General features: G+C 49.8%; 42 protein-coding genes, 2 tRNA genes and 2 rRNA genes (1 of these 46 only partly in view). 28 read left to right on the top strand and 18 right to left on the bottom strand.

What is annotated here, in order from left to right; translation table 11 throughout:
* Positions 1-47: 47 nt before the first annotated feature.
* Both ACKU4E_RS15985 and ACKU4E_RS15980 read right to left on the bottom strand, forming a co-directional pair.
* Positions 48-1,682: an ATP-binding protein gene (locus tag ACKU4E_RS15985; protein WP_320172076.1), complete on the bottom strand. Its 1,635-nt coding sequence runs from the start codon at positions 1,680-1,682 to the stop codon at positions 48-50.
* A 1-nt stretch (position 1,683) separates the two neighbouring features.
* Positions 1,684-2,907 carry an HDOD domain-containing protein gene (locus ACKU4E_RS15980; RefSeq protein ID WP_320172075.1) on the bottom strand — a complete coding sequence of 408 codons (1,224 nt, stop codon included), beginning with the start codon at positions 2,905-2,907 and terminating at the stop codon, positions 1,684-1,686.
* Positions 2,908-3,338: 431 nt separating this feature from the next.
* Here ACKU4E_RS15980 and ACKU4E_RS15975 point away from each other — a divergent pair.
* The 4 genes from ACKU4E_RS15975 to ACKU4E_RS15960 all read left to right on the top strand — a co-directional run bounded on the left by ACKU4E_RS15975 (position 3,339) and on the right by ACKU4E_RS15960 (position 6,998).
* Positions 3,339-3,414 (top strand) — tRNA-Val (locus tag ACKU4E_RS15975).
* A 40-nt stretch (positions 3,415-3,454) separates the two neighbouring features.
* Positions 3,455-3,531, top strand: a tRNA-Asp gene (locus tag ACKU4E_RS15970).
* 355 nt (positions 3,532-3,886) lie between these two features.
* On the top strand, positions 3,887-5,488 hold the full coding sequence (locus ACKU4E_RS15965; protein WP_320172074.1) for an amidohydrolase: 1,602 nt from the start codon (positions 3,887-3,889) through the stop codon (positions 5,486-5,488).
* Positions 5,489-5,807: 319 nt separating this feature from the next.
* Positions 5,808-6,998 carry an arabinose transporter gene (locus ACKU4E_RS15960; RefSeq protein ID WP_320172073.1) on the top strand — a complete coding sequence of 397 codons (1,191 nt, stop codon included), beginning with the start codon at positions 5,808-5,810 and terminating at the stop codon, positions 6,996-6,998.
* Positions 6,999-7,126: 128 nt separating this feature from the next.
* On the opposite strand, the gene ACKU4E_RS15955 is transcribed toward ACKU4E_RS15960, so the two are convergent.
* On the bottom strand, positions 7,127-7,747 hold the full coding sequence (locus ACKU4E_RS15955; RefSeq protein WP_320172072.1) for a flavodoxin family protein: 621 nt from the start codon (positions 7,745-7,747) through the stop codon (positions 7,127-7,129).
* Between the two features lie 462 nt (positions 7,748-8,209).
* Here ACKU4E_RS15955 and ACKU4E_RS15950 point away from each other — a divergent pair, with 462 nt between their 5' ends.
* A complete protein-coding gene (locus tag ACKU4E_RS15950; RefSeq protein ID WP_320172071.1) occupies positions 8,210-8,554 on the top strand; it encodes a zinc ribbon domain-containing protein YjdM in 345 nt (114 codons plus the stop codon).
* A gap of 130 nt (positions 8,555-8,684) precedes the next feature.
* Here ACKU4E_RS15950 and ACKU4E_RS15945 read toward each other — a convergent pair whose 3' ends face one another.
* Together ACKU4E_RS15945 and ACKU4E_RS15940 are read right to left on the bottom strand one after the other, a co-directional pair.
* Positions 8,685-9,533 (bottom strand): aldo/keto reductase, encoded by an 849-nt coding sequence (locus ACKU4E_RS15945; RefSeq protein WP_320172070.1) that lies wholly within the window; start codon positions 9,531-9,533, stop codon positions 8,685-8,687.
* A 27-nt stretch (positions 9,534-9,560) separates the two neighbouring features.
* Complete coding sequence (locus ACKU4E_RS15940) at positions 9,561-9,911, bottom strand: MGMT family protein (RefSeq protein WP_320172069.1); 351 nt, start codon at positions 9,909-9,911, stop codon at positions 9,561-9,563.
* 361 nt (positions 9,912-10,272) lie between these two features.
* On the opposite strand from ACKU4E_RS15940, the gene ACKU4E_RS15935 reads away from it, so the two are divergent.
* The 5 genes from ACKU4E_RS15935 to ACKU4E_RS15915 all read left to right on the top strand — a co-directional run bounded on the left by ACKU4E_RS15935 (position 10,273) and on the right by ACKU4E_RS15915 (position 17,176).
* Positions 10,273-11,403 carry a hypothetical protein gene (locus ACKU4E_RS15935; RefSeq protein ID WP_320172068.1) on the top strand — a complete coding sequence of 377 codons (1,131 nt, stop codon included), beginning with the start codon at positions 10,273-10,275 and terminating at the stop codon, positions 11,401-11,403.
* Positions 11,404-11,499: 96 nt separating this feature from the next.
* On the top strand, positions 11,500-12,315 hold the full coding sequence (locus tag ACKU4E_RS15930) for an AraC family transcriptional regulator (protein ID WP_320172067.1): 816 nt from the start codon (positions 11,500-11,502) through the stop codon (positions 12,313-12,315).
* A 153-nt stretch (positions 12,316-12,468) separates the two neighbouring features.
* Complete coding sequence (locus tag ACKU4E_RS15925) at positions 12,469-13,434, top strand: DMT family transporter (RefSeq protein ID WP_320172066.1); 966 nt, start codon at positions 12,469-12,471, stop codon at positions 13,432-13,434.
* A 352-nt stretch (positions 13,435-13,786) separates the two neighbouring features.
* Entirely contained in the window at positions 13,787-14,788 is a 1,002-nt protein-coding gene (locus ACKU4E_RS15920; protein ID WP_320172065.1) for a BMP family ABC transporter substrate-binding protein, read from the top strand.
* Positions 14,789-14,812: 24 nt separating this feature from the next.
* The gene (locus ACKU4E_RS15915) at positions 14,813-17,176 is read left to right on the top strand and encodes an ATP-binding protein (RefSeq protein ID WP_320172064.1); all 2,364 of its coding nucleotides are present in this window, start codon (positions 14,813-14,815) and stop codon (positions 17,174-17,176) included.
* Positions 17,177-17,252: 76 nt separating this feature from the next.
* Here ACKU4E_RS15915 and queF read toward each other — a convergent pair whose 3' ends face one another.
* Positions 17,253-17,756: a preQ(1) synthase gene (queF, locus tag ACKU4E_RS15910; RefSeq protein WP_320172063.1), complete on the bottom strand. Its 504-nt coding sequence runs from the start codon at positions 17,754-17,756 to the stop codon at positions 17,253-17,255.
* A gap of 293 nt (positions 17,757-18,049) precedes the next feature.
* On the opposite strand from queF, the gene ACKU4E_RS15905 reads away from it, so the two are divergent.
* Together ACKU4E_RS15905 and ACKU4E_RS15900 are read left to right on the top strand one after the other, a co-directional pair.
* The gene (locus tag ACKU4E_RS15905) at positions 18,050-18,688 is read left to right on the top strand and encodes a queuosine precursor transporter (protein WP_320172062.1); all 639 of its coding nucleotides are present in this window, start codon (positions 18,050-18,052) and stop codon (positions 18,686-18,688) included.
* 225 nt (positions 18,689-18,913) lie between these two features.
* Complete coding sequence (locus ACKU4E_RS15900; RefSeq protein WP_320172061.1) at positions 18,914-21,595, top strand: PAS domain S-box protein; 2,682 nt, start codon at positions 18,914-18,916, stop codon at positions 21,593-21,595.
* 101 nt (positions 21,596-21,696) lie between these two features.
* Here the strand turns inward: ACKU4E_RS15900 and ACKU4E_RS15895 are convergent, their stop codons facing one another.
* Positions 21,697-22,341 (bottom strand): RluA family pseudouridine synthase, encoded by a 645-nt coding sequence (locus tag ACKU4E_RS15895; protein WP_320172060.1) that lies wholly within the window; start codon positions 22,339-22,341, stop codon positions 21,697-21,699.
* A 592-nt stretch (positions 22,342-22,933) separates the two neighbouring features.
* On the opposite strand from ACKU4E_RS15895, the gene ACKU4E_RS15890 reads away from it, so the two are divergent.
* The 8 genes from ACKU4E_RS15890 to ACKU4E_RS15855 all read left to right on the top strand — a co-directional run bounded on the left by ACKU4E_RS15890 (position 22,934) and on the right by ACKU4E_RS15855 (position 32,087).
* A complete protein-coding gene (locus tag ACKU4E_RS15890; protein ID WP_320172059.1) occupies positions 22,934-23,266 on the top strand; it encodes a NirD/YgiW/YdeI family stress tolerance protein in 333 nt (110 codons plus the stop codon).
* Positions 23,267-23,644: 378 nt separating this feature from the next.
* Complete coding sequence (locus tag ACKU4E_RS15885) at positions 23,645-23,974, top strand: metalloregulator ArsR/SmtB family transcription factor (RefSeq protein ID WP_320172058.1); 330 nt, start codon at positions 23,645-23,647, stop codon at positions 23,972-23,974.
* Positions 23,975-24,051: 77 nt separating this feature from the next.
* Complete coding sequence (locus tag ACKU4E_RS15880; protein ID WP_320172057.1) at positions 24,052-25,143, top strand: permease; 1,092 nt, start codon at positions 24,052-24,054, stop codon at positions 25,141-25,143.
* A 112-nt stretch (positions 25,144-25,255) separates the two neighbouring features.
* Positions 25,256-25,672 carry a putative zinc-binding protein gene (locus ACKU4E_RS15875; protein WP_320172056.1) on the top strand — a complete coding sequence of 139 codons (417 nt, stop codon included), beginning with the start codon at positions 25,256-25,258 and terminating at the stop codon, positions 25,670-25,672.
* Between the two features lie 112 nt (positions 25,673-25,784).
* Positions 25,785-27,023: a diguanylate cyclase gene (locus tag ACKU4E_RS15870; RefSeq protein ID WP_320172055.1), complete on the top strand. Its 1,239-nt coding sequence runs from the start codon at positions 25,785-25,787 to the stop codon at positions 27,021-27,023.
* 229 nt (positions 27,024-27,252) lie between these two features.
* Positions 27,253-27,555, top strand: a complete 303-nt coding sequence (locus ACKU4E_RS15865) for a late competence development ComFB family protein (RefSeq protein ID WP_320172054.1) — start codon at positions 27,253-27,255, stop codon at positions 27,553-27,555.
* 182 nt (positions 27,556-27,737) lie between these two features.
* The gene (locus ACKU4E_RS15860) at positions 27,738-28,892 is read left to right on the top strand and encodes an efflux RND transporter periplasmic adaptor subunit (RefSeq protein WP_320172053.1); all 1,155 of its coding nucleotides are present in this window, start codon (positions 27,738-27,740) and stop codon (positions 28,890-28,892) included.
* A 69-nt stretch (positions 28,893-28,961) separates the two neighbouring features.
* Positions 28,962-32,087 (top strand): multidrug efflux RND transporter permease subunit, encoded by a 3,126-nt coding sequence (locus ACKU4E_RS15855; RefSeq protein ID WP_320172052.1) that lies wholly within the window; start codon positions 28,962-28,964, stop codon positions 32,085-32,087.
* A gap of 80 nt (positions 32,088-32,167) precedes the next feature.
* Here the strand turns inward: ACKU4E_RS15855 and ACKU4E_RS15850 are convergent, their stop codons facing one another.
* From ACKU4E_RS15850 to greA, 5 genes are all read right to left on the bottom strand, one after another.
* Positions 32,168-32,803 carry a phosphatase PAP2 family protein gene (locus ACKU4E_RS15850; RefSeq protein ID WP_320172051.1) on the bottom strand — a complete coding sequence of 212 codons (636 nt, stop codon included), beginning with the start codon at positions 32,801-32,803 and terminating at the stop codon, positions 32,168-32,170.
* Positions 32,804-32,835: 32 nt separating this feature from the next.
* Entirely contained in the window at positions 32,836-33,981 is a 1,146-nt protein-coding gene (locus ACKU4E_RS15845) for a HAMP domain-containing sensor histidine kinase (protein WP_320172050.1), read from the bottom strand.
* Between the two features lie 27 nt (positions 33,982-34,008).
* The gene (locus ACKU4E_RS15840) at positions 34,009-34,446 is read right to left on the bottom strand and encodes an META domain-containing protein (protein WP_320172049.1); all 438 of its coding nucleotides are present in this window, start codon (positions 34,444-34,446) and stop codon (positions 34,009-34,011) included.
* A gap of 83 nt (positions 34,447-34,529) precedes the next feature.
* Positions 34,530-35,282, bottom strand: a complete 753-nt coding sequence (locus ACKU4E_RS15835; protein ID WP_320172048.1) for a hypothetical protein — start codon at positions 35,280-35,282, stop codon at positions 34,530-34,532.
* Between the two features lie 115 nt (positions 35,283-35,397).
* Complete coding sequence (gene greA, locus ACKU4E_RS15830) at positions 35,398-35,880, bottom strand: transcription elongation factor GreA (RefSeq protein ID WP_320172047.1); 483 nt, start codon at positions 35,878-35,880, stop codon at positions 35,398-35,400.
* A gap of 394 nt (positions 35,881-36,274) precedes the next feature.
* On the opposite strand from greA, the gene ACKU4E_RS15825 reads away from it, so the two are divergent.
* The 3 genes from ACKU4E_RS15825 to ACKU4E_RS15815 all read left to right on the top strand — a co-directional run bounded on the left by ACKU4E_RS15825 (position 36,275) and on the right by ACKU4E_RS15815 (position 43,265).
* Positions 36,275-37,465 (top strand): HD-GYP domain-containing protein, encoded by a 1,191-nt coding sequence (locus ACKU4E_RS15825; RefSeq protein ID WP_320172046.1) that lies wholly within the window; start codon positions 36,275-36,277, stop codon positions 37,463-37,465.
* 227 nt (positions 37,466-37,692) lie between these two features.
* Positions 37,693-42,339: a PAS domain S-box protein gene (locus ACKU4E_RS15820; RefSeq protein WP_320172045.1), complete on the top strand. Its 4,647-nt coding sequence runs from the start codon at positions 37,693-37,695 to the stop codon at positions 42,337-42,339.
* 11 nt (positions 42,340-42,350) lie between these two features.
* Positions 42,351-43,265 carry a diguanylate cyclase domain-containing protein gene (locus ACKU4E_RS15815; protein WP_320172044.1) on the top strand — a complete coding sequence of 305 codons (915 nt, stop codon included), beginning with the start codon at positions 42,351-42,353 and terminating at the stop codon, positions 43,263-43,265.
* A gap of 3 nt (positions 43,266-43,268) precedes the next feature.
* On the opposite strand, the gene ACKU4E_RS15810 is transcribed toward ACKU4E_RS15815, so the two are convergent.
* The 4 genes from ACKU4E_RS15810 to ACKU4E_RS15795 all read right to left on the bottom strand — a co-directional run bounded on the left by ACKU4E_RS15810 (position 43,269) and on the right by ACKU4E_RS15795 (position 49,093).
* Entirely contained in the window at positions 43,269-43,826 is a 558-nt protein-coding gene (locus ACKU4E_RS15810) for a GrpB family protein (RefSeq protein ID WP_320172043.1), read from the bottom strand.
* Positions 43,827-44,001: 175 nt separating this feature from the next.
* Positions 44,002-46,329: an FAD-dependent oxidoreductase gene (locus ACKU4E_RS15805; protein WP_320172042.1), complete on the bottom strand. Its 2,328-nt coding sequence runs from the start codon at positions 46,327-46,329 to the stop codon at positions 44,002-44,004.
* A 29-nt stretch (positions 46,330-46,358) separates the two neighbouring features.
* Entirely contained in the window at positions 46,359-47,993 is a 1,635-nt protein-coding gene (locus ACKU4E_RS15800; RefSeq protein ID WP_320172041.1) for a glutamate synthase-related protein, read from the bottom strand.
* Positions 47,957-49,093, bottom strand: coding sequence for a glutamate synthase (locus tag ACKU4E_RS15795; RefSeq protein WP_320172040.1), 1,137 nt, complete (start codon positions 49,091-49,093; stop codon positions 47,957-47,959). The genes ACKU4E_RS15800 and ACKU4E_RS15795 overlap by 37 nt, the downstream gene beginning before the upstream one ends.
* 961 nt (positions 49,094-50,054) lie before the next feature.
* On the opposite strand from ACKU4E_RS15795, the gene ACKU4E_RS15790 reads away from it, so the two are divergent.
* The 5 genes from ACKU4E_RS15790 (at position 50,055) to ACKU4E_RS15770 (ending at position 56,373) form a co-directional block, all read left to right on the top strand.
* On the top strand, positions 50,055-50,354 hold the full coding sequence (locus tag ACKU4E_RS15790) for a hypothetical protein (RefSeq protein WP_320172039.1): 300 nt from the start codon (positions 50,055-50,057) through the stop codon (positions 50,352-50,354).
* 734 nt (positions 50,355-51,088) lie between these two features.
* Positions 51,089-52,738, top strand: a complete 1,650-nt coding sequence (locus ACKU4E_RS15785) for a sigma 54-interacting transcriptional regulator (RefSeq protein WP_320172038.1) — start codon at positions 51,089-51,091, stop codon at positions 52,736-52,738.
* A 472-nt stretch (positions 52,739-53,210) separates the two neighbouring features.
* Positions 53,211-54,323: an alanine dehydrogenase gene (gene ald / locus ACKU4E_RS15780; protein ID WP_320172037.1), complete on the top strand. Its 1,113-nt coding sequence runs from the start codon at positions 53,211-53,213 to the stop codon at positions 54,321-54,323.
* Between the two features lie 69 nt (positions 54,324-54,392).
* On the top strand, positions 54,393-55,793 hold the full coding sequence (locus ACKU4E_RS15775; protein ID WP_320172036.1) for a sodium:alanine symporter family protein: 1,401 nt from the start codon (positions 54,393-54,395) through the stop codon (positions 55,791-55,793).
* Between the two features lie 154 nt (positions 55,794-55,947).
* Positions 55,948-56,373: a PaaI family thioesterase gene (locus ACKU4E_RS15770; RefSeq protein WP_320172035.1), complete on the top strand. Its 426-nt coding sequence runs from the start codon at positions 55,948-55,950 to the stop codon at positions 56,371-56,373.
* A 236-nt stretch (positions 56,374-56,609) separates the two neighbouring features.
* On the opposite strand, the gene rrf is transcribed toward ACKU4E_RS15770, so the two are convergent.
* Together rrf and ACKU4E_RS15760 are read right to left on the bottom strand one after the other, a co-directional pair.
* A 5S ribosomal RNA gene (gene rrf, locus ACKU4E_RS15765) occupies positions 56,610-56,724 on the bottom strand.
* A gap of 92 nt (positions 56,725-56,816) precedes the next feature.
* Positions 56,817-57,671: ribosomal RNA gene (locus ACKU4E_RS15760) — 23S ribosomal RNA — on the bottom strand (it continues 2,079 nt past the right edge of the window).

Below are 57,671 nucleotides of genomic sequence, written 5' to 3'. Positions count from 1 at the left end.
GATACTGTAAATTCCACAAATAACCCGGACTAAGCCTGTATGCATGTTCATTCTCCGGCTGAAAAAAACTCCACAGAAACGGAAGTCCCCAGTTCCTCTGAACTTTCAAAAGAAATCCGCCCGCCTATGGTCTCGGCTACAAGCCGGGCGGAATAGGTTCCAAGCCCGGTTCCTCCTGATTTTCCGGCCGTAACATACTTATCAAAAAAATTTTCGCGAATATCCTCCGGCACGGCACCCATATTATGAATACGCATCACAGATGAATCGGCCCTGCGGGAAATATCCACAACAACAGTTTCCCCTGAGGGAGATGCCTCGACAGCGTTCTTCAGCAGATTGGAAAGGAGGGAGTAAAGCAGGGATTCGTCACTGTTTATATGGAAAGTTAAATCGCAATCCGCATCAGCACCTTCAAAAAGGACCTTAACTTCTATTTTTTTCCAGTAGATATGCTCCGAGAGATCCTTAAGCACGCCCCGGAGCATGGGATAAAAATCCACATCAACCGGACGGTAATTGTAAGTCCCGGTTTCCATCTTATACAGATCAAGCGAGAGATTTATCATATTCAAGAGCTTGTACCCGGCTCCACGGATGTGCTCCAGAATCTCCCTCTGGCCGTCGTCCAGAACATTCTCAAGATCCATAAGCAGCACTTCCGGCAATCCGATGATCCCGTTAAGCGGGCCTTTGAGATCGTGCCGCATTATCCTGTCCACGTCCTCTTTTAGATCGGCCAGTTTTTTCTGCTCGGAAATATCGATAAAGTTTTCCACCAGATGCAGCCTGCCGCCGATCATGACCTTGCTGGCAGTTTTCTGAACCGGAATGCTTACCCCGTCCGGCCGCCGGATCAGATATTCCGCGTTATTTTCATCGAGCCCTTTGTCTGTCATCGGGCACTCTCCGCGCAAGGAATAGCAGATCATATCAAAGCATTGCTTACCGATAACTTCTCCCAGAGGACGTCCCAGAAGCTCCAAAGCCTTGGGGTTGGCGTCCACAATCTGGTGAGTAGCGGCATCTATGACCAGAACACCGGCCTGCATGCCGTTCAGAGTAACATTCATACGTTCATACGCATCAGCCAGTTCCTGCGTCCTGCGCTGAACCCGCAATTCCAGTTCCTGACTGTGGTTGCGCATGAAGTCGTGCGTCTCAAGGTTTTCAAGGGCATTTACAGCTGAATGCATTACCACGGAAAACAGTTTCAATGTTGTATCCAGAATTTCATCCTTGCCCTGAAACATGATCCCGGCAAACATTCCGCGAACCCGAAACGGTGTGGCCAGCGAATGAAGCAGCACATAATTGTTTCTGGATGAATCCAGAAAAAAGACCGGACCTTCGGATTGCAGGGCAAAGGCAAAAGACTGATCACTTATGAGGCTGCTTATTTCATGTTCCAACAGATCACCTGTTCCATCAGGCAGACACGTGGCCTGGATAAAATCCTGTGTATCACTGTCCACCAGATAGACGGCGCATGACTGAAAGGAAATCATCTTGTTGGCTCTTACACAGATTTCCCTGAGCAGTTCCTTACGGGTAGGTTGGGATATGGCCGTAAAAGAACCCAGCTCTCTGGCCAGATCAAGAGCCTCCATTGCGGCGGCTTTCTCTTCCTGCAACGTCAGTATCTGCTGCTTTTGAAAATTGATAAGAGCGCTATCCTCCACCCTATCCTCCAAAAATTGTTATGATATCATCTATCTGGCGTTGAGCCTGCATGATGGTTGTCGCCACGGCTCCATCCGGAAGTCCGAGAGCATCCCATGCGCCATGATAAGGAGCATGAACGAATCCTGATCCGTTACATCCGAACTGAAGGGCAAGAGCAAGGGTATCGCTGATTGAGCAGATTGCCGATTCCGCGGAGTATTCCTCCTCCACTCCTCCGTGGTGCCCGCTGACAGCTAAAACAAGCGACGGGGGAAAATTCCAGATCCAGAAGAGTTCATTCGCAAGTTCACAATGATCAAAGCCGAAAACGGCTTTCTCGGCCTCGCGGGGCGGCATGCCGTAATGCCTGCTGAGCTTGAAAGTCAGGTGAGTCTGTTCCGGGGCCAGTTGCAGCATGACCAGCCGGCCCAGATCGTGCAACATGCCGACAACAAAACAGTTATCCGCTGAAACCCCTTTGATCTGAGTTGAAATGATCCGGCAGAAGACAGCACATGCCAACGAATGTTTCCAGAAATCGGCCATGGAAAAATATCCGCTGTCCATCCCTTTGAACGAATCCATTACCGAAACGCTGAGCGCCAATTGGCTCAGTCCGGTAGTGCCGACCAGAGAAACCGCCCTGCTCAGGGATTCCACCGGACTGTTGAACCCGTATAACGGGCTGTTTACCAGACTGATCAGCTTGGCACTCAGGCCCGAGTCCTTTGAAATTATATCGGCAAGGGTATTGGCGCTGGAACTGGGGTTGTTCAGCGCATCCACAATCTTGTAATAGATATCGGGAAAAGAGCTCAGACGCACACCGCTGTCCAGAAAAACACCGGCATCGGCAAAAAGCGGTGAATCCGGAATTTCCGGAGCTTTCCCCCCCGCAGCAGGCAGGGGATTGAGCCTAGCCTTTTCGGCAAGGAGCTCCGCATATCTCCTGAGACATGCTTCCTTCAGCACCGGCATTGGAGAAACAGTCATGTCCGCGTAGAAAAAAAGACTTTCCACATGCTCCAAAGCCTGTTCAAGCAGTTGAGGATCCATCAGGTCCTCATCATCTTCCCCGCATTCTCCGTTGATGACGACCTCGCACACTCCCCATATATTGAAAACCCGGAGGTGCTGCTCCGCAAGCTCGGTTCCGGCCGGCAGCAAAAGCCGCCCATTGGCACCCTTCACATCTTCAGCCAACTGCATGCCTGGCTTCAAATCAGCTACATACACTTTCATACGCGCCTCTATTCTCTATACGGATTATTTTTCTTTCCAACATATCGCAGGTAAATGTTTTTCGAAAGATAAAAAGGAAATCTCGAACAGTATTGTCCGGTATTGTTTAATATATCAAGGAGGATAAATCAGGACCATTCATCTGATTTCTGAATCGACAGCATACCATCTGGTAAAAAAAGAAATACAGCCCAGGCTTGAATCCAGTTCCGATAAGTGAAAATAAAAAAGAGTGACAGCCAGAAAACAGGTTAATTTGCCTGAGCGCAAAAAGCACGGAGACAATTCAAAAACAGGCTCACCAATGCAATTATTTTTTATCGCACTACCCGCTGGGCACCATCCGGGGCAATCCGTAAAGAAGAAAATAAATAAATTTAAAAAACATGTTGACAACTGAGGAGAGTCTCTTTAGAAATAATTCCTCCTGAGGGCGGATAGCTCAGTTGGGAGAGCATCGGCCTTACAAGCCGAGGGTCACAGGTTCGAGCCCTGTTCCGCCTACCACCTCAGATAATAAGCGTAGCTTAACACGCTGTTATATTGCGGAGCCGTAGTTAAGTTGGTTATAACGCCGGCCTGTCACGCCGGAGGCCGAGGGTTCGAGTCCCTTCGGCTCCGCCACTTTTCAAGAAAAGCCATCAATCGGAAGATTGATGGCTTTTCTGTTTATCAGGATTCTTTACCGCCTCTTTCTTTGAGGTAGAGCCAGGATTCCCCCCTTCCCCGCCCCACAAAACGCAATTTCCCACAACTCCGACATTGACGAAGCACAGCTGTGAATTTTAACATCCAATCCAACTGATCAAACACAGTGAAAAAAGCACTTAACGACCTGCGGACAATGGCGAAAATATTCTTTTGGCCCGGCATCTGTCTGTTTTCGGGCCGACTGCCAAAATGTTTCCGAACATCCCCATGCAATTATCCGTGCTCTTTCCCTGCCATATTTATACAACTTCCAGCTGAAGAGACTGCAATGCATACAGCCGATGACGTGCTCATATTGGGCAAAAGTATCTATACTCGGAATTCAGAGTCAGACCGCTACAAGGGCCTGATTATCTCGGACGGCAAAATATCCAAACTTGTTGAATCATATTCAGAAGCTAAAAAAATCATAAGGCCCGGCACAAAAGTCTATGATTTCAAAAACGGCCACATCTATCCCGGATTCCACGACTCGCACGGACATCTGCTGAAACTCGGCTATAAGCTGAACGAAATTCATCTGGCCGAATGCAGATCTTATGCGGAAATGCTGGACAGGCTGAATGAAGCCAAGGACAAGCATGCCAGCCATGATCTGGTAGTCGGCTCCGGCTGGCAGCATGAACTGTGGAAAGATTGTGATTCTTTTGTAAAAGGATTTCCGACCAACAAGGCTATTTCCGAAATTTTCCCATCAACGCCTCTGCTGCTCATCCACTACAGCTTTCATATGATTCTGGCCAACAAGGCTGCCATTGCTTTATTAAAAGAGCAGAACGACCTGACCGGCAACCCCGATATAATCTGCGACGAGCACGGTGTTCCCACCGGAATTTTCCTTGGGCCGGCGAAGAACCTGTTTGACAACCACATTTACAAAAAAAATCCCGCCAAGATGATTTCTTCAGCCATAAGCCACTACCATAAAAACGGGATAACCTGTGTTCATGACGCTGCAATTGAGATCGACCAGCTCGAACACTATGAAAAAGCAATGGAGATACTGGGCACCCCCCTTAAAATACGCGCCATGGCCATTGCCCGCAAAGAAAGGGCCCCGGAGGAACTTATCGATTTTATTAAGGCCAACAGATTCTACTCTGATTCGATTTCCATAAATTCGATAAAACTGTTTATGGACGGGGCTATGGGGACCCATACCGCGCTTTTAAAAGAGGACTATGCCGACCGGCCGGGGCAAACCGGCCATGAATTCATGCCTTATGAACATATCCATAAGTGCACAAAGCTTGCTGCCGAAAACGACGTTCAGGTATGCACGCACGCCATTGGCGATCTGGCGGTAGAACGTATCGTCAACTTATATTGCGAAACCATAAAGGAACATTCCGACCCTGACGCCATACGCCTGCGGCTGGAGCATGGCGTGATTCTGCCCGACCATCTTCTCAATCTGGTTGCTGAATACAATATCATCGTAAGCATACAGGCACTGCATGCTCTGGACGACAGTCCTTGGCTTGAAAAGGTCATCGGTACGGAAAGGGCCATGCTGTGCCACCGCTTTCAGGACCTGCAGAAATCGGGAGTAATAATGGTCAACGGTTCTGATGCTCCTATTGCCGATGTAAACCCCATTTCAGCTTTTCAAGTGCTCACAGGCAGACACCCCATCAATAACAAACCGGGACTTTCCCCTGCCGAGGTATTGGATATTCTAACCATTAACGCGGCCTACGCTTCATTTTCAGAAAGCAGCTGCGGAGTTCTGGCAGAGGGATTTGATGCGGACATAACCGTTCTTTCTTCCAGCCTGCTGGAAGCGGAAACCGATCTGGGTGCAGTAAAAACAGCGGGAACATTTGTGCGGGGCACGCCGTGCTATATCAACGAGGACTTCCTGTCCTGAAAATTGAATATACTGCTAATTTCAGCGTCCATCCGGATAGGATACCTGTTGGAGACAAATGATCACAGTCATCGTGTGAAGTTTCAGGATTATTTCCGTACAGCTTTAGGCAAGAATTAAATAGAATCATTCATGTTCTTCATTTTAGGGCGGGCGTAATTAATTTTATCCAAGTTTGATGTATTATATCTTTTTTTCACCATACCGATGAAAGACTACTGCTGTATAACACACCAATACTCGCTCGTCAGATTGTATTACAAAATCAATGTCCATTGTCTGCTGCATTATATTGCAGACAACTCTCAAAGGATTTTCAATGTCTAATTCAAAAATAAATAGTATCGGCCAGACAACGTGGCGGCTTTCCATGTTGTTGCCGCTCATGATGATTGTTTTTTCTACCTACCTGATTGTCGGAGTCGCCATGCCGGTGGTACCGCTCTATGTTTCCCACGAGCTCGATTTTGGAACATTTGCAGTCGGACTCACCGTCAGTTGCGGATTCCTGACAGCCTTGTTTTCACGAATCTGGTCAGGACACTACGCAGACGTGCGGGGAGCAAAGCAGGCTGTCGCAATCGGTCTGGTGGCCGGTACCGTTGCCGGTCTGTTATATATCGTGTCCCTCATGTTTGTTTCCACGCCGAATGCTGCGATCTCGTTTCTGTTTCTGGGACGAGCTCTTTTGGGCATTTGCGAAAGTTTCGTCATAACAGGGGCTACAGTCTGGGGCCTGTCACTCTTCGGAATTTCCCATGCGGGCAAGGTTATTGCGTGGCTGGGGACAGCCCTTTGGGCTGCATATGCCGCCGGGGCACCTCTCGGAGTATTTCTGTATGAAGACTTCGGTTTTTTAAGCACCTGCTTGGTCACCTTCGCACTGCCTTTGCTCACCTTTCTTGCAATCCTTCCCCTTACCGGTCCTGAATCAAAGAAAAAAGCGGCCAATGTAGTCACTGACACAGTGCAGGTCCTTAAATCCGTCTGGCTGCCGGGACTTGGGCTGGCCTTCACAGCCATAGGATTCGGCTCCATCACCGCCTTTGGAGCTCTTTTGTTTGCGGACAAGGGATGGGGCTCCTCATGGCTGGTCTTTACCTCCCTCAGTCTGGCTTTTATTCTGGGAAGATTATTTTTCGGTCATCTGCCGGACAAGATAGGAGGCGCCAAGGTTGCTCTCGTAAGCGTTCTTATTGAGGGTGTCGGAGGTCTTTTCATAGGTTTTGCCCCGGTCCCGCTTTTGGCCTTTATCGGAGCAGCCATAACGGGAATAGGCTACGCCCTTGTCTATCCGGGATTCGGCCTTGAAGCTGTCCGCCTTACTCCTCCGGAAAACCACGGTCTGGCAATGGGCACATACACTGCGTTTCTCGACCTCTCGCTAGGTATAGCCGGACCTGCATTGGGTCTCGTAGCCGATGCAACAGGGCTGACAACGGTTTTTCTCGTCAGTTCCGCAATGGTTTTTTGCGCCTTTCCTTTGGCGGTGGTGCTGTTGAAAAAATAAGCGAGGATGAATTCAAAAAGCTGTTCTTCTTAGCAACACGGCATCAAACCTAACACAAAAAAAGGCCGAACCCACACGAGTTCGGCCAGATACAAAATATTCAATAACAAATTCAATCGATAACAGTATTACCGGATAAAACTCATCTTTGTTCTTGCTTCCAACGATGGGTAAGGCACTGTTTCTTTTGCTGCGTCAATACATTTCAACATCCAGGCCATGTTCCTGCCCAGAATTCTCATTATCTGCAAACCTTCCACATCCTGCTTTGCATCCTCAGCCTTGGTTCCGTGGATGGTATTCCAGTAATGAGAAGAGACAATCGGCATCTGGGCAAAAGTAAAATACTTGTTCAGTCGGTCAAAAGAAGCGCTGTTACCACATCGACGGCTGCTGGTTATTGCTGCGGCAGGCTTGAATGCATAACTATCCGCCTTCATGTAGAAAAGCCTGTCCAGAAAACCACAAACCGAAGCATTAGGTCCGGCAAAATAAACAGGAGATCCGACAATAAAGCCATCGGCTTTTTTCAACAGGTCAATACATTCATTAACCTTGTCGTCATTCATTATACAGTATCCAGTCTTCACGCAGCCCATGCAGGCATTACAGCCCTTGATGCCGTCCTTACCAATGTGCATAAGTTCGCTGTCGATGCCATTCTTTTTGAGCTCTTCAGCTATTTCATCAAGAGCAACCCGAGTGCATCCATTTTCATGGGGACTTCCGTTCAACAATAAAACATTCATTATTTTATCCTTTATTTACAGGCTATTAATAAATTACCTACGAATTATTGGGCTCAAATAAACGCCGGTACTCAAACACAGCGCTACCCGCCTCTACTTAACACTAGATTGGTTACTTAACCGTCTTTAACCCAACCCCACATACACCCTGCCAAATGGACACGCAACTAACGTTATATTAATATGGTAACCCCGTGCAGACCTATCCGAATCATCCGACTCACCCGATTTTACGGATCACGCAGAACCTGCTACATAACTGAAATCTGAGTTTGTGCACCATAAATCAGCATGAGTACTCAGCCACACAATATTGACATGAACGGTGCATAGAAATACCGGAAGCCGGTCTCGGCATGCCGCTATTAAGTTTGGGCAGCATACACAGGATATCGCCGGTCCGCGCCTTTTTGACCCTTCCTTTGCGGAAGGAATTAACCGCAAACAACCAACTGGAATAAAATGGAAAAACTACCTAATTGTCCCAAATGCAATTCTGAATATGTATACTCTGACGGCAGCTCACTCATCTGCCCGGAATGCAACTTTGAATTCCAGGCCGAAGAGGCCGGGGACGCCGGGGAAAAAGTCTACAAGGACGCCAACGGCAATGTGCTTGTTGACGGCGACACTGTTATCGTCATTCAGGACCTGAAGGTCAAAGGGGCTTCCTCCCCCATCAAAAAAGGGACAAAGGTCAAGAACATACGTCTGGTCGATCCGGAAGACGGCATTCACGACATTTCCTGCAAGATACCCGGATTCGGCTCAATGATGCTCAAGACCTCGGTGGTCAAAAAAGGCTGATCCCCTGCCCTCCAAAAGTCCGGGCGGCATCCACAGTTTGCGTCTAGCAAAATGGCCGCAAATTAACAGGACTCACACAGAAAGGATATCGATTGATCGGTATCCTTTTTTTATCAGCCCCCGGAACCAATCAAAACTCCTCATAGTATGCAGGGTGCTGATCCTTGCGTCTGCCGTCAGGGCGGCCAAGTGCGGTGATGGCATTCATTTCGGCTTCGGAAAGCTCGAAATCGAATACGGAAAGGTTCTCGGCCTGCCGCTGCGGATTGGACGATTTGGGGATGGGAATCGCGCCAAGCTGAACATGCCAGCGCAGAACAATCTGCACTGCGCTTTTTCCGAGCCTCGCGGCAGCAGAGGTTACCGCCGGTTCCGACAGTATTTCGTTGGCCCTTCCTATCGGACTCCAGGACTGGGTCACGATGCCGTGCGTTCTGTCCCACTCCCGCTGCTCCTGCTGCGGGAAATAGGGATGCAGTTCGACCTGATTCAATGACGGCGCCACGCCGGTTTCATCAATAAGCTTCTGAATGTGCTCCGGCAGGAAATTGCAGACTCCGATACTGCGGACAAGCCCCTGCCTGCGGGCCTCAACCAATGCTTTCCACGATTCTACGTAAAGCTTCTGGCTGGGGTTGGGCCAATGAATCAGGTAAAAATCATAATATTCAAGCCCGGCGCGATACAGGGATTCTTCCACCGTGTAGAGAGTTTCATCATACCGGTGGCGCAATCCCGGCACCTTTGATGTGATAAGCAATTCTTCTCTGGGCACCCCGCTGCGGCGCACGGCTTCTCCTACTGCCCCTTCATTCTCGTACTTGAAGGCGGAATCCAGCAGCCGGTATCCGGTTCTGATAGCGCTGACCATGGATTCCACTCCGGCCGAGCCGTTAAGCTTGTAAGTCCCGAACCCGAGAGCAGGAATCTCGACACCGTCATTCAAAATAATAACCGGAACAGTTACAGCATGCGTCATATGCCCCTCCTCTACTGCTTATGATGATCAGAAACAGGTTTCGTCAAAATCTATCTGCCGCTTATTAGCAGGCTTCCACAAAAAAACATCAAGATCAATGCGTCCGCCGGGACCGAACTCAACGCCCTCACGCATGAGCAGTTCCATCTGTTCTTCGTAGCCGTTTCCTCTGGCTAACGATATGCACCCTTCCCGGTTGACGACCCGGTGCCAGGGCAACCCTTCATTTCTGGAATAAGTATGAAGAACGCGCACGACCTGTCTGGCCGCGCGCCCGTTGCCTGCCAGCGCGGCAACTCCACCGTAGGTGGCCACCCGGCCCCGCGGAATAAGCCTGATAACCTCAATGGCCCTTGCGGTAAAAACGTTTGCACTCATTCGCAGAGGCTACCATATTGATCATACGGTCACAATGCGACTTTGGTTACACCTGTCCGGCAGTACTGTTCCGGCCCCCCGGCGCAAATTCGGAGGGCTTCTATCGGGATTTTTTTCATGCTATTATAAATCATTCCAAAACATAGTTATTGCCATAGCCCGCAAACCTTGTGCTTAAAGTTACGGTTTTCAAAGCAACACACTTAAACCACTAGGGATTCCAAAGGGGATTATCCCCTTTGGCTGCCAGAGGCAAAATCAAATTATCAAAAGCGCAAAGCGCCTCAAATTCAGCGTCTTAAATACCTTTTGGCAGATTAAAAGGAATAGCCTCGTTTCAAAAAGGGAGAGGGGAACCTGCATGATTGAAATATTCCGAAGAGCGGCTGCTCTCGTTCTGATATGCTTCGGCGGTTATCTTGTAATCTGGCCGGGAGGAAAGCTGCTCGTGGTGGAATTGGTCGATATCAGGAAGGATTATGAAAAAATATTCCTGCATAAAGAAAGCCAGAATCTTCCCGGCGGTGCTGTTCTCCTCAAAGGAAACAAAGATATTCCGCCATTCAGGGAATACGAAAATTCCAAAACAGGGCGAAACCGGATAACCGCAAGCGGCCCGGCATGGTCAGAACTTATCGCGGCACTGAATGAACCGGAAAAGCACCCGGAGCTGACGAACAAAAGCTTCGGTCCGGGCGAGAGACGCTTCGTGTTCAGTCCGGAAGACCGCCCGTTCTCGGAACTGGCTCCGTTTCCGGCGGAAGCGGTTCATATCCCGGCCGGAGACGGCAGATGGCTGAGAATACGTGCGGACCATGCCGGAGAAATATACGCGCTGCCGGACCGCTACCTGCATCCATACACCCTGTACGGTTCGATCCTGATTGTACTGGGATTCGTACTTTATTTCATCATTCCACACCGCAAATTCACAGAGGATGAAATACACTACCCAAGAGGGGAGGCCGTGATTGCTCCGGACATGCTGGGGCTGATTCTGGGACCCGTGTTTTTCCTTCTCCCGTTCATGATCGTATGGGAAATGGATTCCGAAATGAGCGTTTTCGACATATCCGGGGGCTGGATCTGGCTTACCGTGGCCATGTGGCTTCTTGCCTCCCTGTGGATTGTTCTTCTTTGTGCGGCCTGCCGGTACAGCCTGCTCTGCTACAGGGTAACCAAGGATGGGTTTCATGAAATAAAAGGGGCGAAGGAAACACTTTTCAGATGGCAGGATATAGAATTCTATCGTCATTACCGGACCAGACTCAGCTCCGGGCTATCCACTCTGCTGCTGATTTTCGGAAACACGCTGCAGGCCGCGGCTGCTGGTATCATGCTCAGGGGAAGGGAGGAATTCGGAATACGCGTACATGAACGGGGAGGACGCAGCATCAAGATTATGGGCAACTCCCTGCCGGAATTTGATGACATTATACGCGCCATGCGGGAGCACGGGATCAAATGCAGGCCGAATAAAAAATCAGGCTGACGACAGCAATTTTTTACAAGACCGCCTTCGGCCTGCCCATATAACTTGTGTGCAGTCCCGGTTTATGCAAATCTCGTTTCCTACGCGGTGATCAACATGGATAATGAAAAAATAAGATACCTCAGGCCCAAAGAAATCGAAGGACTGGAAATTCAGGAAGTCATCAATTCCAACCACTCCTTCCCGAACCACACCCACGGGGTGCATTCAATCGGACTAATGGAAGCCGGGGGATGCTACTGCCGCAAGCCGGGCTCGGGAAGTTCCTTTGTGCGCGGCGGAGAGCTGGCGCTGTTCAATCCCGGACTGGTCCATTCCGGGGTGATCAAGGATTCCGGAACCCGCATCAGCTACCGCGTTTTCAGCTTCGATAACCTGCTGCTTGGAAAAGCCCTGCGGGATCTGGCAGAAAAAGACGGGCTGCCGGAATTCAGGTCCGTGGTGATCAGGGACACCATGGTCACTGCAAGCCTGACCAGACTGAGTCTGGCCGCAGCCGGAGGAAACGGCAGACTGGCATTGGACACGGCTCTTGCCAGAGCAGCCGCAGTGCTTCTGACCAGACAGTGTGAAACGACCTCCAGAGTTCCGGGCACCAAAGAACCTGTGGCGGTGAAAAGAGCCAGGGACTACCTGCACGAAAACCTTTCCGAAAAAGTCTCCCTTGAAGAATTATCAAAAGTCGCCGGGCTTTCCCGCTATCACCTGCTGCGGGTCTTCAGGGAAACCACCGGACTTCCGCCGCATAATTACCACCTGCAGGTACGCATAGAAAACGCAAAAAGGCTGCTGAGACACGGAACCGCATTTGCGGATACGGCTCTGCTCTGCGGCTTTTCCGACCAAAGCCATTTCGGCAACACCTTTCGAAAATACACCGGCGCCACCCCCTCGCAGTACACGAAAATCTGATCTGAGCAGCAATATTTTCCAAGACTATATTCCCTGCCGAAGATAATCAGCAGAATCCACCCGATGCACAGGAGCCTTCAGGTCAGATATGACCACGGAGATCCTGACTGCAGCCGGGTACTGAGCACATTCGCACATTAAAGGAGTAAACCGATGCAACGCACGAAAACAGAAAACAGATCTGACGCAAATATAATCCCGGTGGCGGCGGTTCTCGGAGCGGTACTGCTCTGGGGAAGCGCATTCGCGGCCATGAAACATCTGGTCGGCAACCTTAACCCCTGGGCAGTCATGTGGATGCGCACAGGCATTGCCACTCTGGTGCTGACACCGTTTGCGGCAAGGCTCGCCGGTCCGGTAAGAAAAGGAAAGGACCGTGTGGCGCTGGCACTCATGGCCCTGTTCATGCCCTGCCTGTATTTCCTTTTCGAATCCTACGCCCTGACGTTTACTTCCGCCACCCAGGCGGGGCTGGTCTCGGCCTCCCTGCCGCTCATGGTTGCAGTTGGCGCGGGCATATTCTTCAAGGAAAAAACATCGGTATGGGGATGGTCCGGGCTGGCCATATCAATGCTCGGGGTAGCCGCCCTGACCATGAGCGGAGCGCCTTCAGCAGATGCCGCCAACCCGGCTCTGGGCAATACTCTGGAACTGTGCGCCATGGCCTGCGCCGCAGGTTACATGCTTCTGGTGAAAAGACTTTCCGCCAGCTACGGACCATGGACAATAACCGCAGTGCAGAATGCCGCCGGGTGTCTGTTCTTTCTGCCCGGCCTTTATCTGCTGCTGCGTGACGGTCTCGGCCCTGAACCGGGCAGCGTACTCGCCGTGGCTGCTTATCTGGGCGCATTTGTCACCCTCGGAGCCTTCGGACTCTACAACGTCGGAATGAGCCGTCTTCCGGCCGGAAAGGCTTCGGCCTTTATCAATCTGGTCCCGGCAATAGCGGCTTTCTTCGGCTGGATAATACTGGATGAGACCCTGACTTTCCTCCAGATAATGGCTTCGGGAATAATCTTTGCCGGGGTTGCCATGGCCCAGCGCGGAGAACGCATAAGGCAGGACCTCAAACGTATTTGCGGTCTTGCGGTTCCACGCGCGGACACAGCATCAAGATAAATTGCCGTTAACTTCTTTTACGAGTAATTCTCCGGATTGAGCGGGGTATTGATTACTCTGTATAAAATTCACAGTTAAACAGGATATGGCATCGGCCAACCTGATAATGGAATCTATTCCGATACCTAAATAATGCTGAGACAAGACAGATTGTAGCATCTGTTTTGTCTCAGCATTTTTATTTCCTGCAGCATTCCGCTATAAAACCGTTCAACACCGTCATCTACACACAATTGTTGCCTGAAAGAGCCTTTAAAGATATACGGCTTATTTATAAAACAGATGACAGTCCGGTCCTGCGACCGATCCGCTATATCAAAACAGCTTATACAAAGATACAGACGGGGAAACGATGCGATTTGTAATTCTATCTCTGCTGATTATGCTGACCTTTTCAGGGCCGGCATGGGCAAAACAACCGGTGGTCGGATTTGTGACCGGCGCGTCCGGACTCGGCGACCTGTCATTCAATGACATGAGCTACGGCGGAGTACGCAAGGCACAGCAGGAATTCAACTTCAAGCTTATCATACTTGAGCCGGGCAAAAACGGAGAGTCTACAGAAGAGGATTTTACGGCCCTGATACGGCAGTGCGATGTGCTGTTGCTGATCGGAGCCCAACACGAAAAACTTGTCAGGGAAGACAGCCCGAAATACCCGGATAAAAAATTCATAGTGATTGAAGTTCCGGTCCGCGGCAGGGACAATGTATCCTCTGTGGTTTTCAACCAGAAGGAAGGCTCCTTCCTGGCCGGAGCACTGGCTGCACTGATGAGTAAAACAGGTAAAATCGGTTTTATCGGCGGAACCAGAGTCCCCCCGGTAGCTGATTTCGAAATGGGTTATGTCGCCGGAGCGAAATACGGCGTGCCGGACATCAAAATAGACATAGACTATGTCTCCCCTCCGGGTGATTTTTCGGGATTTCAGAACCCGCAAAAGGGATATGCCATGGCTATGAACCAGTATCGCAATGGTGCGGACACGATTTTCACAGTTGCCGGATTAACCGGAAACGGGATAATAGAGGCCGCCAGAACTTCCGGCAAATTTGCCATCGGAGTAGATTCGGACCAGGACTCACTGGCCAAGGGCACAGTCCTCACCAGCATGATTAAAAAACTTGATGTTGCCTGCTACAACGAACTTAAATCCGTTATGCTCGGGAAATTCAAACCGGGTCCGTCCTTTTACGGTTTAAAGGAAAACGGAGTCGGCCTCAGCCCCATGCTCTACACCAGGAACATGATTCCCGATGAAATATTTCACCGGATATCCGAGATACGCGACAAGATAATAAAAAAAGAAATCAGTGTTGAACCCGCACCTTCCGCCCGCAGTACGGATTCATAACACAGGGTTGAACAGACTTAAAAGATGACTGACAGTCTAAGACTGAAAATTTCACTTGGCGCAGGCCTTATCCTTCTGCTGTTCTTCTTTTCGCTGGGGTACTACATAGTTGATTCCCAGCAGAAGCTGCTAAAGGACAACCTGTACGAACACGGCAACAGAATCGCCGCTCTTGCCGCACGCTCCTGCGCCGAGTATCTGCCCAGATTCAGCTTCTTTCTGGTTGAAGACCTGGCTCTTTCCATAGAGCAGTCTCCGCAGGTTGCTTTCTGCGAAATATTCGACCGGGACGGAGCGCCCCTCCTCCAGTCCGGCAACATAATTTCCAAGGCCCATGTAAGAAAGAACAAGCCGTCGTATGGGGATGACATCATGATCGTCTCAAGCCCCATCACGGTGGATAATGAAAATATAGGCCGGGTTGAAATCGGCATGAAACTGGACAAGGTAAAAAAGGAAATCGGCAACAAGACCATAAACCTGGTCATGCTTTTCAGCGCCTGCCTTATCTGCACCCTTATCGCTCTGGACGCATTTTTTCAGAGGATCATAATTGCGCCGCTTCGACTTCTGGGCACAAGTACACGCAAGATAGCCCGCCGCCAGTTCGTCACGGTCAACCTTGGCAACCGCATGGATGAGATAGGTATGCTGGCCCTCAACTTCAATAATATGAGCAGGAACCTGGAGGGGCTGTACAAAAATCTGGAAGTGAAAGTTCAGGAACGCACCCACGAGCTTGAAGCGGCCAACAGGCAGTTGGTCAAGGCCATTGCAAAATCGGAAGCAATGGCTGTTGAAGCGGCCAAGGGTACTGTTGCTAAATCACAATTTCTCGCAGCCATGAGCCACGAAATAAGGACTCCCATGAACGCCATTCTGGGTATGGCGGAGATTCTGGCGGAGTCGGAGATGAACAGCGAGCAGAAACGCTTTGTGGGCATTCTGCAGGAATCCGGAGAAGCACTGCTGCACCTGATCAATGAAATTCTGGACTTGAGCAAGATTGAAGCTGGAGAAATCGCTTTTGAAAACAATGAAATAGACCTGGACAGAATAATCGGCAAGGCATTCAGGGTAACTTCGCACGCAGGACACGGCAAGGGGCTGGAACTCGCCTACAGCATAAACAGAGAAGTCCCGGTTCAGGTAATGGGCGATGCTTCAAGGCTGCAGCAGATTTTTGTAAACCTGATCGGAAATGCCATAAAATTTACAGAACGCGGCTTTGTCGTGGTCGAAACATCGCTTACCCAATCGGCGGCGGTGGACTCGGAAAATCAGGTGCTTATCCATTTCGCGGTCCGGGACAGCGGAATAGGTATTCCCGAGGACAAGGTGGAAGCTATTTTCGACAGGTTCACTCAGGCGGACTCCTCCACAACGCGCCAGTACGGGGGAACGGGACTGGGACTATCCATATGCAAATCCCTGTGTGAAGCCATGGGCGGAAAAATATGGATTGAAAGCAAAAAAGGCTTCGGAACCAGTGTCCACCTTAAAATCCCCTTCGAGCGCGACCCCCGGGGATCAATCCATAATTCTCCCCTGAAAGGGAAAGCAATCCTCGTGCTTGATGATCAGGATTATTCGAGGCATTCATTTGCAACACGCCTGGCATCAAGGACCTCCAAAATAGAAAAAGCCCAGAGTTTTGAGCAGGCAAGATCATTCATTCTGGATAAAGCGGCCCTGCCGCACTCTCATGATCTGTATCTGGTGCGGGACTCCATCCACGAATGGAGCTGGCAGCAGACAATTTCATCACTCACACAGCTCGGGGTTGCGGAGGAAAGAATAATCCTCCTGACCACAGTCGGGCACGACTACATAGATAACTTCAAGGGAATGGTGCAGCTTTCCCCTCCGGACCTGTACAGTCTGGAAAAATCCGCCAAAGACATCTTTGAACGGTCCAGACTTATCGAAAACGAGGCTTATGCGGATAAATCGTCAAAAGTTGTAAGCATTAATTCCGCCCGCACCGCCAGCAGAAAAATGCGCTCCCTGAACATACTGCTGGTGGAAGACAACAAAGCCAACTGCATGCTGATCCAGCTGTTCCTTAAAGAGCTTCCCCACAAACTGGACATTGCGCACAACGGGGAGGAAGGGTTCAAAAAGGTTCAGGACCAGCGTTTCGACATAGTTTTCATGGATATTGAAATGCCGGTCATGGACGGCTACGAGTGCACGCGCAAAATAAGGACCTGGGAAAGCAACACCTCCACCAAGCCAAGCATGGTTGTGGCCTTGACCGCCCACGCACTGACCGAGGCCCAGGAAAAAATCATGGCCGCAGGGTGCGACTCCTTCCTCACCAAACCGATATCAAAAGATAAAATAATCGGCACGATAAACGAATTGTGCAACCCGTACATGAGCTGACAGCCCCACAACCGCCTACAACCGTCCAGACATCCTTATCCCCCCCGGGCTGTCCGCGCTGAACAACCTGGGAGATTTAAGAAGAGTGCCTCCCGGACTCCATTTTCCATTCCCGGACGGTTTCGCGCACGCGGGGGTAGAGACTGCTTTCCTCTTTATAATGTTCGGCAAAAACATGCAGGGCTGTACCGCCGCGGGGAGAAAAAATACCTTTGACCCGCATCCATAAAGGAGCAAGGCGCCCGACAAAATGATCAAGCATATTATTGGTGATGGTTTCCATGAAAGACTGGTGATTGCGGTATGAGCCCATATAGAGCTTGAAACTTTTTGACTCCACGCAGAGTTCGTCCGGTATGTACTCCACTATTATCGTGGCAAAATCAGGCTGTCCGGTAACCGGACACAGGGAAGTGTACTCAGGATATTCAATGCTTATTATATAAGGCCTGTCTGGAAAATTATTAGGAAAAGTCTCGAGAATTTCCGGAGATGGTGAGTCATAATTATATTCTGTCGCCCCTGCTTTTCCTAGAGAGACAAGCTGTTCTGTCCTGTCCTGACTTCTGGTTGTCTTCACCTGTTTTCTCCATATATTTTAAAAGTTATCCCGAAAGACACCGTATGCATCCGTGCCTATGGTCTACGTTTCTGCGGGGCAGATACCAGTTTGCTTCCAAAAAGGAAACCGGGTGATACCGGTAATGAAATTTGCGGTCAGCAATTTATTTTGACTTCCTGTTGGATTGCTGGCAAGGCTTTTTACCTGACGTAATCCCGAAGCAGCGCATCCGAGGAACGGGACTTTCTCCCTTTTGCCCGGTCCGGGCTGTCTCTGCTTCACGTAATTAATTTTCAACACAAGGGAATCCAATGCTCTCTTCAACTTTTGAACGCAAGGCGTTCACACTTCTGACCAGTCTTTTTATTGGCTCACTGGTAATTGCGGCCGTAGTTTCTTCCAAAATAATCAACATCTTCGGGTTCTATGCTCCTGCCGGAGTACTCGCATATTCGCTGACATTCATTGTCTCGGACGTAATCAGCGAAGTATGGGGCAGGGAAAGAGCCAACGAAGTGGTGCAATGCGGATTCATTGCCCTTATTGCTGCCATCGTGCTTTCCTGGGCGGCATTGCACTGGACTCCGGCACCATTCTGGAACGGGCAGGAAGGCTTTGCCTCCGTACTTTCCAACACACCCAGAATTGTCCTGGCCTCACTTGTGGCCTATCTGGTCAGCCAGACTCATGATGTATGGCTGTTTCACCTGCTGCGGGGAATAACCGGAGAAAAACACCTCTGGCTGAGAAACAATGTTTCTACTGTAATCTCACAGCTTCTCGACTCGACAATCTTCGTAACAATCGCCTTCTACGGAATCATGCCGGTGACCGATATCATTATCGGACAGTGGTTTGCGAAAATATCAATCGCCCTGCTGGATACGCCGTTCGTGTATATGGCCGTATCCCTCATCCGCAACAGGGCCGTCCCGGCACACGCATCCTGACCTGCGAACGAGATATAAGCATATAAAGAGAGAAGGCCGGAACAGGGATAGCGAACATCCCGTTCCGGCCTTATTCATTGCCTACGCAAAACAACTGCCGCAGCACTGAAAAGATACAGCCGGGTACGCTTATCGTTAAACGGACCGCCCTTCCCCCTTACTTTTGCACGCAACTCTGGTATGCTGGATCATACGTTTCAAACTACACGAAGAATCGGAGAACAGATGAAGGACCGGACCGAAAGATCATACGGGCTTACAGCCCAGTTGCTGATCCCCATGCTCACTCTGGTCATGGTCATGGGGATTTTCATCTTTTCGTGGTCCTTCTACCTTTCCAAAAGCTCACTGGAAACGGAACTCGGAATTGATGCCGAAAAAACCAAAAGCCTTGTGGAACTTACACTTGACGACATTCTTGAGGACATACAGGACGACCTTGTGCAGATGTCCGCAAACCGGGAATTCAAAACCGCGGTAAAAGAGGGAAACAGGGACAGCGTAGACCGGATATTATACGATTTCATGAGTTCGCGGCAGGGATACCTGATGGATGTTCTGACCGTGTTAACGAAAGACCGAAAAAAATGGGTGGAAGCCGGAATCATCGAATTACCGGTTCTGCAAATCCAAAACAGAACCGGCAGGACGGACCTGACCGATGCGTCATGGGAATGCCTTTCATTTCAAACCATGAACAATATTCGCACCATGATCATCTGCACGGTTCCGATATATGACGAGGCCGGGAACATTTGCGGAACTTTATATGGCGGCATGGACCTCAATTCCAACGTATCCTTCATAGACAGACTGAAAAAAGTCTCCGCAGCCATCAATGCGGCCCTGATCAGCAGGCACAGACTGATAATAAGTACCTCCAGCCCGTCATCACAGGAAATGAAGCGGCTTGTGAAATGGTCGGAACAGGCCGGAACAGGCCAGGTCCTTATGCAGGACGATCTCATGTTTTCGGCAATTCAACTGCTGCCGGACAAATCCGACAGCCCGCTGCTGTTCACCTTTTCCCGTCACAACCCGGCATTTGAATCCCTGAAAAAGCACTACATGCAGAACCTGCTCATTCTGCTGACGCTGGCAACAGTCCTGGCAGTGCTGACCGCCTGGGGCATGCAGAAGCATATTCTGGCCGCCCTTAGAAAACTTACAGACTATGCGGTAAGTGTTGCGGAGGGGAAACGGGATATGGGTTTTGAGGAAGGAAAAGTCAGGGAATTCAACCAGCTGGGATCAGCCCTTGAGACTATGGTGAATCGCCTTGACGAGAACAGCACCTACATTTCGAAACTTTTTTCATCTGCCAAGGCCCCCATCATCACCTGCGACCTGCATGGGAAAATACTTGATATGAATCCTGCTGCAGAAGAGGTTGCCGGCACAACAAGGGAACTCAGCCCGAATCTGACGATTTCCGAAATTTTTCCGCAGGAATTTGCAGACCGTCTGAATTCCGGCCTGAAGGACACCATCGAAGGAGGAGCCACGCCTGTTGTCGAAATTCCGATTCAGGCCGACAACGAAAAATACAATTTCTTTATCTGGACCTTCTCCCCGGTACAACTGGAGGAAAATAAAAAACCCAGCTTTATCCTCCTTCAAGGACAAAATGTAACGGCGAGCAGGCTAGCAATGCAAAAGGCAAGGGAAAGCGAGGCAAGGCTCCGGCAGATAATTGATCTGCTCCCGCAGGACATTTACGCAAACGACCTGGATGGAAAATTTCTGCTGGTCAACCGGAAGAAGGCCAATCGGCTGGGCTTTGATGCCAAGGACATAACCGGCAAAAATCTTGCCGATATTTTACGGAACCCTGTGGAAGCAGCCCGGACCCTTGAGGATGACCGCATTGTAATCAAGCGCAACGAAAAGCTGCTTACCGAGGAAAGTTACATAGATAAATCCAGAAATACTCATTGGGTGGAGACCACGCGCGTTCCTTATATCTCCACAGAGAGCAACACACCGGCGATACTGACTATCTCGATGGATATTACCCGCGTAAAGGAAGCCGAGCAGGAACTTCAATCCCTGAACAAAGAACTCGTGGAAAGAGTCGCCATGCGGACAACAGAGCTGGAAAACGCCAATTCGGCATTGCTCAAATCCATGGACGAACTTCGCCAGACGCAGGACAAGCTTGTTGAAACAGAAAAAATGGCTTCGCTGGGGGAACTCGTCGCCGGGGTTGCCCACGAGATAAACACCCCCCTTGGTATAAGCGTAACCAGCGCGTCTTTCCTGCAGGAGATGATCTTCGGTCTCCGCACCCGGTTCAACAACGGCTCCATGAAACGCTCGGACTTGGAAAAATGTCTCAATACCGGCGGTGAAGCAATCGGCAATATAGTCAAAAATCTCGAGCGTTCGGCAAAACTGATAAGCAACTTCAAACAGCTGGCGGTAGACCAGACCTCCGATGACATAAGGCAGATCAACCTGAATGAATACCTGAAAGGTATAACCCTCTCGCTCAAATCCAAAACCAAGGAGCACAACCACACGCTTGAGGTCGAATGTCCCAACGGGCTGGAAATAAGAATTTCACCGGGCTCCCTTATGCAGGTACTGACAAACCTGGTCAACAACTCGATAACACACGCATTCCCGGACCGGGAAAACGGTCATATAAAAGTCGAAGCCAAACGGAACGGCAACGGTATTTTACTGACCTATTCAGATGACGGGATAGGCATGGACAATGAGCAGGTCATGAGGGTCTTCGATCCGTTCTATACAACGGCAAGAAGCTCCGGGAGTGCTGGGCTGGGCATGCACCTCGTGTACAACCTGGTGACCAGAGCCCTGAAAGGACGTATAGAATGTAAAAGTTCACCCGGAGAAGGCACCGTCTATGAAATCTGGTTCCCCATCAACCGTACGGAATGATGTTTTCCGCAAATATCAGAGAACAGATGTTTCAGACAACTCTGATGCCGGGTCGGCACGGCTCAAAAATATATTGTGAATTTTCTATCAATTAGCAGAACTTAGAACGGCGGATCAGTCTCGAACTCCATGACCTCTCCGGTTTTCGGATGAGTGAACCGCAGGTATCCGGCATGCAGCTTGAGTTGCCCCGGTTTTGTTCCCGTTCCGTACAGCCTGTCGCCGACAATCGGACAGCCAAGCCCCTGAGGATGCGCCGAATGGACCCGCAGTTGATGTGTACGACCGGTGTGCGGGGTAAACTCCACCCGCGTCCGCCCGTTTTCCACCCCCAGTTTGCGCCAGTGGGTGACTCCCAGCTTTCCGTGAATGGGGTCAAAGACCTGATAAGGTCTGTTGTAGGGGTCAAGCCGGAAAGCCATTTCAATGACCCCGCTCTCCCCTTTGATCAGCCCGTCAAGCAGCGCAATGTACCTTTTCCTGACCAGACGCATCTGAAACTGTTCCACAAGCTCTCGCACAGCCCGTGCGGTCAGTCCGAGCACAAGCAGCCCCGATGTATCCATGTCCAGCCGATGCACAGAAGGGAATTTCCGGCATTCCGGAAACATCTTCTGCACCCTGGTGACAACGCAGTCCTGATTTTCAGGCCCGCGACCGGGAACAGACAAGAGCCCTCCGGGCTTGTTGACCACAACAATTTTGCGGTCGGAATAAACGATATCCAGCAGGTCAGTGTTGTTCATGGCAAAATATGATGGTTAAGCATTATTTTTATCTATCAGTCTTTTTGATCGAAACATGTCTTTACAGCAAATACTTCTATATTGGAAGGGATTAGTTCGTTACCCTTTTTACAGAATTGAACAACGGCACACGCTCAAATTACCAGGCATATATTCACAAATACTACTACAAATACGAATTTAATTCTAAATTATATTGTCTTACTATAATATTTTATTATTTCAGATCCCACAAGTATGATTTAATGAGGCATACCTCCTTCCAAACAGCCTGTTTGAACGGCTGTTTGTGGTAACACTAAATCAGAATTGTTATACATAAGCCCAAAAATCAGTTGTGAAAAAAATATCTATAAACAATATGAGGGGTTAAGCTGTATTTTGTAAAAAATTTCACAAAGTGCTCATTTTTTTGATTGCATAATCAAACAGAGAGATATATTTACTGATCAACGGATCAACGAAAGGTGCTGAAGACAAATTCCAGTGCCGAAAGCTGACCGAAGTTCAAGTCAGGCAAAAAATATATTTAAATAATAGTAACCAACTTTTACTTCCACACAAGTGGAACGGGTAACATGAGATGAAAAAAATGAGCGTACTTTTTCTTTTACTCCTGGTTATCGTGGCCGCAGCAGCAACCTCTGAAACTCTCGAATTCAAGGCCAAAAATGTAACCACCGTAGCGGAAGCCAGAGTTTCCGGAGCGGACACAAAGGCAGTGGTCAAAGGCCACATCGTAAGAAAAATCAACGACAACAAGTATGTTTTTCAGGACAAGACCGGTGAAATCATTATCGATCTCAGCTCCAAGGCAGGATCCCTCCCTGCTGACACAAACGCTGAACTCGAAATTGAAGGCAGGGTCGAGCAGGACCTCGTCTTCGCCGGAATCGAAGCCCAGAAAATATCCGTCCTCAACTAGTACGGACCTCACAAGGAATAACCATTCCGCATTCAGAAAGGCCGCAAGTCAGGCAGCCTGAAACTGAATTGTCAGCAGTATCAGGGCCGCGTCAATGACGCGGCCTTTCTGTTTTCTGCGCCCCCCACCTACCGCACAACAAAAACCACTTGAACTCACACAGATTCCAGAGCATATTTTCTCAGCCAGATAGATACAAAGCAGGTTGCACTGCAGCTCTGGTTCACAGACATCCGTGTGAACAGAAACAAAATATACGTGTTGGACTAACCAATTTCATGAAATACGCCTTTCCAAAATGCTCTCTGCCATCAGCAAGACTTGACAAAACAAATTTTATTTTTATATTTTGCCAAAAAGGAAACTTAAAGAGGTAGTATGCAGCTTAATCTTGAAGCAAAGGCAAAAGTGTTCAAGGCGCTGGGACATCCAAGCAGGCTGGCAATAGTTGAGAAGCTTTGCAGCGGCGAACTCTGCGTATGCGATATAGTCCCGGTAGTCGGACGCGATATTTCAACGGTTTCAAAGCACCTTTCCATCCTCAAGGAAGCAGGAGTGCTCAAGCAGCGAAAAAGCGGCACCAATGTCTACTACAGCCTTGCCATGGAGTGTGTGCCCGGATTTTTGGGATGTCTGGAAAACTTTTTCAGCAAACAATTTGAAGAGCAGGCCAGGGCATACGTAAAAAATTCATTGAAAAAACTGTAACAACCAAAAAGGCGCTCGCCTTTTTTTATTTGTCTATAATTTTCTTATTTGGCAAAATACACACAAAGGAGTCTACAATGGAAGAGCTAAATTTCAAACCCTGTTCCTGCACTTCCGCGTCCAAACCGGAAGAAAAAGGTCCGGTCCTGCCGGTAAGCGGCAAAGCCCTTTGGGCTGTGCTCGGACTGGGACTGATTATATGGTACGCGGTATATTCTCAACTTCCCGGGGTCTCGGACTATCTGACCTTCAATCTGGCCGGACTGACACCGGGCAGCCATCTTGGAGAAGCCGTCCGCTTCTTTCTATATGACACCCCCAAGGTGCTAATGCTTCTGGTGCTGGCCGTTTTCGGCATAGGCATAATCAGATCATTCGTAACAGTTGAATGGACCCGTAAGGTTCTGGCCGGCCGCAAGGAATACGTCGGTAACGTCTTTGCAGCCCTCCTGGGTGTGGTTACGCCGTTCTGTTCCTGTTCGGCAGTTCCGCTGTTCATAGGTTTTGTAACCGGCGGCGTGCCGCTCGGAGTAACTTTTTCCTTTTTGATTTCAGCCCCCATGGTCAATGAAGTAGCCCTGATAATGCTGTACGGACTGATGGGCTGGAAAGTGGCCGCCCTCTATTTCGTCACCGGCATAGCCATCGCGATTATAGCCGGATGGACTATCGGCCGGTTGCACATGGAAAAACATGTGGAAGACTGGGTACGCCTTGCCACGGCGCAGAACAGCGGGGCAGATTCGCGCATGAGCATTGAAGAACGGGTCGTATTCGGACTTGAAGCAGTCAGGGATATTATCGGCAAAGTGTGGTTGTATGTCGTTCTCGGCATCGCTGCCGGTGCCGTAATTCACGGCTATGTGCCGGAGGACATGATGGCATCAATTATGGGCAAGGATGCATGGTGGGCGGTTCCGGCCTCCGTTGTACTCGGAATCCCCATGTACACCAACGCAGCCGGAGTAATCCCCATTGTTGATGCCCTCCTTGGCAAGGGTGCGGCCCTGGGCACGGTGCTGGCCTTCATGATGAGCGTAATCGCCCTTTCCTTTCCCGAAATGGTCATCCTGCGCAGAGTCCTCAAGCCCAGACTTATTGCGGTTTTTGCCGGGGTCGTCGGCCTTGGAATCCTTATCGTCGGTTACCTGTTTAATATGGTGATCTAACAATACCTCCAAACCTCTCCAGCCCGTGCGGAAATTTTCCGCGCGGGCTTTTTTCATCCAGCCGTTTTATTCAGCACCGGAATATGCTACATTATAGATGGAGGGCGAAACTATGAGCGACACTTATGAAACCGGATTCCTTGTGGTCAGTTGCTCCGGATGTTCATGCTCAGGTCAGGCAACCAACGATCTGGCTGTCGAACTCAACAGAAGCGGTTTTGCACGCATGGTCTGCCTTGCCGGTATCGCAGCAGGGCTGGACAACTGTGTTGCGGACGCCGCCAATGTTCAGGATCTGATTGTCATCGACGGATGCGTAAACGCATGTGCGAAAAAAGTACTCGAAAAGGCCGGAATCAAACCGGTCCACACGTTCTGCCTGACTGAAATGGGTCTGGAAGGCCAGGACACCGAAATAGACAGCGAACTGCTGGAGAAATTACGCTTAAAGATCAAGCAGGTTTTCGGCCAGAGCAGAACCGCGACCAAGTATGCTGTTTGCGGATGCGAGACATGTGTTAGAGAATAACAAAAACACTGCCACAATTTATAATACAATTTAATAACCAATTGACACTTACTAGCGAAGTAACTTTAAAACAATTTTATATTTACTAAATTTACAAATCATGGAGCCCCTGGTGCCCAAGGCTTTGATAATTGATTCCAGCAAATTTTCGGCATCCTTCATAGGTAAAGCTCTGCAATTAAGCGGATTCAATTTCGACATTGCCGATTCCTACGAAAAAGCCGAAGAATTATTAAATAAGCACACATATTTTGTCGGCTTAAGCAGTATTGTTATAGAGGGAGTTGCCTCGGGCAAAGGAATAGACCTGCTGCTGGAGCACAAAATTCCGGCCATCGCGGTGACCTCTTCGTTGGATGAATCTGTACTTACCGAAATAAGCAAAAAAAACATCGTCGACTATGTGCTAAAAAAAAGTGAGCACGCCAAATACATAGAAAAAATTGTACGCAGGGTATACAGAAACAAAAAAATCAAAGTAATGGTTGTTGATGACTCTCGTTCAGTCCGCTCATGGCTGTCCAATATCCTGCAACGGCAAGGACTGACTGTACTAACAGCAGCAAATGGACGTGAAGCTGGCCGACTTTTCAACAGCAACCCGGACATTAAACTGGTCCTCACGGATTATACAATGCCCGAAATGGACGGATTAGAACTGACGGCACACCTGCGCACAATAATGCCCATGGATGAACTCAGCATAATTGTCCTTTCATCTGACTCCAAATCACGAACCGCACCACTATTCCTGAAAACCGGCGCCAATGATTTCATCCACAAAAGTGCTAGCATTGAAGAAGTACTCTGCCGTGTAAATTCAAACCTGGACGCCCTCGAAATGATTCAGGAATCAAGGGATATAGCCAATAGGGACTTTCTTACCGGAATATGGACCAGACGATACTTTTTCGAAAACGCTGAGCAGATTTACAGCCGCTATACTCAAAACAACCTACCGTTATCTCTGGCAATCATGGACATAGACCATTTCAAAAAAGTCAATGATTCGTTCGGACACGACGCGGGGGATGCTGTTCTCAAGCAATTTGCAACTCTTCTTACTGAATATGTAGGAGAAAAGGGCCTGGCAGCACGATTAGGAGGGGAAGAATTTACGATAATCCTAGACGATGTTGAATCCGGGGCCACGTACCATTTTCTTGATACATTTCGTGAAAAGGTAAAAAGATCACCTGTCATACACAAGGGGCAAAAAATAACCTATACAGTTTCCATCGGCTGCACAGAGCATAGAGGCTCCTCTTTATCGGATATGATCAGCCGGGCAGACACCATGCTTTACAAAGCTAAAACTGAAGGACGTGACAAAGTTTACTGTGATGTATAGAAAGCTTTTAGCCCTAGGACGATCATTTAAACCCAGTTGAGACATGATAGATCAACTTAAAGTTACCGCGATTGTGAAGCAACAGCCCCCTTGATCCACGAACCGGATCAGGGGGGCTTCTCTTTATCCCCACCGATTTATTTGCTTAGCATCTCCTGCGGGATATGCTATATGACACAAAAAGCGAATCTTCATTCCTGAAACAATAAGTCATAAAGAGGGGGTACCCATGTTAAGCATGAAAGAATTCTTCGGTAACGGAGAGATAGTGAACCTGGCGGAACAGGCTGTGTACGAAGAACTCAACGCATTCATTGATAAAAAGGAAGTAGAGTTCTGCCAGTGTGACAAATGCCTGTTCGACATTGCCTGCGTTGTCCTGAACAACATTCCAAGCATGTACTCGTCCAGCATTGCGGACCGAACATATCCTTCTTCCGAATTCAAAATCGGTTTCGACCAGTTGAAGGAAGCTGCCGCAGCGGAAATTCCGAAAGCAATCAGAAGGGTCAAGGACAGACTGCATCATTAAACTTAACAAACTTAATACTGTCCTGAAAATAATTTACTTTTTTTTAAATTTGGAATCAGTTAATGTCGGCCTGTTTCGTAATCAGGCAAAACATAAAAAGAACTACTGCAAGCTGCTGAAATGCTTCACAAGCTAAAAACCAAACATTAATTTTCATGGCGGAAACATTGATGAGAACAACTATGAAAAAACTCCCTATCCTGGCGCTGTTGCTGACCCTTACTGCCCTTTACGGCTGCTTTGACGAAGATGGCAAATCCGGGCAACAGGCTCAGGCCGTTCCGGTAAAAGTTATCAAGGTTGAAGCGCGTGAGTTCCCGGTTATGGGTGAATACGTAGCTCAGATAGAAGCCATGAAAACGGTTGATATTCAATCCAGAGTGCAGGGGCATCTCAAGGAACGCCACTTTGAAGAAGGTCAGGTGGTTAATGAAGGGCAACTGCTTTTCGTCATTGATCCCCGCCCATACAGGGAAAACCTGAACAAGGCCGAAGCGGAACTGGCCAGCAGCCAGGCATCTCTCAACAAGGCCATCAAGGACTACAAGAGATTCAAAGCCCTTTTTGATCAGGGAGCCGTCAGCCGAGAGGAATTTGACTCGAAAATAACCGACCGTCAGGTTCTGGAAGCAAATGTCAGCAACGCCAGGGCGGAAGTGGAAGAAGCCAAACTGGATCTCGGCTTTACCAGCATATACGCCCCGATGAAAGGAATCATCGGCCGCACCAAGGTAAACCTCGGTTCATTGATCGCAAAAGAAGCCACAGTTCTGGCAACAATCTCCGCGATTGACCCGGTATACGTCAACTTCAGCATCCCGGAAAAAGAATATCTGGTAGCGATGAGGGAGATAAACACCCGAAGAGCGGAAGGCAAAGGCCCGAAAAAGACTAACCTGCAGATTATTCTCGCAGACGGCAGCCTGTACGAGCATAACGGGACGCTCAACATGGCCGACCGCGCCGTGGACTCCTCCACAGGAACCTTAGGCATAAGAGCTGAATTCCCCAACCCGGACAGAATCCTGCGCGACGGACAGTACGCCAAAGTTGTTGCCCTGCTGAAAAAATACGACAGCGCCCTGGTTATACCCAGCAGAGCCATCCTTGATGTTCAAGGACGCAAATCCCTGCTGACAGTGACATCCAACGGTACTGTTGTTGAAAAACCGGTCACCCTTGAATATCAGACAGACAGCACGGCCATAATCGGCTCCGGAGTCGAGGCCGGGGATTTGATCATTGCAGACGGTGTAAACAAAATAAGACCCGGCATCACTGTTGCCCCTCAGGTCGTGCAGCAGAATGTAGCGGAATCAATCAAAGAGCAGGAATAAAGCCAGCTGTCGGAGTCCTCAGGATATTGGTGTGAGGACAAACAATGTATAGCCACAGGATACTACTTCATGGTCAATTTCTTTATCGACAGACCCATTTTTTCATCGGTCATATCCATTATTATCACCATGGTCGGGCTGCTGAGCATTTTCACGCTGCCCATAGCACAGTATCCTGAAATAGCGCCGCCGACAGTACAGATATCAACTTCCTACAACGGTGCCAGCGCGGATGTTGTGGAACAGACCGTTGCAGCCCCTATCGAAGAGCAGGTCAACGGAGCACAGGACATGCTCTACATGAACTCCATCAGTTCCAACGATGGGCGTATGGTCCTGAACGTGACCTTTGACCTGGGCCGCGACCTTGAACTGGCTACAGTGGATGTGCAGAACAGGGTCAGCCTTGCTACACCGCAGCTCCCTTCAGATGTAACCAAATCCGGGGTCTCGGTTAAAAAGCAGTCACCCAGCATGATCTGCGTCATCAGCCTGCTCTCGCCCGAAGGCACGTTTGACTCCCTGTTCCTCAACAACTATGCGAAAATAAACCTTTTTGACGCGATTTCGCGTATTCCCGGCGTGGGCAGTGTTTCGCTTTTCGGTGATCAGGACTACGGCATGCGCATCTGGCTTGACCCGGACAAAATGGCCCGCATGGGCATCACCTCGGACGATGTGGTCAGCGCTGTGCAGGAACAGAACATACAGGCCCCGGCCGGACAGGTCGGACAGCCTCCGGCAAGCACCGGGCAGCAGTTCCAGTTCACGGTGCGGGTCAAAGGACGGTTGAGCGAACCTGAAGAATTCGGAAACATAATCGTCAAGGCCAATCCTGACGGCAGCATTGTACACATAAAGGATGTAGCCAGAGTGGAAATGGGCTCCAAATCCTACTCGGCATTCGGACGGCAGGGAGAAAAGGATGCCGCCATGCTGCTGGTCTACCAGCTCCCCGGCGCAAACGCTCTCGACATAGTCGAGCAGGTCAGAGCGACCATGAAAGACCTTTCCGGCTACTTCCCCACCGGAATAACGTACGACATCCCCTACGATACAACCCTGTTCGTAACCGCCTCCATTGACGAGGTTCTCGACACCCTCTACGAAGCCATGGCCCTTGTCTTTATCGTGGTCTTCATCTTCCTGCAGAACCTTCGGGCCACCATTGTTCCCATGATCGCGGTGCCGGTATCGCTGGTCGGAACTTTCGCGTTTTTCCAGGTACTCGGCTTCTCCATCAACACCCTTACCCTTTTCGGAATGGTCCTTGCCATCGGTATTGTTGTCGATGATGCGATCGTTGTTGTGGAAGCGGTGCAATCGAAAATAGACGAGCTTGGAATGGACGCCAGAACCGCTACCAAGGAAGCAATGAAAGAAGTATCCGGCCCGATTGTAGCAACAACGGCCGTGCTTATAGCCGTATTCGTGCCCGTGGCGTTCATGGGCGGGATTACCGGCCAGCTGTACCAGCAGTTTGCTCTTACTCTGGCGGTTTCCGTGGCTATTTCCTCGGTAAACGCTCTGACCTTCTCCCCGGCCATGTCCGCACTTCTGCTCAGACCCCAGCATGAAATGCGCGGACCTTTGGGGGCATTCTTCAGGTTGTTCAACAAATATTTCAGCAAGGTAACCTCAGGATATACTTCCGGAGTAAAGTTGATCATCAGGAAATCGGCGATAGCTCTGGGTATTTTTGCCGTCCTCATGTTCGGCACGTACACTTTGTTCAAAACAGTGCCCACCGGCTTTGTTCCCAACGAGGATCAGGGCTACTTCATGATCAACGTGCAGCTTCCGGAAGCAGCGTCTCTGGAACGCTCTGACGCTGTTGTCAAAAAAGTTGAAAACATTCTCAAGGAAGAAGCGGGAATAAAAGACTTCTTCGCCCTTGGAGGATTCAACCTGATCACCGCGGCCTATTCGTCATACACCTCTACCCTCTTTGCGGTTCTTGATCCATGGGACCAGCGCAAGTCTCCGCAACTGCATGTAAACGCCATCCTGCGCAAGGTTCAGAAAAAACTCATGGGCATACAGGAAGCCAGAATCATCTGCTTCAACCCGCCGCCCATCAACGGTATAGGCTCAACCGGAGGGCTGCAGTTCGAACTGCAGGACCGCTCCGGCGGAACAGTTGAGGAACTGGCCCAGGCGGCCAGGGATTACATGGCGGCACTGGCCAAGCGCCCTGAACTGATGAATATCTTCACCACCTTCAGTGCCAACGTTCCCCAGCTATATGTAGATGTGGACCGCGACAAGGTCCGCAAGCTCGGAATACCGCTTAATGGAGTATTCAGCGCCCTGCAGACCTTTCTCGGCGGATACTACATCAATGATTTCAACAAGTACGGCAGAACGTACAGGGTTATGGCCCAGGCGGACTCCCAGTTCCGCACCAGCCCCGACGATGTATCCAGATTTTACGTGCGCGGTGATACCGGGAAAATGATCCCGCTTTCCACCCTGATCAACCAGAAAAAAATCTACGGACCTGAATACATCCGGCGTTACAACCTGTTCAGAGCTATTGAAATAACCGCATCCACCGCCCCCGGCTACAGCACGGGTCAGGGCATAGCCGCCATGGAAGAAGTCGCAAGACAGACCCTGCCCCGCGGCTACGGATTCGACTGGACCAACATTGCCTATCAGGAAAAGAAATCCGGTGGTGAAATAATCGTCATTTTCGCGTTGGCTGTGACCATGGTCTTTCTGGTCCTTGCGGCGCAGTATGAAAGTTGGATCATTCCGCTGGCAATTGTATTCGCTGTTCCTCTGGGAGTCTTCGGCGCCATTTCCGGTCAGTTCATCCGCGGGCTGGATAACAACGTCTACGCCCAGATCGGCTTGATCATGCTGGTAGGGCTGGCGGCCAAAAACGCGATTCTCATCGTGGAATACGCACGCCAGAAATTTGAACACGGTGAACCGCTTATCGAAGCGGCCATTGATGCTGCAAAATTACGTTTCCGGCCCATCCTGATGACCTCCTTCGCCTTCATACTTGGAGTTGTGCCGCTGGTGGTGGCACAGGGGGCAGGTTCGGCCAGCCGCCACGCACTTGGAACATCCGTATTCGCAGGCATGATCGCCGCCACACTCATGGGCGTGCTCTTTGTGCCGCTCTTCTACGTGCTGCTGGAAAAAATTAGACTCAGGAAGGAAAAAGACAAAGCATCATTGTAATCAAATACGCATTTCAAAAAAGACAGATTAAATCCATATGTTACTCAGCTTAGCACAACTGCGGACTTCTCACCCTGAAGTTATTCCTTTCTGAAAAGAAAGAAATGAGCCCACACGGCACAGACGACTCCGATAAGGAGCCCGAATAACACATCGGAAGGATAATGCTTTCCCACTACCACTCTGCTTATTCCGGCCAATACGGCGACAGCAAGGGGAAGATAGTGGAGATATCTTTTACGCGGCAGGACAAAATACAGAGCTGTGGCCAGTGAAAATGCCCGAAGGGTATGGCCCGAAGGAAAAGAATTCTTCAGGTACTCGCCCGAAAACCATGTAAATCCGTAAGAGCCGTCTTCAAAAAACAACGGGGGACGACAGCGCCCGAAAAACCACTTCAGTTCATCCCCCAAAAGCATGGCTGAGATGGTAGAAAGCGCCAGCAGCAGAATCATCCGGGCACGCTGTCCGAAACCGTAGAGCATTGCGTCAAGCGCTCCGGCGACCAGAGCAAAAAAGGCTACCGTCTGAATGACTGTTTTGGACGCGAACCAGCTTATAAACTTACCTACTGTAATCCATAAGCTTCCTTTCAATGCATGCGCGGCTTCCGCCAGCGGCAGATCCCAGAAAAGATAGAAGGGAACTATAAGAATAACGGTCATCAATGCCGCCATGAAAGTATATACGACAAGAGTTCGCGAGCTGCTGAGCATCAAATCCTCCGCTTGAATACAGAATTCTGGTTTCAGTTGCCGCCACCTGCGGGGACAGCAGGCAGTTGCACGTAGAAGTTTGTACCTTCGGTCACGGAGGAATCAAACCATGTCCGGCCCTGCAGATAATTCTCGGTAAACATTTTTACGCTGTATGTACCAAGCCCCCTCCCTTTTCCTTTGGTGGAAAAAGAGCGCTTGAAAATCTGGTGGGCAACGGTAATGGGGATCGCCCCTTCATTATTGACCGAGAAAAGAACTCCCCCGTTATTCCTGACCGCGTTTACTGTAACAGTACCGCCCTGCGGCGAGGCTTCCAAGGCATTTTTCACAAGATTTTCCAGAATGCGGTAAAGAATGCGTTTATCGGTGGTAATTTCTGATTCATCTGCATGCCACTCTATTGATATTTCTGAATCTGCTACCAATTGACTCCCGGAAAAAAATGTACAGACTGAATCAACAATTTCCCGCACGGGAAAACGTTCGTTACAGATTTCAAGCTGATGCGCTTCCGCCGAAACAAAAAGGCGATGTGCATTTATTTCATTGGCCATAAAAAGAGCCCGGTCGACAACCATTGCGGCAAGCTGCCTGGAACTGTCCTTTATCGCGTCTTCCTTAAGCAGGCTTCCTGCGCTGACAATACCGTTGACTGCATTCATCAGGTCGTGAAGAAATATTTTTTCCACAACTTCCTTGTTCTTGCTGTCAGAAATATCCGTCATATAGACAATAGCGAATAACTCGTCCCCTATCTTCAAAGGAGCGGCTGTAACCTGAAAAATGTAGGAACTGACCATACCGCTCAAATCGGCAAGCAGCATGCACTCTTCTGTCCCTACTTGCCCGGAAAGCGCGTCATGAATCGCAAGGAATGCCCCGCAATTGATGCAGGGATCGGACTCCCCGCACCTGTTGTTCCTCGCATTACCGCAATGGAATATTTCCCCCGGCCTTTTGCCTAAAATCCCTCCGGGAATGTTATCAATAGCCCGCTCAGCCAGGGACCTGTTGTAAAGGACAACCTCGCGTTCGCTGTTTACGATAAAGGATATGTGCGGGACAGAGTCGATCAGCCCTGCCGCAAAGCGATCCCGAAGCATTTCATTCTGTTTCATTACATGCTCCGGGCAGGTATCCAGGTCCTGTGCAAGATATTCGGCAGTCTTACTCATCCACTCTCCGTTGCAAAATTCGACAACCTAATTTGAATCCGAAAACTCCATGACATGTCCCCCGCCCTCCATGAACAGCAGACCGTTCCTGCGGAACAGCAGGCGTGCACTTTCTAGAGCCTCCATAAATTCAAATTCCTGAGCAGCAAGGGATCCGGAACAGGCCTTGCGGGTCATTGCCAGCGGCCCGGTCCTGAATTCCTTGTTTTCGATGGAATAATGTCCCCTGAAGCTGTTGCAGCCTCCGGACCCGTAGATTTTACCATCACTGTCGAAACGAACCCAGATATGCGCAAAATCAACCAGTCCGTGTCCGTTGAGATCAACAAGCACCCATTTTGTATCTCTGGTGGAAACAAAATCCGGTTCCGGCGCAGCACCGTGCCCTGCACAACCGAAGAGAGACAATGCCCAGAAAATGAAAAGGATTAACAGGACAGGCCTGAAAATTGACGTTAAATTCATCTTGGAATCCTCCATACCTTTCATCATAACGTCAACAATCAGGATTTGGTAGAAAAAAATGGATAAAAACGGGCAAGAGGAAATCAGAGTCCGCAAAGCATATAGCCGAGAATGAGCCCGCACTTATCCGGACAGGAAGGATAAAAATGTTTGTGTAACCGGCTTCCGGACCTGTTTTCCATACCATAATAAAATTCCGCTATTGAGACAGGTTTGAAACCATTTTCGGCGGCGTAGTTAAGAAGCTTGGGAGCACAGCAGTCGCCGGTTCCGGTGGGCAGTCCGCCGGTTGTAAGAGCAATTTCAGGCATAGATTTCAACTCACCCCTGAAATTGCGGACCATGTAGGCGGAATGTATTTCGCGCATCAGCCCTCTTGATATTCGCCTGCGCTCGGAAAAGAGAGACCGGTATTCATCCGTATCCTTCCCGACTGCATCCATTTCCCTGCCAAGCTGCTTGATTCTACGCTCGGTAGCAGCGGTAATGGAAAAGAATACGTCTTCGTCCAGCAGCGGCGGAACCCACCCCGGAGCATTCCACTGACCGTTATACTGTCCGGAAAAAGCATGAGCGGTTCGGCGTTCCCCGGTCCGGTCCAGATAAACCATGACTCCGAACATCTGCCCTCTGGCCTGCCCGAAAAGCGGCTCGGCACTGCAGGCAGGATCGGCATCCTCCTGAGCAACGGCAAAATCAATCCGCCCGGCCTTATCCAGTTCATTCATCAGGTCCAGACAAAACGGAACAGCTTCGGACGAGCCGAGAGAATGATCTGTTTTACAGATTTCGCAGTAACCGGAGATACGGTGCTCATCCCTGGGAAATTGGTCCATATGTGTACTCGATAATATAAAACGGGGACATGCAAATGCACATCCCCGTTTATTTTTTTCAATCATGCAGAAGCCTACGGCCCTGTCTGACTATTCGACGGATCGGAACCCTTTATCAGCAGCAGATTCCATTAAAAGTTACAGAAACAATGCCGTATTCGATCTTTCCGCGGGGAGCGTTTACTATGACTTCGTCTCCTTCCTGCTTGCCGAGCAGAGCCTTGCCCACAGGAGATTCAATGGAGATTATGCCCTTCTTGAAATCGCTCTCGTCCGGTCCCATGATGGTATACTTCTTTTCTTCCCCGGTATCTATGTCCTCAAGCTCCACTGTGGCTCCGAAAGTTATCTTGCTTCCTCCGAGAGTCGCCAGGTCGATGACATTGAACTGGGGGATGCGGGACTCGATATAATTGATCTTGGCTTCCAGCATTCCCTGCCTTTCACGTGCTGCATGGTACCCGCCGTTTTCCTTGAGGTCACCTTCTTCACGTGCTTCCTTGATAGCCCGGATTACTTCCGGACGTTCCTTCTTGAGCTTATCAAGCTCAATTTTGATTTTTTCAAAACCTTCTTTTGAAATGGGTATGTTGCTCATTTCATAAACCTCGAATTATTCCGTCGTTGTCAATAAAAATGCAGCCACTTACAGGACGATAATCCCGAAAGCGGACTGCCGGTATACAGGGCAACCATCGGCTGCTTGAAATTTCTGCCTAGAACATACTCGACCAATGGTCAAGTCGCTTTTCCACGTACACGCCGGGAAGCAATAAAGCCAATTAAGTTTCTGACTGTTTGAACTGATATTCTAAGCGCATGAAAAAATAAGTCAAGCATCTGTAATGATACCGACTCCATTATGCATATATAACAGTTTGAAACATCAATATTTTTGCCGCACCAAATTCTATAATAGAATTTGTCGTTGCACGTGCTAAAAATTATATGCACAATTGAACGTAAAGTCAGGTACGGAGCCGAACTTACAAATGGCGGAACAAATCAAAAGCATAGACAGAAAAGACCTTAAACCGGGGATGTTCGTGCGCAGTTACGGACGCGGGACATTTCAGGACCCTCTTGTCGAAGTTGGCAGATTCATAGAATCCTACGACGATATAGCCAAATATCTCCCGGACAGTACGTCAAAAGTCGAAATCCTCACAGACAAGGTACTTCCTGAAAAGAAAAAGCACTCGGAAAAACCGGCTAAAAGTGCGGATGAGGCATCCAGGCTTCTTGCTGCCGCGCTGCCGGCGGCAAGGCGTATTCATGATGAATCCCTGAACTACGCCAGAAAATTCATAGACAATGTCCGGCACGGAAAAACAATAGAGGTCGAAGAAGCAGAGCCCATCATAAATCAGGTCATAGACAGCATTTCGGAAAATGAACCGGCAGCCCTCACCTTGGCGTTCCTCAAAAGATATGACGAATATACGTACACGCACAGCATAAATGTAAATCTGTATGCACTGCTGCTCGGCAAGGCGATCGGTCTGGACAGAGAAAAACTGAAAAAGCTCGGGCTGGCGGCCATGTTCCACGATGTGGGCAAGGGCCGAATTCCCGGCAAGGTGCTCAACAAACCCGGCAAGCTGACGGACAGCGAATTCGCGGTGATGAAGGGGCACCCGCTGCTCGGACTGAAGGTGCTGAGCCAGGTTCGCGGGCTGGAGAACGATGTCCTTCGCGGAGTGGTCGAGCATCATGAAAGGTATGACGGCAATGGATATCCACGACAGTTGAAGGGAGAAGATATCCACCCCTTCGCCCGTATAATAGCGATAAGCGATGTATATGATGCGCTGACCAGTGTCCGTGTTTACAAGGAGGCCATGACTCCGGCCAAAACCCTCAGCCTGATGCACAAATGGAAGGGTACCGACTTCGACCCTTCATTCCTGAACAGATTTATCCGGGTAATGGGCATATATCCCCCCGGAACCATGGTTCAGCTTGAAGACAAACGTTTTGCCCTTGTTCTGGAAACGAATGCGTCCAGCCCGCTGAAGCCCAAGGTAAAAGTCCTTTTCAACCGCAGGATGCAGCCAATCCCTGCAGAATGCATTGATCTGTCGACATACAGGCAAGACGGAAAGGAACTGAAAGTTCTTCGACAGCCGGACCCATCGGAGCTCGGGGTGGACCTGAAGCAGCTATCCAGATTTCTGGCCTGACATTCTATCCGCGCCAGCGATCTATCATTATGAAAAACAATCAGCACTGCGGATATGATCATCTACATATTCAGTGGAACAACATTTTAATGAGCGGTTTACAATCTTGCATATATGAAAAACATTTTTCCCTGCACTGTCATATTGCAACTTTGTTTTACAGGGCTCTGAAACAGCAGGTGTCAGTCAACCACAGTCAGTAATTTGCAGTTGTTTTCGGAGGGGTTGTGCAACATTTTTTCAATGCGCTAAGGACTGTTGCCGGTCTTTTGGCGATAATACTTTTTCTGTTTATATGCCCCGGTTCTTCATATGCGACAGCACCGGAAGAACCTGCTGTTGCATCCCAAACGGAAACACGGACTTTTTTCACCTCCACAGCCAGGGAACACCGGGACGCAGCAACACACATCATGGCAGACGGCATGTGGACCCGCTACACAGGTTTTGCCCAGCTTGCCGGACTTCTTCTCATCGCGGTCATTCTTGTTTTTGTCTGGAACAGAAAACTCTCCAAGCTGAACGAATCACTGAATGCAGAAGTTGCCGGCCGCAGACGGATGGAAAGCGTGCACAAGGTTCTGAACCGCATTGTTCTGGCTGTCACAGGAGTTTCCGGTATAGACGAATTCTACTCCATAGTTCACGCCCAGATAAACAGCCTCATGCCCGCCAGAAACATGTTTATCGCCTTCCACGACAAAGAGACCGGACTCGTAAGCTACCCCTACTTCGCAGATGAAAACTCATCCCCCCCTCTGCCGCACAAAATGGGAAACGGACTTGTAGACCACGTAATCAAAAGCGGCACACCGCTGTTCATGAACAGACGGTTAAACCCGGACTCCATTCAGGACGAAAATGAAGCAAAGACCGCATGCTGGATAGGCGCTCCCCTGAAACAGAAAGGAGAATCCGTAGGAGTAATTGCCGTCCGCACCTATGATCACGGGAAAAGGCTCGGAAACGCGGATCTGGAAGTGCTCGTTTTCATATCCTATTATGTAGGTCTTACCCTTGAGCGGCTACGGCTGCTGGAGGAAAGAAAAAATCAGACCCATGCCTTGAAAGACAGTGAGGAAAGGTTCAGGAGCCTTTTCGAAGATTCGGCCGAGGCAACATTGCTGCTGGAAAATATGACCATAACGGGATGCAATACCGCGGCCTACAAGCTCATGGGCATGGATTCGAAAAAGGAAATCATCGGACGGAGCCCTACGGAATTTTCACCCGAAATACAACCAGACGGCACCACTTCAGCAGCCCAGATTATCCGGATAAGAGAAGAAATCAAAAAAAATGGAGGGGCCCGTTTCGAATGGACCATGACACCAAAGGAAGGGTTGAAATTCCCTGCCGAAATTCTGATCACGCCGATTGCATGCAGCGGCAGACACATCCTGCATATGGTCATAAGGGATATCACGTCACGAAAATCCAGAGAAGAAGCAATCCTCGAACGGGAAATCAAATACAGAGCCCTGTTTGATTATGCCAGTGACGCCATCATTCTTTTCGACTGCCGCCACTGTCTGGTAAGCGCCAATCCGGAAGCGGTTTCCATGTTCCGCTGTGAATCTGAAAAAGACATTCTTTCATGTTCCCCCGATAGCATCATGCCTCAGGAACAGCCGGGCGGAGTTCCATCCCTGCCGCTGTTCAGGAACAGAATGCGCGCTGCCCTTGAAACAGGCAGTCTGGACTTCGAAACCGTATGCAGCCGCCTTGACGGAGAAATTTTTCAGGCCTCAGTGCGGGTCAGAAAACTGGTCGTCAACGGCGAAATTATCCTCCAATGCACCATTAATGACATAACTGAGCAGAAAAGAGCACGGGAAAAAATAGAAAGGTCCGTCTCACTGCTGACTGCAACAATCGAATCCTCGGCAGACGGGATACTTGCCGTGGATGCCGAGGGGAGAATCGCGGCCTGGAACAGCCGTCTGGCATCCATGTGGAATCTTTCCGAGTTTGATCTCAATCTGGGCAATACCACCAATATTTATACCCTCATTGAAAACCAACTGGCAGAAGCATCTTCCGGCTTCAGAGAAATATGGACCGGGACACAGGATGTTGAAACAGGGCATCCGGAAGAAATGTTTCTCACCGATGGACGCATCATAGAGCGCTATTCCAATCCGCAACGCATAGGCCGGGACATCGTGGGAAGAGTCTGGAGCTTCAGAGACGTAACCGAACGCAGAAGGGCGGAAAAAGCCTTACGTGCCTCCCACAGACGCCTGAACGATATCATTGAATTCCTCCCGGACCCGACAATAGTAATAGATACGGAAGGGACTGTCGTGGCCTGGAACAAGGCCATTGAAGAAGTAACCGGGGTAAGCAAGGAAGAAATATTGGGAAAGGGAGATTATGAATACGCCCTGCCTTTCTATAATGAAAGACGCCCGATACTGGCCGACTGCGCCCTCAACGACTTCAGGGATATTCCATCGGAAATATACGATTCCGTGGAAATCAAAGGAAGTGCCCTGTACGGAGAGATTTATACCCCCAGCGCGTTCGGTGGAGACGGAGCCTATTTCTGGGGAGTTGCCGGTCCGCTGAAAGATGAAACAGGAAAAGTCGTGGGGGCCATTGAATGCATGCGCGACGTTACCGAACGCAGGCGCGTGGAGCAGGCACTACATAAAGCCAAAATCGAAGCAGAGGTGACCACCCGGACAAAATCCGAATTTCTGGCCAATATGAGCCATGAAATAAGGACCCCTATGAACAGCATCATCGGCTTCGGAAATCTGCTCAGCAACACATCCCTTGACGGCAGTCAGGAGGAATTTCTGGAAAAGCTCCTCTCCTCAGCGGATTCTCTTCTTTCGATAATTGACGATATCCTTGACTTTTCCAAAATTGAAGCCGGAAAAATAGTTCTGGAGCAGGTTGAATTCGATCTGGATGATGTTCTGGAAAAAATCTGCAACATGCTCATCATGAAGGCAGAAAACAAAGGTATTGACTTCGTTCTAGCCGTTGATGCGAATGTTCCGCACAGGATATGCGGAGACCCGTTGCGGCTGGAGCAGATCCTCACCAATCTGGTAAGCAACGCAGTGAAATTCACAACCAGAGGAGAAGTCGCGCTCACTGTTTCCGCCACGGAAAAGACAAACGGCAAAGCAGCAGTACAATTCAACATAAAAGACACCGGAATAGGCCTGAACCCGGATAAGGTGGACAACCTTTTCAAACCTTTCACCCAGGCCGATGCTTCAATTACCCGTAAATACGGAGGAACAGGACTGGGGCTGGCCATAACCCACAGCCTTGTTTCCCGCATGGGCGGCGACATGAGAGTTGAAAGCGAACCGGGCAAAGGCAGCTGTTTTTCATTCTCATTGGACTTTTCCGTGGTGGAAAACACTGCTGCATTTCAACTTCCGGAACAGACTTCCGTACAGCAGGTACTGATATCCGGAACCAACCCGCTTATGCTGCAATTCATAAGCGCAACCCTTGAAAACATGTCCTGCAAAACGGTCCGAGGTTCTTCATTGCAGGATATCGTTGGAGCCCTGCGGGAATCATTGGAAAGCGGGAAAGGCTTTGATCTTATTTTCATTGATTTCAGAAACGATGATTTACAAGGTTTGGAAACGCTTTCAGCCATCAGGCAATCAGCAGGCTGCGAAAACATTCCGGTAATTGGGCTGCTACCGGTTAATTGCGATGAGGACATGCGCCAAAAGGCATTCGACCTGGGCGCTGAAGCCTTTATCACCAAGCCCGTAACCAGGTGCAATCTTTACGAGTCTCTTTCCGGATCATTACCGGTTGATTCCCCGGAGAAAAAGCCCGTTGCCGCCCCAGCCCCCCTTCCCCCCACAGTAGGAAAAACTGATACCCTGGCACTGCTGGTTGAGGATAACGAACTGAACCAGCAGGTGGCAAAACGCATGATAGAAAAATTCGGGATAGGGGTGGATGTTGCCGCCAACGGGCGCGAAGCATTGAACGCCCTGCGTGATAAAGCATACGACATAGTTTTCATGGACATCCAGATGCCTGAAATGGACGGACTGACTGCTACCAGACTTATCCGTGCGGACAAACGGTATGAGACCCTGCCCATCATTGCCATGACTGCACACGTAATGCCCGGAGATCGAAAGAAAAGCCTGGATGCTGGAATGGCAGAACACCTGACAAAACCCATTAAAGCGGAAGAACTCGAACGAGTCCTTAACAGATTCCTGACCGGAACGTCCCCATATGTACCGGAACATGACGTCAGCAAGGTGTCTGATGACTTTCTGCCGGAACTGCCGGGCCTGGACTGCGAGGAAGGTCTGAAGAATATTGGCGGCTCCAGAAAGGGGTACGAAAGGGTTCTCATGGGTTTCAGGGCCGACTACGGAACGGCTTCTACCAGAACTGCAGAACTGATCGAATCCGGCAGGTTCAAGGAAGCGGCAGCACTACTGCACAAAATGAAAGGTATTGCCGGAAACATCGGTGCTACCAGACTTTATGACATCTGCAGAATCCTTGAATGCGACATTCAGGAAGAAAACATAAACGCTATAAGGTCCGATTTCGAACTGTTCTCCTCTGAACTTCAACTTATAATTGACGGTTTGGGCGGGATGAAAAATATTTTTAATTACGGGGATGTGAAAAACAACCCGGACATCGATAAAATTTCCGACACCGTCCGCTCGCTATATGAAATGCTCCGGGAGGGAAACGCTGAATCATGCGATATGCTTGATCAGCTTAAATACCACTTCGCTCCGGGCCTGAACAAACACCTCCTGGACCGACTGACCGGAAACATCCTGAATTACGACTTTGACGAAGCGTGTACCGTGCTTGAGACTCTCTCGGCAGAATTGGAAATAGGCCTTACTTAGAAGGTGATACAATGGATGATAAATCGAAAATCCTGATTGTGGACGATGAACGGCTGAATCTGAATATTCTTTCCGACCTGCTGAGGCCGGATTACAAGGTTGTTCTTGCCAAAAACGGCGCTCAGGCAATGGACCGCATTAATCATGAACCTCCTCCGGACCTGATTCTGCTGGATGTGCTTATGCCCGACATTGACGGGTACGAAGTCATGCGCAGGATCAAGGAAAGCGAACAGACCAAAAACATACCGGTCATATTCATTACCGCCCTGAATTCAAAACAGGACGAAGCCCGAGGTCTGGAAAGAGGCGCAGTGGACTATATCCGCAAACCGTTCCATCCCCCCATCGTCAAGGCCAGAATAAAAAATCACCTGACCATAGCGCGGCAGAGAAAGCTGCTGGAAGGACTGGCCAATCTGGACGGTTTGACGGAAATGCCCAACCGCAGAAGCTTTGAGATGGCCCTTGAAAAGGAATGGCGGCGCTGCCAGAGAGCGGGCGAAGTTCTTTCGCTGGTCATGCTGGATGTCGACTGCTTCAAGCAGTATAATGACAACTACGGGCACACCTCCGGAGACGATGTCCTCAGAAAGGTCGCCCGTGTCCTGCTCAAGGAGGCCAAAAGGCCGGCCGATATAGCCGCCCGTTACGGAGGAGAGGAGTTCGTCATAATGCTGCCGGAAACCAATGCGGCGGGGGGAAGGTATATCTCAGAAAGGATACGCAGCATGATAGAGGCTCTGGATATCCCCCATGAGCACTCATCCGTAAACAGGGTGCTGACTACCAGTCTCGGAGGAGTTACCCTGCTTCCGTCAAGCGCTTCCGACCCTCAGGACCTTACGGTCGCCGCCGACTCCATGCTCTATGAAGCCAAACACAGAGGCCGGAATCAGGTCTGCTGGACAGACCTCACACTTTAGGATTCAGCATGATTCCAGTGTGCGCTGAATGAATTCACCCTTGGCATCAGTATAGTTTATGCGGTCGTTTCCGTATTCCCTGCTCAACCTTATTTTCAATGCAGCATAATCTGCGGCCACATCGGGGCGGCTTCTCAGGATATCCCGAAACTGCAGTTCCGCGTCCTTGAAACCCGGCCTGCCGAAGTGGAGATGATGCGTGCGAATCCCCTGATTATTTCTCTTGATGCACCATGTAAAATACGGAGGTTCGTTCCTCTTGCCCCTGGGCCGCCAGAAACAGTCGTATCCCTGAGGTTCAAGTATTTCCGGGACAAGCTGGCGGGCTCTGTCTTCGTCTGTAACCTCAATAACCATATCCACAATCGGTTTTGCTGCCAGTCCTGAAACGGATGTCGACCCGAAATGTTCAATACGGATTATCAGTTCGGCCGGCAGACATTGGCGAAGATGCTTTTCTTCAGCAGCAAAACGATCCTGCCAGACAGGGTCATACTCGGAGATTTCAACTGACTCGCCCGTAACCCGTTTAATTTTCTGCTCCAGAGTCTCCTTTGCCATGATGCTCCATCCTCGCTTTTCGACTTTCACACGTTAAAAAAACTATTGATCTGCCCGTGCCACACGACTGAAACAACAAGGCCGCCGTATGAATACGGCGGCCTTGTCCCATATCTTAAGAATCCGTCCCGGCCCTTTCGAAACGCTCAGGGCCGAATCTTCAAACTGATTTCAATTAACCCATCGGGCTGTTTTCTACAAGGTTCCAGATTCCGCAGGGGCATACATTGGCGCAGAAACCGCAGCCGATACATTTGTCCGGATTGCAGGCCATTTCAAAATCCTTGCCTTCCAGTGCCTTGCGGGAAATAGCTGCCTGAGGACATACTGTTTCGCACAATCCGCAGTCGCGGCAGGAACCGCAGGAAGAACATTCCTGCGCGCATTCCTGAACATCCTTGAACTCGGTCAGGCGGGGATCGAAATACTCAAGGGTCATCCTCTGGTAGTCGATAACTTCCTTGGGCTCTGCGGGAGGACGCTTACCGGTGAAGATCTCATCCATAGTCTCCGCAGCATGGCGACCATGACCGATGGCATGGGTCAGCAGGCCGGGGCGAACAGCGTCCCCGATGGCGTACACACCGGGCTCGGTGGTCTGGTAGTCTTCGTTGACAACAATATGTCCGCGGTCAAGAGCGATGGTATCCGGCAGAAAATCAATATCCGGGGTGTCACCGATGGACATGATGACCGTATCTGCGGGAAGAACTTCCCCACTCTTGAGCACAACACCTTCTGCGGTGATTTCCTGAGTGAAGCAGGGATACCGGAATTTGGCTCCGGCTTCCTCGGCCTCTTTTCTTTCCTTTCCGAAAGAAGCCGGTTCCTGGATATCGATAAGCAGGATATCCTTGGCTCCCAGACGGGAACACTCAGTAGCTACGTCGCAGCCGACGTTACCGGCCCCGATGATAACTACACGTTCTCCGACCTTTGCGGTTCCCTTCATGGCTCCCTTGAGAAAGTCCAGAGCAGGAACTATGCGTTCATGGCCGGGCAGAGGGATGATGCGCGGCTTCTGGGCACCGATGGCCAGCACAACGGCATCATTGTTTTCCCTGAGTTCGGCAAAATCATCGGCAGTAAGTTTTTTCTGCAGGTGCACATGCGGAATAACCTTGGCTACACGATCAAGCTCTGCGTCGAGTACTTCCTTGGGGATACGGCTTGAAGGAATGGCGGAAGAAATCTTGCCGCCCAGTTTCTCGGCCATATCGTAAACCACGGCTTCGTGGCCTTTGCGTCTGATCTGCCATGCAACGGATATCCCTGCGGCACCACCGCCTATAACGGCAACTTTTTTGCCGGAAAGGGGCGGCAGTTCGGGAACCGGGCTTTTCACGCCGGCACGTCCGAGCTTGGTGATATCCACGGAAAGCATGTCCTTAACGCCGCGGGTACAGCCTGTCATACACAGGTTGGGGCAGAGATATCCGCAGACAGTAGCAGGGAAAGGAGTGTATGCAAGAGCAAGGTCCACTGCCTCGTCCACAAGACCGTCACGGACCATCTGCCAGCGCTTCTGCACGGGCATTCCGGTGGGGCAGGAGGACTGACATGGAGCCTGATATTTGCGGTTTTCCCAGACAGGTACAAACCTGCGCAGTTCGCCGGTAGTGATCAGGGGGATCGGCGAACGATCAAGATCGGTCAGATCTCCGATAAGACCGCCGCGTCCGAGTTCCTCATCCCATACCTGGCTGCGGAAATCGGCCATGGAACGGCGTTTACGCCCGGTCTTTTCAAAAGGAGTCTTGGCGCGGATAAGCTGCCATTCCTTTCTTTCGGTAATGGCATCGTAAACCTCGGGCCGCCCGATTCTGGCCAGATTTTCCTTGAGGTTGGTTGTCAGCCATTCCCAGTCGGCATCGCTGATGGGCTCAAGGATTGAGTCCGCAGTGGAAAATTCACCGTGGGGTCCACGCACGAAAATACGTCCGCCGACCATGCCGACACAGGGACGGAATCCCAGAACGTTTGCGGGGTTCTGAGCTTCGTAACCGCAGACCACGGCGGTTCCGCCGGCCATGAACTCGGCAAAGTAATCGCCGACCGAACCGAGAACCCAGAGTTCCGGCTGGTCAAATCTCGGGTTGGTCTTGGTCATGGTCATGCCGCGGGCACCGAGGTTCCCGGCGACAAGGACCTTTCCCTGAGCCATGGCGTTGCAGGCACCGTTAGATGCGTTGCCGAGTACAATAATCTCGGCTCCGGCGTTAAGCCAGCCCACGTCTTCGGAAGCCGAACCGTGGACGGTGATGGTGGTGCCGGGAAAGCCCTTGGAACCCAGACGCTGCCCGGAAGTCCCGATGACATCTATCTCAATTGGTTCCTCTTTTGAAATCCATAACCTTCCGCCGATGCCGTGTTGGCCGAGGGCGTTTATCTCAAGCCTGCGAGCCCCGTCGGCAACCGCTTTCTGAATCCGTTCCTCAAGGATGCGGGATTCAACACGGACGCCTTCTTCAAGGCCGCTTATGCATATTTTTTCTGTTGCCATTTTTAATCTCCGTATATCGTGAGCTGTTGTTAAACCACGTACTTGATGCCGAGTCTTTCAGCAGCATCACGGTCACTGATACCAAGCGCGTCCGACATGCCGATAGGCAGTGAGGTGGAGCGGCCCAGAGGGGCGATGATTTTCTTGAGTTCAGTGTTAAAGCTCAGATAGAAGTCAACAACCCGTTCGGCTACCTTTTCGGGGTCCAGACGGCGATAAAGCCTCGGATCCTGAGAGGTGATACCTTTGGGGCACACGCCGATATTACATACGTTGCAGCGATCCTTTTCGGAACCGAGGCAGCCTGCGGCGGCCTGCATAACGTATTTTCCGACCTGAACGGCACTTGCGCCGAGCATGATCAGAGCGGCGGCGTTGGCCGCAAGGTTTCCGGACTTGCCTATACCGCCGCCGGCAATGAGCGGCAGTTCGTTCTGCTTGCCGGTTGCAACGAGTGCATTGTAGCAGTCGCGGAGGTTGCTGGCGATGGGGTGTCCCATGTGGTTCATGGAAACATTGTATGCAGCCCCGGTTCCGCCGTCCTCACCGTCAATGGCAAGACCTGCGGCATAGGGGTTGCGGGTCAGGTTGTTCAGAACCGCCATGGAAGTGGAGGTTGCGGAAATCTTGGGATAAACCGGAACCCTGAATCCCCAGGCCATGCTCATGGACTGGATCATCTTGGCAACGGATTCCTCGATAGAATACTGAGTCTGGTGAGTCGGAGGGCTCGGCAGACTTACGCGTTCGGGTACGCCTCGGATGGCTGCGATGAGCTTGTTGACCTTGTACCACATGAGCAGTCCGCCGTCTCCGGGCTTGGCTCCCTGACCGTATTTGATCTCAATGGCGCAGGGATCGACTTTCATTTCGGGAATGGCGTGGATGATTTCATCCCAACCGAAATAACCGGAAGCGATCTGAAGAATTACGTACTTCAGGAATCTGGACCGAAGCAGTCTGGGAGGACAGCCGCCCTCACCCGTGCTTATCCGCACCGGCATGTTCAGTTCCTCGTTGAGGTAGGCAACACCCATCTGCAGCCCTTCCCACATATTGGGGGAAAGCGCGCCGAAGGACATGCCGCCGATTACCAGAGGATAAATCTCACGCACCGGAGGTTTCCAGCCGTGCTCCTGATAGGTCTTCAGGCTCTCTTCGGGAGACTGGACGCGTCCGAGCAGGGTGTTCAGCCGGAATTCATGGCGCCCTGCGTCCAGTGCGGGGTCAGTCAGCATGGAGATGCGGATGAATTTGATCTGGTCCAGCAGGGATTCGCCGGAATTGCGGCGTCCGCCTCTTGTTCTGGGATTGCCGCCCCGGTCTATGTGGAATTTCTGCGTGGTGGAAAATTCCTCACGAGTGGGGGCAATGGCATTATTGGGACAGACCATGTTGCACATGGAGCAGCCGATGCAGGCATATGCGGGGTCGGTCTTCTGACGGATGCCGTAAAAAATTGAATATTCGTTTTCGGCCTTGGTGCGCAGGCTGGCGGGAGTCTTGATCTCGCGCTTGCGGAATACGCCGAGCTCAATGGCGTTAACCGGGCAGACAGAGGTGCAGCGACCGCACTGGGTACAGAGATTCCTGTCCCACTTTATCTGCCAGTTAAGGTCTTTGACGCTTAAAGTTGACGGGGTAATTGGTCTTTCTGTGAGCATGTGATTATCTCCTTGCAGTCGGGTCCGACGATTACTGTATCAAGATGCATGGGCTGGAAGTCCTTGGATCTGTCACGATCCGGTATGGCGGCATCGAGCCCGCACACTTCAGACGAGAATGCGTAGATTCCGTCTTTTCCGCCGACTATTCCGGGGCGAAGCTTCTTGCGATCCTGAACCATGAACATGGAACCGTCATCAAGCGTTCCGATGATACAGTTGGGGCCGTCAATGATCAGCTTGCGACAGGACCTCTTGATTGTTGCCAGAAACTCACGGTCCGGGTGGTCGGCCATTTCATGATCCATGAGCGGGGTGATCACGTGCTTGTAGGCACTGATATCAAGCCCCAGCCGCTTGGTGGTGAAATGTGCGATATGAGTGAAAACCTCGGAGTCGGACTGGTAACCGCTGTAACCGGTCACATTGCGGGACTGCAGGTACTCTCTGATAGGCGTAAAGGCGGTGTTTTCACCGTTGGTCATGGATGCGACGCCTTCTATGAAGAAGGGGTGGCAGGCATAAAGGTTGATGGCATAGTTGGTATTCTGCCTGCCCTGGGCCAGAATGCGCCGGGCATAAATATTGGGGTTGGCGTCCAGCTGCAGATATTCGCCTATCTCAAGCGGATCGCCTACTTCCTTGACAATGATAGTATCCGGCCAGAAGGAGAAGACCATGATGTCCCCGTCTTCTTCACCCATTTTGCGCAGTTCAAGGCGCATCTCAACAAGCTTTCGTCCCTGCTGTGCAGGAGTCAGCGAAGCCCACCCCTTGGGCACCTTGTAGGCAATAGCCGCGTATGTTCCGCGAACGGGAGTTCCTGCAGGCGGCTCGGTTTCCGGATTATAAAGAATGCTGTACTGGGACTTGAACCCGTGGTCCATGGTGTACTGTTCCAGCCTGCGCAGCCCTGCTTCCGTAAAAATACCGGACAGGATCGGGCAACCTCCCAGTTCCTCCTCAAAACGACCGCCCAGTCCTCTTAGACAGAGCCCCACGCCGGAGCCGTCATGCCCTTCTTTCATTACATTAAGAGCATTGACCGCAAGCATGGGTGAAATCGGATCGCGACTTGTAAGCGCAAATAAACGGCACATATTGTCAGTTCACTCCATGATTATAAGGTTCAGCACATTGCAGCAGTCGTATTTTCGAAGGATTTTCGCGGGCGGAAACACCGGAACCGGAAATCGCCATGGCGAGCTGCTGACTTATCTGGCTTTAAAACAGCCCTCCTCGCTCCAATCAGCTCATTTCGGATTCAGCAATGTGTGCCACCTGTTTTTTTACATTTTGAGTTTTTTGGACTCTCAAAATTGGCACAACGGTTTTTCCGTGGTCTGAGATTGAATCTAAATCAGGAAAAAAAGGGTCATTTTTTGAAGATTAGAGCGATTCAGGAAGGTCACAATGGCAGAAAAAAACAAATTTGGCAAACAAAAATACGAAAATGAAGTTTTTTTGACCGGAACCGCAGTCTTCCCATACCGCTAAAAGCGAATCCCAAACAAATTCTATGCGGCAACACAATCAACACCCTTGAAAGCAATCTAGACACAACACCATAATATAAAAGGATTAATCTACCAAAAAAGCTATACACACATCCGATTAATCAGCCTTGCTTTTGATTAATAATCCGCCATGAAACCTGGAAATTATCCATAACCAATTTTATCAAATAGTATAAAATTTTTCAGTTTTGGCGACCACAACACATACGGGCGACCCCACTTTCGAGCACTGGAGAAAAGCACTGCCACTAGGTATTGAAAGCCGAATAAGCTCGTTTTTTACCTCCACGCCCAGCGCTTTTCAAGAGAATAACAATATTGTAATTTTGCAGGGGTAATTTTGTATCAAACTACAAAAATGTACGCATCAAAATTTACAAGCAAAAAAGAAGGAACAATTTGCGAAAACACGACACAAATGTTAAAAACAAAATCAATTTTGAGTAATCCGTATTGTTTCAAGGCTCGACTAAAACAACATAGAAAATTAAGCTAATCGGGCCAAAAGAAGAATATATATCGCATTTTACCAAGGAGACAAGAAGTGCAGCACACTGAGATAAGGGAAATTTTCGAGGCCTACTTTGAGAAATACAAAAAGACCGAGGGAGACCGCTCTTCATGGTCTGCGGTATGGCTTGAAAGCAGCCCCAACGGAACCCTTGAACTGAACATGACAAAATGCCCTGCCGGGACGACTTTCAAAATCTTCGTCAACAGAACAAAAATTACCGAGGTCATCGGCTGGGATGCGTTTTTCCCCGCAATGAACATGGTAGCTGAAAAACATCCCGGACTATACGATGCAGAAAAGCTTTTCACGGACATGAAATTCGTAATTTAATAGGCGCTGAGCGACCACTGGAAACAAATATTTCCAATGGAATAAAAAAGCAATATTATTTTTGCATGCAATGACAGCAAATTAGCTCAACCCGGTAAAAAATGTTTCCAAATTCTGATTTGCTTTCTCCGCATAAAGAAGTACCTTTTTGCTTCTCTAAGCGGACAAAACCGGGGCAAAACAGGCCAACACCCTGTTTTTACATTTTTTTACTAACCATGTGAAAAATTTCATAAACATGGTCCCGCCCAGCCTGATTTCATCGTAGCCCTGCAATAGAAGATATCATACAACTAAAATTCCTGACCAGAAGAGGAGACGCCATAGGCTTGATGACCCTTTTCGTGTCAAAAATATAATTATTTAAGCATATTAAACGATATATTATTTAATACACTTATACTTGGCGCAATACAGATGAAAATATTTCCATCAATAAAGCTTTCCCACCAGGGTATTGGTACATTATTTGTATTTGTAACACGATCACACGACAATTCCGAACGGCATACCAGCAGATTTTGTTCACAAACAAAATCAACAAGTTATATGCCGCATAAAAAATCTGAAAATATATAATTTCCTCCAAAATGAACACATGCGGGTGAGACAGACTGACAGGATCAATGTTCATAAGATTCTTGTAATGCACGAACCTGCAATCCGGAAAAGTTTTTTCATTCTGCAATGAAAGCAGCACAGAATTCTTAACATCGCCAACAGAGCTCAGAAAAATGGTTGAAAGCAAAAAATTCAAACTTCTCTTCAAGGATCGGATTGGAATTGTTTTTGATATAACCAGACTCATGCTGGAGCATGAACTGAACATCATCTGTATGGAGGTGGAGCAAAAAGACGGATTTGCGCAGATATCTGTCGAACTGGACAACAGCGAAAACAACATAGAGACCACTCAAATGCTCAGCCTGTTTTCCACCCTGCCGGGAATTGAAAGCCAGTCCAGACTCAAAAGACTTCCCCAGGAAAAACGGGAAAAATGGATCAGAATTCTGTTTGACGGGATGAGCGAAGGAATCATTTCCGTTAATTCAAAGGGACTTATAAACACCGCTAACAGCGTCGCCTGCCGAATCCTCGACCTGCCATATGAGGGCATAGTAAATACACACATCAGTGAAATTTCTCCGAAGAACAACATCCTGATGGAATGCATGGAAAAAAGAGTTCCGGTAAGCAGAAGGAAATCCGCTGTAACCAGCACCGGAAGAGTGGAATTCTACGGATCAGCCAAGCCTATTCATGACTCACAGGGAGATTTTGTCGGCGCGGTACTGCTGATGAAAGACCTGAAGGAAGTAAAAGCCATGGTCGATGCGGTCATGGCACCTATTGAAATAAGTTTTGATGACTTCATAGGCAACAGCCCGGCAATCCTGAACCTGATCACCTTTGCCAAGAAAATTGCAGAACTTGATACAATAGTCTCAATTACAGGAGAAAGCGGCACCGGCAAGGAACTGTTCGCCAGGGCCATTCACTACGAAAGCGGAAGAAGCGGACCCTTCATTCCCATCAACTGCGCAGCTCTCCCTGAGCAGTTGATAGAAAGCGAATTATTCGGATATATCGACGGTGCGTTTACCGGAGCCAAAAAAAAGGGCAAACCGGGCCTGTTTGAGGCCGCCCGGAACGGGACTATTTTTCTTGATGAAATTGGAGATATGCCCCCGGGACCGCAGGCCAAAATCCTGCGGGTCCTGCAGGACGGCTTTGTTCGCCGCATCGGCGGAGTCGAGGAGATACCGGTCAATGCGCGCGTAATTACCGCTACAAACAAAAAGCTCAACGAGATGGTGGAAACCGGTGATTTCCGGGAAGACCTGTTTTACCGCATCAACGTGCTGACCATACAGATTCCGCCCTTGAGAGAAAGGCTCACCGACATACCGCTGATGGCAAAAACGTTTCTTTACCAGTTCAACCGGAAACTGCAGAAAAAGGAACAGACAATCAGCAGGGAAGCGTTCAAGAAACTGGCCGCATACAGCTGGCCAGGCAATGTGCGGGAACTGCAGAATGTAATTGAACGGGCCGCTATAATCAGTGATTCCAGCCAGATATCAGCCGAATCCATCCACCTGAATACACAGCCGCTGTGCTGCGGGAAGGTGTGTCGTACATCGACCCCGGCAAACGAGGATTTATCAAATGATGAATCATCGTTGAAAAACAGGGTTGCAGATTATGAGGTAAAAATCCTGCTAGAAGCGCTCAATTCCACTCCCAGCATCCGCAAGGCTGCAACATTGCTAGACATATCGCACACTGCTCTGCTCAAAAAAATTGAAAAACATCAATTGCGTAATGAAAGCAAGGTATCCCCGTGGGAGGCCCCAGTCACAGCGGAAGAGGATTTTCACTAGACTAATCATTGATTTCTGCTTCCACAGGCTTCAGACATCTTCCCCTTCTTTATCGAGCAGTTCCGCCTTGTGCTGTTCTGATATATTTCCTTTATTTATCAAACTAATACGTTATAATTTTGAACTTTATACGACTGCCATCGCTTGCGGTACGAATTCGTACCAATAGTGCATGCCCTGATTCAGCAGGGTATGCCCATACCGCCACCAAATGGTAACCACTCATACCACAATCCTCTTTTTCGTTTCCATTTCACTGATCCATTCACAGGCATGACTAGAATTAATTATGCCAACTGCAACTTAATAACATATTAAATTTTAGCAGGTTACGATCAGAAAACGACGACACCAGAAGTTCACAAAGCCTTTGGCACGCGGCTTGCCTTAGGGGGGCAGTCAACAGTTCTAATGCTGCTTTCAACTGCCCGACGAGCATGCGGGTAAAAACAATTTAATAAGGAGAATTGTAATGAAAGTCGGAATCCTGAAAGAAATCAAATCTGAAGAAAACAGAGTTGCCATGACCCCTTCCGGTGTCGAAATCATGATTTCCAACGGTCATGATGTAATGGTGGAAACTGCAGCCGGGGTGGGCAGTGGATTTTCTGACGACGACTATGTAGCAGCCGGGGCCAAGATCATCGCAACCCCCGCGGAAATCTACGGCGACTGTGAAATGGTCATGCACGTCAAGGAACCGCAGCCTTCCGAATACGACATGGTACGCGAAGGACAGATTGTTTTCACATATTTCCATTTTGCCCCGGACGAACCGCTGACCCGTGCATTCATCAAAAACAAATCAATCGCAATTGCATACGAAACCGTTAAAGGATGTGCCGGAGATCTTCCCCTGCTCACTCCCATGAGTGAAGTTGCCGGACGCATGTCCATTCAGGAAGCAGCAAAATACCTTGAACGCTACTTCGGCGGAAGAGGACTTCTCATGGGCGGCGTTACCGGTGTAGCTCCTGCCAACGTGGTAGTGATAGGCGGCGGTGTTGTAGGCACAAACGCAGCACTCATGGCCTGCGGACTCGGCGCAAAAGTTTATCTGCTCGACATGAACCTTGAAAGACTGCGCTACCTTTCCGAAGTGATGCCCAAGAACTGTTTCCCCATGATGAGCAGCCCCGCACTGCTCAGAGAACTTGTTCTTGATGCTGACGTAGTTATCGGTGCTGTTCTCGTGGCCGGAGCCAAGGCACCGAAACTCGTTACCAAAGACATGCTCAAATCCATGAAAGACGGAGCTGTAATCGTCGACGTTGCAATCGACCAGGGCGGATGTTTCGAAACTTCCAAACCCACCACACACGGTGATCCCGTCTTCGAAATCGACGGTGTAATCCACTACTGCGTTGCAAACATGCCCGGTGCCGTTCCTGTAACCTCTACCATGGCTCTGACCAATGCAACCCTCCCATATGCCCTCGAAATTGCGAACAAGGGATGGAAGAAAGCCGCTATTGAGAATAACGCAATCAAAACCGGTTTGAATATCGTAAATGGCAAAGTTACCTACAAGGGGGTTGCAGAAGCCTTCAACCTTGACTATGTCCCGGTAGACAACGTCCTGTAACAGGGAACAGCGGATATTGCGCGACTACGCTCATAAAGGAGTATGCATCAAATAAACCAAGGGGATTATATGGAATTTATGACTTTACTGGATGGATTGGTGGGAAAAGTCGGGGCCTTCGCATGGGGACCTCCGATGCTTGTGCTGCTTGTCGGTACCGGCATATGGCTCACCTTCGCACTACGAGGTCTACAATTCAGAAAGCTGTTATACGCACTCTACCTTGCCTTGATCAAACGCAAGGAAGAAACCGATGAACCTGGTGATATCACTCACTTCCAGGCCTTGATGACGGCCCTTTCGGCAACAGTTGGAACCGGTAACATCGCCGGTGTGGCCACTGCAATAGCCGTTGGCGGTCCCGGAGCTCTGTTCTGGATGTGGATAACCGGACTGTTCGGCATGGCAACAAAATACGCCGAAGCTGTCCTGGCTGTTAAATACCGTGTTGTCGATGAAAACGGTGAAATGAGCGGTGGTCCCATGTACTACATCTCACAGGGCCTCAAAATGCCCTGGCTCGGAACCGTATTCGCCATCTGTGCCTCCGTGGCCGCATTTGGAATAGGTAACATGGTCCAGTCAAACTCGGTTGCCGATGCAATTGAAGCAACATATCATATATCCCCTTTCGTGACAGGAATTGTCCTGATGATCTGCACCGCTGCCGTAATACTCGGCGGAATCAAAAAAATAGGTCAGGTAACAGGATTATTCGTTCCGGTAATGATCTTATTCTATATGGGTGGGGCCGCTTACATAATACTTGAACGCATTGCCGATGTTCCGGCTGCTTTCGCACTTATTGTGGAACAGGCTTTCAGCCCCACGGCTGCTGTCGGCGGATTTGCCGGTGCATCTATTATGCTCTGCATCCGGATGGGAGTAGCCAGAGGCGTATTCTCAAACGAATCCGGCCTGGGAAGCGCACCTATCGCAGCTGCAGCCGCACAGACCAAAAGCCCGGTTACTCAGGCTTTGGTGTCCATGACCCAGACCTTCATCGACACACTGGTTGTCTGTACCATGACCGGACTCGTCCTGATCCTCACCGGGGTATGGTCCGGTGGAGCAACCGGCGCGGAATTGACCACAATAGGTTTCTCCAGAGGATTCAGCGGCGGAGAGCATGTCGTAACTATCGGGCTGGTTCTCTTTGCCTACTCAACAATACTCGGCTGGAGCTACTACGGAGAGAAGTCGATTGAGTACCTCCTCGGTATCAAGGCCGTGCTGCCATATCGCATTCTATTCATCTGTTTTGTAGGGATCGGTGCGGTGGCAAAGCTCAGTCTTGTCTGGAACATCTCGGATACATTAAACGGTCTGATGGCAATCCCCAACCTCATAGGATTGCTGCTGCTGACTCCTGTAGTAGTTTCTGAAACCCGCAAGTACTTTGCGGCCGACAAATCCGGCCAGCAAACTGCAGAAATGGGCAACTCAATGGTTTCTGAGACCTCAGACTAATTCTCAAAGTCCTCAGCACAACCTTCCGACCTCCTCCCGGATTTTCCGGGAGGAGGTTTTTTGCTTTTAGGCTTTATCCAACTAATTTTATTAAATGATGACTAGCGGAGATCGATTGGATAAAAAGAAGAAACACTATTTCAGGAGAGATCACATGGCAGACTATAAAGAATATCTTAGCAGGCTTATGGCCGGAGAGCCGGTCGACAATCCGTTTCTCGATTTCATGGGAATTAAGGCAGAAGAAGTAGGTGAAGGCTATGCCAGATTCAGTATGGAAATAAGACCTGAATTCCTTCAGGGAGCCGGTAATATCCAGGGTGGGCTCTCCATAGCATTTTCCAGTGAAACTGCAGCACATGCAGCAATGACCACTCTCTCACCCGGCGAAAATGTCACTACCATTGAACTTAAAAACAACTTTCTGTCCATGGCGTCAAAAGGCAAATTGACTGCCGAGGCAACAGTTTTCAAACGCGGTCGGACACTCATCATCGTTGACTGCATAGTACGCAACGATCAGGGAAAACCGGTATCCCGCAGCAGCGCCACACTCATGGTCATAGCGCCGCCGGCATGATCAGAACCGCTTCACGCAATTGATTATTCACTTGTGCCGCAGGCAGCCAAAGTAGAGAATCCACCTCTGCTCTCCGCATCCGTAGGACTCGAAGCAAAGCTTCTTGCCGAAGGGCTGATAGGCCTCCGGACTCTATTATTGTCGCCTCTGAAGTCCCTGCGTGTCCTTTCCCCCACTCCAAACGCCGAAAAGCCCGCACAACTTTTGTTGTACGGGCTTTTGCAGAAACAAAAAAGTCCTTGCGACGACCTACTTTCCCACCAGCTACCTGGCAGTATCATCGGCGAAGGAGGGCTTAACTTCCGAGTTCGGAATGGGGTCGGGTGTGGCCCCTCCTCAATGGTCGCAAGGACAAATATGTTGATCCGTAAGGATCGAAATATATGTCGAATAGAGAACCCTGATAACTTTAACCTTCGGGTTAAAGTTATAGGGAAGAGAAGAAAGATAAGTCGCACGATTTATTAGTACCGGTCAGCTGAATGTGTCACCACACTTACACTTCCGGCCTATCAACCAGGTGGTCTACCTGGAATCTTCAGATGCTAAAGCATAGGGAGAACTAATCTCAAGGCAGGCTTCCCGCTTAGATGCTTTCAGCGGTTATCCCTTCCGAACTTAGCTACCCTGCAATGCCGCTGGCGCGACAACAGGAACACCATAGGTTCGTCCACCCCGGTCCTCTCGTACTAGGGACAGACCCTTTTCAATTCTCCTACGCCCACGGTAGATAGGGACCAAACTGTCTCACGACGTTTTAAACCCAGCTCGCGTACCACTTTAATCGGCGAACAGCCGAACCCTTGGGACCTGCTTCAGCCCCAGGATGTGATGAGCCGACATCGAGGTGCCAAACCGCATCGTCGATGTGAACTCTTGGATGCGATCAGCCTGTTATCCCCGGCGTACCTTTTATCCTATGAGCGATGGCCCTTCCATGCGGGACCACCGGATCACTAAGACCAACTTTCGTTCCTGCTCGACATGTCTGTCTTACAGTCAAGCTCCCTTATGCCTTTGCACTCGACGGCTGGTTTCCAATCAGCCTGAGGGAACCTTTGCAAGCCTCCGTTACTCTTTGGGAGGCGACCGCCCCAGTCAAACTACCCACCAGACACTGTCTCCAAGCCGGATAACGGCGTTGGATTAGAATTCAAGAATATCAAGGGTGGTATTTCAAGGATGGCTCCACAGACACTGGCGTGCCCGCTTCAAAGCCTCCCACCTATCCTACACATGATAGCCCTAAACCCAATGTCAAGCTATAGTAAAGGTGCACAGGGTCTTTCCGTCTTACC

This window comes from Maridesulfovibrio sp. (assembly GCF_963677005.1).
GTDB lineage: Bacteria > Desulfobacterota > Desulfovibrionia > Desulfovibrionales > Desulfovibrionaceae > Maridesulfovibrio.
Note: the sequence above shows the minus strand (reverse complement) of the source record. Positions and strands in the feature narration are given on the sequence as shown.

What these genes read in the sequence shown, in the direction of transcription:
- ACKU4E_RS15980 (WP_320172075.1), bottom strand. Translation starts at nt 2,907, where the DNA reads ATGAAAGTGTATGTAGCTGATTTGAAGCCAGGCATGCAGTTGGCTGAA.
- ACKU4E_RS15965 (WP_320172074.1), top strand. Translation starts at nt 3,887, where the DNA reads ATGCATACAGCCGATGACGTGCTCATATTGGGCAAAAGTATCTATACT.
- ACKU4E_RS15960 (WP_320172073.1), top strand. Translation starts at nt 5,808, where the DNA reads ATGTCTAATTCAAAAATAAATAGTATCGGCCAGACAACGTGGCGGCTT.
- ACKU4E_RS15955 (WP_320172072.1), bottom strand. Translation starts at nt 7,747, where the DNA reads ATGAATGTTTTATTGTTGAACGGAAGTCCCCATGAAAATGGATGCACT.
- ACKU4E_RS15950 (WP_320172071.1), top strand. Translation starts at nt 8,210, where the DNA reads ATGGAAAAACTACCTAATTGTCCCAAATGCAATTCTGAATATGTATAC.
- ACKU4E_RS15945 (WP_320172070.1), bottom strand. Translation starts at nt 9,533, where the DNA reads ATGACGCATGCTGTAACTGTTCCGGTTATTATTTTGAATGACGGTGTC.
- ACKU4E_RS15940 (WP_320172069.1), bottom strand. Translation starts at nt 9,911, where the DNA reads ATGAGTGCAAACGTTTTTACCGCAAGGGCCATTGAGGTTATCAGGCTT.
- ACKU4E_RS15935 (WP_320172068.1), top strand. Translation starts at nt 10,273, where the DNA reads ATGATTGAAATATTCCGAAGAGCGGCTGCTCTCGTTCTGATATGCTTC.
- ACKU4E_RS15930 (WP_320172067.1), top strand. Translation starts at nt 11,500, where the DNA reads ATGGATAATGAAAAAATAAGATACCTCAGGCCCAAAGAAATCGAAGGA.
- ACKU4E_RS15925 (WP_320172066.1), top strand. Translation starts at nt 12,469, where the DNA reads ATGCAACGCACGAAAACAGAAAACAGATCTGACGCAAATATAATCCCG.
- ACKU4E_RS15920 (WP_320172065.1), top strand. Translation starts at nt 13,787, where the DNA reads ATGCGATTTGTAATTCTATCTCTGCTGATTATGCTGACCTTTTCAGGG.
- ACKU4E_RS15915 (WP_320172064.1), top strand. Translation starts at nt 14,813, where the DNA reads ATGACTGACAGTCTAAGACTGAAAATTTCACTTGGCGCAGGCCTTATC.
- ACKU4E_RS15905 (WP_320172062.1), top strand. Translation starts at nt 18,050, where the DNA reads ATGCTCTCTTCAACTTTTGAACGCAAGGCGTTCACACTTCTGACCAGT.
- ACKU4E_RS15900 (WP_320172061.1), top strand. Translation starts at nt 18,914, where the DNA reads ATGAAGGACCGGACCGAAAGATCATACGGGCTTACAGCCCAGTTGCTG.
- ACKU4E_RS15895 (WP_320172060.1), bottom strand. Translation starts at nt 22,341, where the DNA reads ATGAACAACACTGACCTGCTGGATATCGTTTATTCCGACCGCAAAATT.
- ACKU4E_RS15890 (WP_320172059.1), top strand. Translation starts at nt 22,934, where the DNA reads ATGAGCGTACTTTTTCTTTTACTCCTGGTTATCGTGGCCGCAGCAGCA.
- ACKU4E_RS15885 (WP_320172058.1), top strand. Translation starts at nt 23,645, where the DNA reads ATGCAGCTTAATCTTGAAGCAAAGGCAAAAGTGTTCAAGGCGCTGGGA.
- ACKU4E_RS15880 (WP_320172057.1), top strand. Translation starts at nt 24,052, where the DNA reads ATGGAAGAGCTAAATTTCAAACCCTGTTCCTGCACTTCCGCGTCCAAA.
- ACKU4E_RS15875 (WP_320172056.1), top strand. Translation starts at nt 25,256, where the DNA reads ATGAGCGACACTTATGAAACCGGATTCCTTGTGGTCAGTTGCTCCGGA.
- ACKU4E_RS15865 (WP_320172054.1), top strand. Translation starts at nt 27,253, where the DNA reads ATGTTAAGCATGAAAGAATTCTTCGGTAACGGAGAGATAGTGAACCTG.
- ACKU4E_RS15860 (WP_320172053.1), top strand. Translation starts at nt 27,738, where the DNA reads ATGAAAAAACTCCCTATCCTGGCGCTGTTGCTGACCCTTACTGCCCTT.
- ACKU4E_RS15855 (WP_320172052.1), top strand. Translation starts at nt 28,962, where the DNA reads ATGGTCAATTTCTTTATCGACAGACCCATTTTTTCATCGGTCATATCC.
- ACKU4E_RS15850 (WP_320172051.1), bottom strand. Translation starts at nt 32,803, where the DNA reads ATGCTCAGCAGCTCGCGAACTCTTGTCGTATATACTTTCATGGCGGCA.
- ACKU4E_RS15845 (WP_320172050.1), bottom strand. Translation starts at nt 33,981, where the DNA reads ATGAGTAAGACTGCCGAATATCTTGCACAGGACCTGGATACCTGCCCG.
- ACKU4E_RS15840 (WP_320172049.1), bottom strand. Translation starts at nt 34,446, where the DNA reads ATGAATTTAACGTCAATTTTCAGGCCTGTCCTGTTAATCCTTTTCATT.
- ACKU4E_RS15835 (WP_320172048.1), bottom strand. Translation starts at nt 35,282, where the DNA reads ATGGACCAATTTCCCAGGGATGAGCACCGTATCTCCGGTTACTGCGAA.
- greA (WP_320172047.1), bottom strand. Translation starts at nt 35,880, where the DNA reads ATGAGCAACATACCCATTTCAAAAGAAGGTTTTGAAAAAATCAAAATT.
- ACKU4E_RS15825 (WP_320172046.1), top strand. Translation starts at nt 36,275, where the DNA reads ATGGCGGAACAAATCAAAAGCATAGACAGAAAAGACCTTAAACCGGGG.
- ACKU4E_RS15815 (WP_320172044.1), top strand. Translation starts at nt 42,351, where the DNA reads ATGGATGATAAATCGAAAATCCTGATTGTGGACGATGAACGGCTGAAT.
- ACKU4E_RS15810 (WP_320172043.1), bottom strand. Translation starts at nt 43,826, where the DNA reads ATGGCAAAGGAGACTCTGGAGCAGAAAATTAAACGGGTTACGGGCGAG.
- ACKU4E_RS15805 (WP_320172042.1), bottom strand. Translation starts at nt 46,329, where the DNA reads ATGGCAACAGAAAAAATATGCATAAGCGGCCTTGAAGAAGGCGTCCGT.
- ACKU4E_RS15800 (WP_320172041.1), bottom strand. Translation starts at nt 47,993, where the DNA reads ATGCTCACAGAAAGACCAATTACCCCGTCAACTTTAAGCGTCAAAGAC.
- ACKU4E_RS15795 (WP_320172040.1), bottom strand. Translation starts at nt 49,093, where the DNA reads ATGTGCCGTTTATTTGCGCTTACAAGTCGCGATCCGATTTCACCCATG.
- ACKU4E_RS15785 (WP_320172038.1), top strand. Translation starts at nt 51,089, where the DNA reads ATGGTTGAAAGCAAAAAATTCAAACTTCTCTTCAAGGATCGGATTGGA.
- ald (WP_320172037.1), top strand. Translation starts at nt 53,211, where the DNA reads ATGAAAGTCGGAATCCTGAAAGAAATCAAATCTGAAGAAAACAGAGTT.
- ACKU4E_RS15775 (WP_320172036.1), top strand. Translation starts at nt 54,393, where the DNA reads ATGGAATTTATGACTTTACTGGATGGATTGGTGGGAAAAGTCGGGGCC.
- ACKU4E_RS15770 (WP_320172035.1), top strand. Translation starts at nt 55,948, where the DNA reads ATGGCAGACTATAAAGAATATCTTAGCAGGCTTATGGCCGGAGAGCCG.